The organism is Nostoc sp. LPT (genome assembly GCF_017115165.1).
In the GTDB taxonomy this organism is placed as follows: Bacteria; Cyanobacteriota; Cyanobacteriia; order Cyanobacteriales; family Nostocaceae; genus Nostoc.
Genome location: NZ_JABXKF010000050.1, coordinates 1 through 56,453, shown reverse-complemented (window position 1 = coordinate 56,453; position 56,453 = coordinate 1). Strand labels below are relative to the sequence as shown.

Genomic DNA, 56,453 nt, shown 5'->3' with positions numbered 1-56,453 from the left:
TGCTAGATGCAAGTTTTCAGCTTACCTGCTTTGTATACCAATTAGATAGCTAGGGAATTATCCCTTTTGTATCAGTCACAAAATAAGCGTCTGGTACTTCCTCAAATAGTTCTTGGTAGCGCTGACCTTGAGCTACCAAGTCCTGTTGAGTGTTGGATAATCCTTCATTCTGCTGCTTTAAATCTTCATTTACTAGTTGTAGTTCTTCCAAAGCTAGGTAAACTTCTTTGAATACTGCGTTGACGAGTTCAATATCTGCCTGTGCTTTTTGCTGTTCACTTTGGCGTTGCAAGAGGGCGACGCGCTTACGCATGTTCTCTATCTGCAAAGCTAAATCGTCCAAATTCACGCTTTTGCTCCTAAATTTTAAAGTTGGGTTTTATTTTAGATTCCCTACTTGGACGATCTTAGCTTTTGGAGTTTAGCAGTTATCAGTAATTTCAGTGTAGTTTTAGGTAATTTTAGTTCTTTGGGGTAATTAGGACTGAATACAGCAGAATTCAGAAGTAAAACACTCTTTCTAGCTGGCTTTAAGAGGAATCGTTATCTACTTCACCAAAACAGTGCTAAGTGCCGAGTAACTCGGCTTAGAGTAAAAAGTAAAATTAATTGCACTCAGCATATAGGGTAGTCGCGCCCCTAAATTTATTTATGAAAAAAATATTTTTATTTTTTTTGAGACACGTAGTGCAAGAAAAAATACGTCCAAGTTTTCAATCCCCTAGTTTTAACTATGGGGTACTACTGGGCACTCAGCACTCAGCACTCAATACTCAGCACTACTGAACTTCCTTCAAATCTGCTGTAAGTAATCAAACGATTCTGATTTGTTCACTGTTTTTGTCTGGAAATGTTACTCAATTGCTCTCGTAGGTCTGCCCATTTTATACCTGCTAGGCTGGGTAAAACAATATGAGCGGCTCCAACTCGTTCAACAGGGCCGAGTCCTACTGCCCACATACCAGCGGCTAAAGCGGCTTCAACACCTGCTGCGGCATCTTCTACAACCACAGATTGCTCTGGTTCGATTCCTAGCTGCTTGGCTGCGTACAGAAATAGGTCGGGTGCTGGCTTGGGTTCTTGTACGCTGTAACCATCTGCAATCGCATCTACTTTGTCCATAATGCCCAATTGCTCTAGCACTGGGCGGGCATTTTTACTCCCTGACCCAATACCGATCTTAATACCAGCTTGCCGCAGTTCATCCAACAAGGCGATCGCACCTGGCAACAAATCCTTCGGTGTCATCTTTTGGAGCAATTCGACATAATAGCGATTCTTGCGCTCCATCATCTCCTCGATTTGTGCTTCCGAATACGGTCTATCTCTCAGAATCAGCATCAGGGATGCACGACGAGATACACCCCGCAAGGCTTCATTAGCTTCCCGATTAAACGGTATACCCTCTTCATCTGCTAGCTTTTGCCAACCTAAATAGTGAAGTTCTGCTGTATCTGTTAGTACACCATCTAAATCGAAGATGAATCCTTGGATGTTGGGGTTGTGAGTTGCAAGGAGTGGGGAGGATGAGGGAGCAGGGGAGGCAGGGGACGATGAGGGAGCAGGGGAGGATGAGGGAGCAGGGGAGGCAGGGGACGATGAGGGAGCAGGGGAGGCAGGGGAGGATGAGGGATCGGGGGAGAGAGAAAGTTGGAGATATTCTAGTTGACGAGTTATGTCTTGGGCGACTTGTCCCTGATGTAGATCGAAGTCGTGCCATTTCCCGCGCCAGTGCAGTTTAAACTTTAAGCGCGTCCAGCCAGGGGGTAGGTGAGGGTTGGCTACAGGGCCATTTTCAGTTAATTGGATGCCGCCGAATCCAAAAATTACAGCTTGCCAAATGCCACCAGCACTAGCACCGTGAATTCCATCGTTGGTGTTACCTCGATTATCTTCAAGATCCACCATTAACGCCTGCATAAACTGTTTGTAAGCTTCAGTTGATTTGCCCAAATCGGAAGCTAAAATCGCTTGCACTGCTGGGCCAAGAGACGAACCATAAGTAATATCAGTGCGGGGTGCGTAGTAGTCCCAGTTTGTCTGCAATGCTTTTTCGTTGTAGGGAAAATCTGCTGATTCCCGCATTAAATATAGGAGCATTAATACGTCTGGCTGCTTGAGTACTTGAGATTTGTTGGTTTTCTCCATACCCAAGATCGGTTGCATGGAGCGATCGCGTGGTTCATAATCTGCTAAGTTGATATCTTCCAATTGGAAAAATCCCTCGCATTGCTCGATTAGTTCTGTTAGTGGGTCATAGAAAAACAATATTTTGGCGATGATATCTTGCCAGTGCGATCGCTCCTCTAGGGTGAGCTTTAGTTTCTGTTCTAGTTCCGTGGCTCGTTCGGGGAATTTGTGAGCTAACCAATCATAGACTAGGATCGCTTTCTCTAAATGCCATTGCGCCATCCGGTTTGTAAAGGCGTTGTTATGGACTAATTCATGGTATTCATCGGCTCCGATTACTCCCCGAATTTCATACCGATCCTGCTCAGAATTAAATTCCACCCGGCTACCCCAAAAGATAGCGGCATCCAAGATCACCTCTGCGCCGCACTTTTGCATCCAGTCATCATCACCAGTCGCTTGCCAGTAGTTCCAAACAGCGTAGGGGATATCTGCATTGATGTGAATTTCGCGATCACGGCACCAAATCCGCACGTCTTCACCATAAAAATCACTGCCGATAGCCCAACGTGGTGTCACTTCATCTCCAGAATCAGCACTTTCCCAGGCAAACATTGCCCCTTTATAGCCGTAATGGACTGCCTTACGTCTAGCTCCATTTAAAGTGTGCCAACGGTAACTGAGTAAGTTGCGGGCGATCGCTGGTTGGGTAAACAGAAATAAGGGCTGCATAAAAATTTCTGTATCCCAAAAGATATGACCGCGATAGCCAAACCCAGAAAGGGTTTTAGCAGGAATGCTTACCTTGTCATCATCCCGTGAGGCAGCAATCAGCAGTTGAAACAGATTGTAGCGAACAGCAAAAGTAGCTGTGCTATCCCCCTCAATCAGGATGTCACTTTGCTGCCAAACCTCATCCCATGCCTGTTTATGAGCTTTTAGTAATGTCGCGTAGTCTGGCAGGTGTGTGAGTTTTTCTTGAGCTGCTGGCACTGGTGTTTCAATCTCCCGCGAGGTAAAAACTGTCACGAGTTTTTCCACTGTCACGGTCTGCTGCGCTTTAGCCAAGAAGGTTGTACTCAAGGTAGGATAACCAGGTGCGGTATTGACTTGCAAAGATGCTTTAGTGCCTAATATTGTCACCTTAGCAGCCATACCAAGTTCAATTCGAGAGTTGCGTGTACGGCGTTGCAACCAGATTTCTTGGTTAGTGTTGCCCTGGTCTAATTCTTCCCAGTGATTGAAACCCTGATTTTCTGGATAGCCATTGATGCTAGCTTGAACTTCGATTAACGCATCAAAATCTACTGGCGTTATATCGCAGCGTAACGCCAACACGTGCGGATCTGCAAGACTAGCAAAGCGTTGAAAGCTAATGTCTATGATATTCCCACTGGGAGAGCGCCAACGCACAGCACGAATCAGTAGTCCTTGGCGTAAATCAAGCTGGCGATCGTAGCTCAATATCTCACCTTGATCGAGACGGAAGCGATCGCCATTCACAATCACTACCAAGGGTAGCCAGTCAGGGCAATTTACCAGTTCAGTGTACACCACAGGCACATCATCGTAGACACCGTGGATAAAAGTAGCTGGCAATGCATGAGGATAACCTTCCTCAAAACTGCCTCTTGTTCCCAGGTATCCATTGCCGATTGTAAAGACGGTTTCTTTGGAGTGCAATTGCTCAGGGTCAAACTGGGTTTCGATTAATATCCAGTCTGTGTAGATAAAATGGCGAGAACGACCTTTTGTTTGCATAAATTGGGGAGTAGAGATTTTGAGTCTTTGAGCTAGATGAACGAGTATCTGAGGTGGATGAACGGAGTTCTGAGGTGGATGAAGGAGTATCTGAGGTGGATGAATCCAGTTCCGAAGTTGATGAACGGAGTTCTAACTCTCCCTTGCTTCCCTGCTCCCCCACTCCCCACTCCCTCATCCCCCCTTATCCTTTTCCAAAATCTTTTCGGCTCTGGGTTTATAAATGAGATGAAATAAGGTTTCCATGTAGCGATCTCTGGCTTCGTTATTTTCAGGAGCAACAAAGTTCCAAAAACTAAACATTTTAGCAAGCAGTAGTAATTGATTGCTATGTAAATGCCAATTATATTTGTGATGAATTCGTTGACTCATCCATTCTGAAACTTCTTGCCAGTATTCAGTATGAGTATCGCATTGTTCAAGGAAGTCTAAAATTTTCGTTGCTGTTCCTTCTAAGTCTGTAGGATTAACATTAAATTGGTTTTCTTTGTTCTCGATAATTTCTAAAGAACCGCCAAATTGAGTAGCAAAAGTTGGCAAGCCAGAAATCATCGCTTCCAAAATACTCCGCCCGAAGGATTCAAAGAGGGCAAAATGGACATAAATTCCCTGAGAGTCTGCAACTACCCGGTAAGCTTCGCCGAGGTCGCAAGTCGGGATACGCATCCCTATCCAGCGAATATTACCATAGAGATGATATTGATCAATGATGTCGTGAAGTTTTTGGATTTCTTCTGCTTTTTCTGGGTTTGTAGCTTCATGTGGATGCAGTTTCCCACTTAAGAGGATCAGGTTACAATGCTCTTGCAACGGCTGACTTTGACCAAAGCATTCAACTAACCCAGTGAGATTTTTGATTGAAGTGACGGAAGCAGCAGCAAAGATTGGTCGCTTATTAAGGTTATCTAAGTGACCTAATATTTGGGGATCTTCGCGGATAAAGAGTAAGTCGTGAATTTTGGTGCCAAGGTTAATATCTCGGTCTTCTTTGTGGCTATAGGGAAAGAAAATATTTTCATTTACTCCCGGTGGCACTAAGTTGAATTTAGGACTAAACAAATCAATGCCATCAACCACATGATACAACTGCGGCATTGTAAACCACTTGTACGACTCGTATTGACCTATGGTGTCGGGTGTGCCAACAATTTCTTGATAGGACGATGTAATGATGAAGTCGGCTGCATTCATGCTAATCAAATCGGCAGTGAATTGGGCTGAGAAGTGATATTGGTCTTCTAAATCTTGCCAATATAAATTGCTAAATAGATGTTTAGGTTTTTCCAAAGAATGGGCAATGTTGCACTGGGTAACTTTCATTCGGCGAGATAGGAGAAAGGCTACTAAGTTACCGTCACTGTAATTGCCAATAATCAGATTAGGTTTACCTTGGAATTGAGCTAGTAATTCTTTTTCTGCATCAAGCGCAAATTGTTCTAAATAAGGCCAAATTTCAAATTTAGAAATCCAATTATTGGTGATTTCTGGATTGAATTCACCAAAAGGAACGCGCAATATCCAAGCATTCTCAGTATCTTGAACTTTTTCTAAGCGGAGGTTACAAAATGTGCCTTCACAGTTAGGAATTAGTCGAGTGAGAATAATTACATGGGGCTTAATGCCTAGCTGGTCGAGTCCAGCGAGTTTGATTTGTTCGCGCATCTCGTTTTCTAAGCTGCGAGCTTGTTCGAGGACGTAGATAACTTGACCGAGTGTTTCATCTCTTCCCAAAACATCCTCCTGTCCCACCCAGCCGTGGATGGAGATGAGGACGACGCGAAAGACGGCGGGGACGCGAGCTACAAATGTTTCTAAGATGCCGGGTTCTGGGGAGTAAATGAGTCGGTCGAGGAGTTGTAAAGTTTCAGAGACTCGCGCCGCAGTGTTACCCCAACCCGGCTCAAAGCCGAGTTCTTGGAGGTGAAAGCGGAATTTTTCATAAGGCTCATCAGGCGATCGCTCACTCAGAAATTTTAGCGCTTGCTTAATTTGTTTGGCTAACTGAATACCGGAGGGAATGCGATCGCTCAACAACAGGGCAGTACCATCGTATTGCAGCCCATGTAATGCTTGAAACAACATTTCTACCCAATATCCGGGGTCAGTCAACAATTGATTGCATAGGTAACGGTTGAGAAAGGCTAAACCTTGACCAATATTTCTAGCGTCGTCAATTCTTGGAGAACTTTCATAGAAGGGGTGGAGGTCGATTTCCAGGATATGGGGTTGGTAGCGATTGACTAGACGATCTCTCACATCTAACAGCGCTTGAGGCGTCATCTGCTCGAACCTGCTAAAATCGGCTGTCAGTTGCCAAACTTCTTGATTCGCAATCTTCGGTCGAATCACGAACCAAGTACTTTCTTCTTCGAGAATTATTTCGTGGGTGTATTGTATTAATTTGCCAACAGAAGAAGAGTGGTAAAAATAGGCTGGCTTTTGGGATTGATGACAGTAGTCGGCAAAGAAAAGCAAAATCTCATTTCTTAGGAAGTAATGCTTACCTGAAGCCCTCAAGGCATAAATCAACTGATGTAGAGCAGTTTTTTCATCACCGTTGGAGATAGCTTGAATTAGTTCATACATGATGACGAATTCCAGAAATTTAGCTAGGTAATAACCTCATTTTTTTTCTATTTTTCGGTATTATGAGGTATATTTCCTCCACTATGGTAAAATACTATCAAAATCTTCGCTTCTAGCTCTGGGATGAAAGGTTGTGATAACTTCAAATCTATGGGATGAGAGAGTGGAATAAGGAGACAAGGGTGAATTATAAAACAAGTTTCTTTCTCAATCAGGTATAAAATACTATTCTTAATTCAGCAGGAAAGCAAAATTAGAGCGATCGCTAGTAGAACATCACACCATAATTAACAATTCAAAATTCAAAATTCAAAATTAATTTACAATAAATTAAATCCAGCAAGTTATAGTAAAATTTAATCAAATGTAAGCAGATTAAAAGCTGTTTACTACCTTAGAATCTAAAATTATGAGTTGATAACTACATAAAAATAGCATTTAATTTATGAAAAAATCTGTAGATTACCTATTTCCTATCTTTACGAGTAATTTAAAAACTCAAATACTAGTCTGATATCAAGCCGAAACTAATAACTTTTTGCAGTGTTTTTTCAAAGCCTACACCCTGTTTGAGAGCGATATACAAAAATACTATTGCAACTGAACGAATTGAATTATCACAATGTATCAAAGTCGATTTGGGTAGTTCAGTGATGATCTGATATATCTGGAGCATACCATAATGATTAATATCTTCAAATTTAGTTGGGAGATTAACATAATACAATCCCAAAAGCTCAATTTCTCCTGTTCATTAGCGAGTCAGCCTGTTTCGTTAGCCAAGCGTAGGTTCAGTACAGACTTATATCCCTCATCAGCTATTTGTTGCAGTTGATCTAGTGTAATTTGCTCAGTGACAGTGACCGATAACTCATCATTAATCTTCCTAATATTATGGTTAATTTGTCAATTATAGTGGTCTTCCTGAAATTTAACAGAGAATTCTTGTTAGGCTAGCGATGGTTCTCTTATCTTTTAAAACACCAGCCATCCATGAAGATTTATTCCTTACTTTAATAATCTCTTGCTTATAGCCCCCGATTAATTCGAGACTTGTTAATGTTGAAAAATGAATTTGTAATTTTGATTTTATTTGGATGCAGCTAATAGTGGTTTAGCTTTATGCAGCCTCAATCATCTTCCCAAGATTCGTGATTCAGTAAATCGATAATTCTATCTCTGAATAGAAATTCGTTTTTTTCTAACTCAAGTTCAAAATTAACCCAGTCACGATGAGGAATATATTTACAGAGGGTATAAATTGGCTGCTGGCGGTTAACAAGTCTCTTTTTAACAAGTTGAAGTGCTTCTTGCTTGATAACGTTGATGTCATATTTAACCGTAGTGTTCATAAGTCGTTCCTTTATTTTCAATCAAGGAATTAAGACTCAAAACAATAGTTGCTTTGACTCTCCCTTAAACTTATCAAATAAAATTGGCGATAATTGTGAAGAATCAAGACATTAATAGTTGCTGGAAGTTAAATACAAAAGATTTTAACTTCTCTACTAAAGCGAACAGCATGTCGGAGACAGAGGCTACGCCAACAATACAGAAATACCCGACTACTTTCCCCTTTATAAAGGTTGCCACTACGTTGGTTGTCCCGACTGACTTGTTCGCTCTTAGCCTTCTTGCTATGAAAGCAAGTGGAGTGAGGTTTAGGGAGGGGTGTAACTTGTATAGTTACAAATAGTAAAATATGCTTTATGGGTTTAAGTATACCCTATTTAGATAGGTTATTGTAGAAGACATCTTCAGAAATTAAATAATATGCATTATCTAGAACCCTTGTAGAGACATAGCACTGCTACATCTTTCTACATTCTTTTTCACTAGATGTCTAGAGCAAGAAGGCTGGCACAACAAGCTGCAAACATCAAAAGAGAATCTAGATGTTCTCTGGGCGACTTGTCATATCATGTCCGGTTAAAAACTTATCATTAAGAAGGCAGGGGGCGGCGGGAGAAAGAGTTTTCAGATTTTTGCACAGATGCAAGAATCATAACTAGGGCTTACGCAAAATTATCAAAAAACGAACCGCAAAGACGCAAAGGACACGAAGTAATAAGAGTTTGAGAGAGTTTTTGCGTAAGTCCTAATAACTAATCAGCCGGACATGATATCAGAAGGTAGGCTAGGTAAAGAACATTCTCTAGAAAACTTATACTATGCTCCTGAATCTTGATAAAGTTCGTCAATATTTTCCAGCTCTAGCTGGTGAATGGACTTTTTTTGATAATGCTGGTGGGTCACAAACCTTGAAAAAAGTAGTAGATAGAATTAGCGAGTTTCTCCTAAGTTCTGATGTCCAGTTAGGAGCCTCTTATGCGATTTCTCAACTTGCTGGAGAACGATTGGCTCTAGGAACTAGGGGAATGGCTACTTTGATTAATGCCAGTTCTTCTAAAGAAGTGGTTATGGGCCCATCTACTACAATGATGTTGAAAGTTCTCTCAATGTGTCTGGGTCAAACCTTTACACCTGGTGATGAGGTTATTGTTACTAATTGTGACCATGAGGCCAATATTGGTGCTTGGTTAGCTCTTGAAAAACAAGGAATGAAGGTAAAAGTGTGGCAAGTTCGTCCAGAGACTTTGGAACTTGATTTAGCAGACTTAGAACCATTGATGAGTCAGCGCACAAAACTGGTAGCCTTGACTCATGCTTCTAATGTTCTGGGAACCATCAACCCAATCAAAGAAATTGCTGCATTTGTACACGATCGCAATGCAATGATTTGTGTAGATGGTGTAGCTTATGCACCTCACAGATTAGTTGATGTCCAAGATTTAGATGTTGATTTCTATACTTTGAGTTTTTATAAAGTCTATGGGCCGCATCATGCCTTACTTTATGGTAAAGAAGAACATTTATTAAGATTGCCTGGTCTTAACCATTATTTTATTGACCAGACAGACATACCTTATAAATTTCAGTTAGGGAATGTGAATTTTGAATTAACTTATGGAATGTTAGGTTTATGTGATTATTTAAGTGAATTAGCACAATTGCACTACGGGGATGAAACTGCACCTGATTTGAGAAATCAAATGGTACAAGCATTTGATTTAATTAGCATACATGAAGAAAAGATTAGCGATCGCCTCCTAAATTACCTCAACAGTAAGCCTAATGTGCGAGTTATTGGTCAATCAAAAGCTGACCGCCAAACCCGTGTACCAACTATATCTTTTATCGTCGATGGAATAAATAGCTCAACTATTCCGGCAAAAATTGACCAACATCATATTGGGATTCGCTATGGGGATTTTTATGCTAAACGGCTGATTGAATACTTGGGGTTAGCGTCTCAAGGTGGAATAGTCCGGGTAAGTATGGTGCATTACAACACCCTTGAGGAAGTTAACAACTTGATTGAGGCTTTTGAGCAGATATTTTAAGATTGGGCATGGGGCAAAACAGTTCCGAGTTCCTCTTTTCCCAGTCCTGAGTAAAGAAGCGAGATTTCCAACTCAGCACGGGCTAAACGCCCCGCTTCCGCTAACATGACTGGGCACTCTTGAGGGGCATGGGGTATTGAGAACAGACAAGGTAGATAAGGGAGAGATTTATTCAATAATTCCCCCTCATCTCCCCCTGCTCCCTCTTACCCGTTACTAAGCTGCAAAACTTCCACCTCTTCTTGTGGGTAAATTAGTGTTTTACCCACTGGGAGAACAGCTAAGGCATTGGTTTGAGCTAAATTAATTAAATTCCCAGAACTGTGACTACCACCAGCTTTGTGAAATTCGTAAACACCATCAATTAAATGCAATTTACCCCAAAGGTAAGTTTCGCGTTTACCGTTTGATCGCAATTCATCATGCGATCGCACTTTCAAAAATACTGGTTCCCAACCTTCAGTAATTCCCGAAAGTTTCTTGATTGCTGGTAGCACAAACCGCCAAAATGTCACCAACACAGCAGCAGGGTTTCCTGGTAAACCAAAGTATAGTGCTGAGTGGGGAGAGACGCGATTAATCGCATCTGTACTGGGGAAAGTGGCGACAGTGAGAGGTTTTCCTGGACTAATTTCCACAGCCCGAATCTGGATTTTTGCTTTTAGTGACTCTAGAATTTTGTCAATATAGTCATAATCTCCCACTGAGACACCACCAGAAGAGAGAACTATATCAGCGATCGCAATGGCGTGGTTAATAACTTTCTCCAGAGCAACTGGATCGTCCTTAACAATTCCTAAAATTAACGGTTCTGCGCCACTTTCCTTTACCAAAGCTGCCAGCGCATACTGATTAGAATCCACAATTTGCCCTGGTTGCAACGGTTGATCGACTGTCACCAACTCATCACCAGTGGAAAAAATTGCCACACGCGGGCGGCGATAAACACTTAATTGCGGACACTGTGCTGCTGCCAATACGCCAATTTCTGAGGCATTTAACTTAATTCCTGCTGGTAGTAGTTGTGTTCCAGCTTGATAAAAAGATGCTTTGTGTCTGACAAATTCTTGCGATTTTGGTGCATCCAGGATAGATACGCGGTTTTCTTGCCGATGTGTCTTCTCTTGCATGACTACAGTATCCGCACCTGCTGGGATCGCTGCACCCGTGAAAATTCGTGCGGCTTGCCCTGGTTGAATCGTAGACTTGGGCTGATACCCAGCCGGAATCTCTTCAACAATTTCTAAAATAGCTGGTTGTTCGGTGCTAGAGTGCTGTACATCTTCGTAGCGAACTGCGTAGCCATCCATTGCCGAATTATCCCAATGGGGAAAATCTAGCGGACTGGTGACAGGTGTTGCCAAAATGCGACTATCTGCTGTCAATAAATCTACAACTTCTATATCCCGTTGACGATCCAACGGCTGCACCAAATTTAAAATAATTGCTTGTGCATCGCTGACTGATAACATAGCGATCGCCTCCAACTTTTTTTTATTCTTGGGTAGCTTTGTCTAGATTTTTATAAGCAGTAAATCCCAAACTACACACTGCTAGTAAACCGATAATTATGCTTCCTTCAGGAATTTTGGATACCTGAACTGAATTGTTGCTTAAATCTAGTATTTGCTTTGTGCCTGCTGCATCTCTATTGTTAAAACCAAATTCTTTCGCTAGAACCTCATCACTAAAACCTTCATCTATGAGTGCGAGATTATTATTAACCCATGTGTCGCCAGGAAACTCATCATCCTTGCCAACATCAAACGGGCCAAAGATTTGCTCGGTAGTGCTATCAAAGTTGAATCTCAAATAGCCGTAGTAAGATACACCACTAAGTACGGGAGTGAAACTATTTATGAGATTACTCAAAGGATCAAAAAAGGAAATTGAGAGAGATTGCAAGTTTTTCGTGGCTCCCAAACCAGCTTCAGAAATGACACTTGGAGCAGTTGTTGTATCGTAGTTAAATGAACCTTTCGCTGAATAACCAGTGTCTCCTTTCCAGTTAAAGTTGAACTCAGCAGCATGAGCTAGGTTATTGGTGGTTATGGCGATCGCTAAGGCTAAAGCAGTAGTCGTCACCATACTAATAGCTGTTCTAGTAAATAGATGTGTCATCAATGCAACTCCGAAATTAATTAAAATTAAGTTTCTACAACAATACAATCAATACAGATGTACAACCCTACTGTGTGTTGCATCCATGAGTGTAGCGGCTACTCTATGAGATGCCAACCGAGTACCAGCAGGGTATCAAAAGTGGCATAGCTGCTTAATCCTATTTTTGAGTCGTGTAGTTGGTAGTTGTACAAATTTTTGTTGACTTGTTTTTGTTCCTTTACCAAGCCCCGTTGGGGCGGGTGTAGGGGTTGCATGGTGGTAGGGGTTGCATGGTGAAGAACTAGCCCCAACCACCCAAGGGTCAAAAGCCCTGCCCCTTGGGGCAACCGTGTTGTCCGGGGTTTCAATCCAAAGGACTTCACCTTACACCCTTAAACCCTTAAACCCTTACACCCCTAATGAAAGCGCAGCAACTAGCCGAGTCATCATCTTAATATTAAAAACAGGAGCGATCGCTATTTCCCAACCCCTAAATAAAAATACTTGTTTTGTATGACAATCGAACGAGTTCCCCAAAAACACTATCCCAAGGCTGAGATTGGGCGACGAGGTATGGCATTGGGACTTGATTTCCTTGGTGTCTGGTTAATCAGTTCTCTACTGGGAGGCAGCGATATCGGGATTCAATTTGTTGAAATCTTAGTTTTTGTAATACTTTGGCTGGTTTTGCGGGTGCTGGTGGTATACAACAATCAAGGGCAAAGTTTAGGGCGTTGGGCGTTTGATTTAAAGGTGTTGTCAGTTGAAGATGGAGAAGTAGTGGGCAGAATTCCAGATTTGCTCTCACTACTGAAGCGAGAAGCGATTATCGGCTTGGGTGCTTTATTAGTGTCAATTGCCCTGAGCAATATTAGAGCCAATCCCACTGCTATACTGCTAGTAATTCCTCTAGCAATTGATTGCGGGACTGCCTTCTCTGATACCCAGATGCGGCAGGCTTTACACGATCGCTATTGTGGAACTTTCATCGTTTCGTCACGTCGTGGCTACTCGCTCGATATAAAAATTAAAAGATTAGTTGAAAATCTGCGGCGAAATGTGAGAAGATAGTCATTTGTGTTAATTCTCTTCAGGCTTCACTGTTTGTAAGATTATGGCTAAGAGTAAAGGTGCCCGCATTATTATCACCCTAGAGTGTACTGAGTGCCGGACAAATTCAGATAAGCGTTCTGCTGGTGTTTCACGTTATACCAGTACCAAGAATCGCCGCAACACCACTAACAGGCTAGAACTGAAAAAGTTCTGCACCCATTGCAACAAACATACCGTTCACAAGGAAATTAAGTAAAAATGAGTTATTTCCGTCGTCGCCTTTCTCCGATCAAGCCAGGAGAACCAATCGATTATAAAGATGTTGATTTATTGCGTAAGTTTGTCACCGAGCGGGGAAAGATACTGCCACGTCGGATTACTGGACTTACATCTCAGCAACAGCGAGAGTTGACATTAGCAATTAAACGTTCGCGGATTGTGGCTTTGTTGCCATTTATCAATGCGGAAGGCTAAAAAGAGTGATGAGTTATGAGTGATGAGTTAAAAATCAAAACTTCTAACTCCTAACTCCTAACTTAAAACTATTTAAACTGTTCACCAAATTAGAGTGCGAGAGTTGTGGAGAAGGGGACGCTAGTTGAATTTAGGGTTCAAGGCGATCGCCGTCTGGGCATCGTAGAACGTCCAGACGGAAAAACCCGCTGGTTTGTGGTAGACGAACGTGGTCAATCCCACAGCCTCGCGCCTAGACAAATAACCTATACAGTTACCGGACAAACTTACAAGCCTTCTGAGATTGCCAGCTTTTTGGAGCAGATCAAGCCTTATTTAGACCCATCTAGTTTAGAAGTGGCTTGGGAATTACTGGTTGAAGATGGGGAAATAGTTACTCCAGACCAAATGGCGAATCTGCTATTTTCAGAATCAGCCGCGCCTCCTTGTTATGCCGCCTATTGCTTGTTATCAGACGACAAACTTTATTTCAAGCAGAAAGGAGACGCTTACGAGCCGAGAACTGCTGCTCAAGTGGCAGAACGCAAGCACCAACTGGAAGTAGAGGCACTAAAAGCTAAAGGACAGCAGGAATTTTTAACTCGTGTAGAGCAAGCACTCAAAGGTGAAGCAGTAGAGTGGCAGCGCCACGATCGCCAGCGCTTAGAAGGACTAGAAAAATATGCAGCGCTAATAGCTGACACCGTGCGGACGGGAGTTAATTATGACTCCTTGGCGCGTGCTTATCCGCCCAGCGCTTCAGTATTAGAAACTATGACCATGCTGGGACGACCCACAACACCCCAAGGAGCCTTTCAACTATTGGTGGATTTGGGTTGCTGGAGTCCTTATGAAAACTTGTTCCTGCGTCGTTCTTCAATTCCAATTCAATTTCCTCATAAGGTATTAGAAGTGGCGCAACAGCGTTTGGATTTCCCGCCGATTGACTCAGATACAAACCGCCTTGATCTGACTCACCTGAAGGTTTACACCATTGATGATGAAACTACCACAGAGATCGACGATGGTCTAAGTTGGGAAGTACTGCCCGATGGACGGGAACGCTTGTGGGTGCATATCGCCGATCCTACTAGATGGTTAGTACCGGAAGATGAATTAGATTTGGAAGCCAGAAAGCGCGGTAGTACAGTCTATTTACCGACGGGAATGATTCCCATGTTTCCAGAAGTGTTGGCAACTGGGCCAATGAGTCTGATCCAGGGAAAGGTTTGTTGCGCCCTCAGTTTCGGGATTATTTTAGGTACAACTGGGGTAGTAGAAGATTACAGCATTCACACCAGCTTGATTAAGCCGACTTATCGCCTCACCTACGAAGATGTAGATGAAATGCTGCAATTACGGGTACAAGCAGAACCGGAAATTGCTGCGATCGCAACTTGGGCACAGCGGCGCAAAGCTTGGCGTTACGCCCAAGGGGCAATTAGCATCACTATGCCTGAAGCGACGATCAAAGTTAAAGGTGAGGAGATCTACATTGATATTTTGGACGATTCTCCATCGCGGCAACTAGTAGCAGAAATGATGATTGTTGCCGGTGAAGTTGCGGCTCGTTATGGTAAAACTCATAACATACCTTTGCCTTTTCGCGGTCAACCGCAACCAGAATTACCTCCAGATGAGGAATTGCTGCTACTTCCAGCTGGATTCGTTCGCGCTTGTGCCATGCGTCGTTGTATGCCCAAGAGTGAAATGAGCATTACGCCTTTGCGTCATGCTGGTTTGGGCTTGGATACTTACACCCAAGCAACCTCTCCCATCCGCCGCTACAGTGACTTACTCACCCACTTTCAAATTAAAGCCCATTTGCGGGGTGAAGTTCTGCCATTTTCCGCAGATCAACTTAAAGAAGTGATGATGACTGTCACCAGCATTACCCAAGAGGTGACGATGGTGGAACGTCAAACTAATAGATATTATGCACTAGAGTATTTACGCCGTCATCCAGAGGAAACTTGGGATGTGACAGTGTTGATGTGGCTGCGAGAAGACAGCAACTTAGCCCTAATTTTGTTAGAAGATTTGGGCTTGCAGTTGCCAATGGTCTTCAAACGTTCTGTGAACTTAGGCGAACAGATAGTGGTGAAAGTTAGCCACGCCGATCCACAAAAAGATATGATCCAGTTTCAAGAAATAATTTATCAAGAAGCCCAAACAGCAGCGAATTAACTCATTTGTCATTTGTCATTCGTAACACTTGCTACAGGCTAGTATTATCAATTACGAATTATTTTAACTTTGTTCCAACTCCTTTCGGTTAGGATATAGAGTAAATGGAATGAGGTAATAATTGTGAATGTATCTTTGACCCCAGAACTAGAGCAGTTGGTTAAGGATAAGGTTAATAGTGGTCGATACCACTCAGTGAGTGAGGTGATGGGTGAAGCATTGAGATTGCTAGATGAACGCGATCGCCTTCAAGAAAAACGTTTAGCAGAATTGAAAGCTAAAATCCAAGAAGGTATTGAAGCCTCAGAGCGTGGTGAAGTAGTTGAAGGTGAAGAGGTATTTGCAGAAATTGAAGAAGATATCCGACGTGCTGAAGCTCAAATGCAACAAGCAGAGGCTGCTAAATAATGAGTCGGTACGTTTTAACAATCCCAGCCAAGCAAGACCTCAAAGAGATTAATCGCTATATTATCCGCTACAATCCTGATGCGGCTCGAAGACTCAACGAAAAAATTAAACAGCAGTGTAAACTGTTGGCTGATTTTCCTAATATAGGGCAAAGTTTCGGTAATTTTGCCAGTGGTTTACGGAGTTTTCCAGTAGAAGATTATTTAATATTTTATCGTCCCATTGATGGCGGTGTGGAAGTTGTACGTATTGTCAGTGGTTATCGAGATTTAGAGACAGTTTTCTTAAGTGAGGATATTCCTTAAGATTGTATTTGATGTAAGCGATCGCTATCTCTAGCCAGTATGTCAGGAAATAATCACAAAGTAATTATTTTTGATAGCACCATGCGTGATGGAGAATTGACGCCTGGTGTAAAGATGAATTTACAAGAAAAAATTATCATCTCCCAATTGCTTGAAGAAATAGGAGTAGATATTATTGAAGTTGGTTATCCAGGAAGTTCTCAAAAAGATTTTGATGAAGTCTTTAATATTTCTAAAATAATTAAAAATTCTACTGTTTGTGGGCTAGCTAGTTCCAATTCAGATGAAATAATCACTCTTGCTGAAGCAATTAAACCAGCGATTGGAGGTAGAATTCACACTTATACTCCGGTAAATCTGAAAAATCAGTCTAAATTAAGCAAAGAAGAAGTATTAGCAACAATCAAAGAGAGTGTTTCTCTGGCACGCAATTACTGTAATGATGTAGAATGGAGCGCTTTTGATGCTCCCAGAAGTGAGCCAGATTTTTTGTGTAAATCTATTGAAACTGCAATCAAGAGTGGTGCTACTACTGTTAGTATTCCTGATAGCTTAGGTTTAGCATCGCCAGAAGAGTTTTCGCAACTTCTGCAAACGATTTTTAATCGAGTAGCAAATATTGATCGAGTTGTCGTTTCAGTACACTGTCATGATGATTTGGGTATGGCGGTAGATAATTCGCTCATTGCTTTGAGTTGTGGGGTGAGGCAAATTGAATGTGCAATTAATGGTTTAGGTGCAAGGAAAGGTAACGCAGATTTCAGCAAAGTTGTGATAGAGGTTTTAAAACAGGAGAATTATCAACTTGAGATTAACACTTCGCTAATGAGTAAAGCGGCAGAGTTAATTTTTCAAATAACTGGGATTGGAAAGGCAAAATAGCTAATACAAGTAAATAGTATCGGCTCAATAAGTGGGGGTAGTGCAAGGAAATTATGAACTTAGAGGTCGCGCGGCTTTATAAGCTAATCGGCATTTAAGCTGCATAATATAAATGCAGAGCCGATTGAAAATAACTATGCCACCACCAGCCAAAAACTTTTTAACTCCCTAATTTTATACTAGAATTTTTACCTGCATCGCAGTATTATCACCAAAAATCAGAGGAAAATAACTTTGATGTTGGCAATGAGAACTCACGTTAATTTACTCCTGCTAAACTTTTAAATAAAGGTAATACTATTTCTTTGTGAAGCTGTATATATTTACCCCCCCCGACTACATTTCCCAAGGCATCGGGGGAACTACAGAGGGGTCTTGTTATATGCATCTTCATACAGAATTGGTATAACGGAATCTTAGCAACAAAGGCACGAGGAAAGATTCAATGAATACTGTTGTGCTTAATCTAGAACCGATTGCTCATTTGACCGATGAGCAATTTTATCAATTGTGTATTGCCAATAGCGATTTAAGCCTGGAAATGAATGCAGCCGGAGAATTAATTATTATGCCACCAGTAGGAGGAGAAAGCGGAAATCAAGAAGCAGATTTAATTACAGACTTGAATAATTGGAATCGTCAAGCTAAGTTAGGGAAAGTTTTTAGTTCTTCAACTATCTTTATACTTCCAAATGGTGCAAAACGTTCCCCTGATGCGGCTTGGGTAAAGTTGGAACGGTGGGAAGCTTTAACACTAGAACAGCGAAAAAAATTTCCGCCACTTGTACCCGATTTTGCAATTGAACTGCGTTCCGAGACAGATCGGCTTGCACCTATCCAAGCGAAAATGAAGGAATACATAGAAAATGGTTTGCGTTTGGGTTGGCTAATTAATCCTCAAGATCAGCAAGTGGAAATTTACCGACTTTTGAAAGCTGTAAAAGTTATTCAAATGCCAGCGATTATTTCTGGGGAAGATATATTACCTGGATTTGAGTTACAAGTATAGCTAATAAACCTGAAGGTAAGCAAAGCTATACCGCATTGTCCCAAAAAAATCATTATCAATAATTTTAGGATGGTTGGGCAACAGCACCCGCATAGCGATCGCACAGACGATTTCTCAAGAGTTAGGGAAATTAGCCCCAAATAATGCTGCGACTTATACTAGCAACACGCAAAAATAGTGCAGGAATTGCTGCACTTAACTTTGGCGATCGCGATTAAAATGTACCCTTCTGGTTCCCAATTACTGGCAATTATCAGGAAGAACTAAATGGTGAAAACAATTTAATCGGCGTTCCCAGTTATTCAGAATATTCGGTAACTATTCCCAGCAACTACGCAAGCATCTGGACAGTGACAACCAATACCTAATCTATTTTAAATTTCATCTGGTCAGAATTAAACGCTACAAGCAATGTAGAGATTTTCGTACAGTAGCGCAGAAAATTAATAATCACTCTGCGTTATTTTGCGTTAACAAACAGTACAAGCCCTGTACGCTGGAAATTCTACCCTATCTAGTGCCACAGTTAAGCTAGTGCGCATCTAAATTGCACATTTTTCAAATTGCACATTTTTCGTCAAGACTGTCCTAAGTCAATTGATTATTCACAACAACTGATAAATGACTAATGACAAAGGACAAACTTCACGAATAAATAAGCAATTAAAATACGTCACAGCCTAGCAATAATTGCAGTTTGCTCCAGAAGTTTAGTATGACAAAGGCATTCCCAAGCAAAGCAAGGCGCTTGAAAAGTACAGGAATCAAGTTGTTGAAGATGGGAACCTTCCTGATAACCCGTTTTATTGAAAGCTGGAAACGCTTTTTCCTGGGTGACACTGTTGATGTTCGCCCCTCCACTCCCTCCTTTGATGTCCGTCCCTCCTTAGCGGGCCCAGTCCTGAGTTTGGGTGGGGGAGGCCCCGATGTCGATGATGCTATCCAGTGGATGATTAACCAAGTTAGGGGAGGTAGTAACTCCAGCACTAAAGTTAATGTTGTAGTTCTCCGCACTAATGGTAATCACGATTACAATCGGCTAATTTATGCCATGAAGGGCGTAAATTTTGTGGAAACTCTTCTGGTTAGGGATAGAAAAGAGGCAAACAAAGCTGAGATTTATGAAAAAATCCGCAATGCTGATGTAGTTTTCTTTGCTGGCGGGGATCAATGTCAATACATCCGCAACTGGAAAGATACCAAGCTTGAGGCTGCTGTTAAGTCAGTTTACCTTAAGGGAGGTGGCGTTGGTGGCACTAGTGCGGGTGCGATGATTCAAAGTGATTGTGTCTATGATGCTTGCGCTTCTTCCGAAAAAGGCATTGAAACTAGAGACGCACTCGAAGATCCCTACCGAGACATTACTTTTACTTACAACTTTTTCAATTGGAGTAATTTGAAGGGAACTATCGTAGATACGCACTTTGACAGACGAGAAAGAATGGGTCGAATTATGACTTTCATTGCCCGTCAAATTAAGGACGGTGTATCTAGCAGTGTTTTAGGTATAGCGGTTAGTGAAAGTACATCGGTTCTTGTGGATAAAAACGGTTTGGTGAAAGTTATGGGTAGGGGTGCAGTATACTTTGTACTTGGCAATCATCTGCCGGAAGTATGCGAACCCCGAAAGCCTTTGACCTTTTCCAATTACAAAATTTGGAAAGTTCGCAGTGGCGACACCTTCAACTTGAGAAACAGACCAACTTCTGGGTACTATCTCAGGAGTGTTAAAAGGGGACGGATTGATTCAAATCCCTATTGAATGAGGAGCAAGGCTGTTTCATTCCCTAAGCCTTTAAGACTGTCCTTTGTCATTGGTCATTTGTTCTTTGAAATACAAATAACTAATGACATAGGCGCTTGGCTTTCCCGCAGGGTATGACTAATGACAACCCTTACGAGTAAATATATAACTTAAATGCGTAACAGCTCATCAATCCTAAACCTTCATTAGGGGTGTAAGGGTGTAAGGTGTTGTCCTTTGGTTTCAATCCAAAGGACTTCACGGTTGCCCTTCTTATTGCTGGGCTAAAGACTCATGCGGGTGGTTGGGGCTAGTTCTTCCCCCCTACCACCATGCAACCGCCACACCCGTCCCAACGGGGCTTGGTCAATTTGATAGGTTGTTTAGGGTGTCGTCTGCGGTGGATTGGTGGAATTAGGAAATGGAAGAGTTGGTACAATTACAGGCTTTGGTTTTTCGCCTTGCAGTTGAATTTGGGCTTGATTGCGACCGTCTATTGCTTGTTGGTAATTAGGCTTGTATTTTATTGCTCGATCGTAAGAAGCGATCGCATCCTGATATCGTTTTAAATTTAATAGAGCATTGCCTCTGCTAAACCAGCTTTCAGAATGGTCTACTTTATAACGAACTGCCTTATTATAAGACGCGATCGCATCTTCGTATTTCTGCAATATGTATTGTGAATTACCTAAATTATACCAGAGTTGATAGTTATTTTGCTTAAGTGTCGCCGCTTTAATATAAGCTTTTATTGCTTCTTCATAGCGTTGGTTTTGATGCAGCGACCAGCCCAAATTATACCAGGCTTGATAGTTTCTGGGACTGTATTTAATTACTTGATTAAAAGATTCAATCGCTTCTGGATAACGCTGTAAATTCAGCAGTATATTACCTCTAGATAACCAAGCTTGGTAATAATCTGGCTGATATTGCACCGATTTATCATAAGCTGTAAATGCATCTTGATAGCGTTTTAAATTGACTAGTGTATTCCCTATATTATACCAGGCTTGCTCGTAGTCTGGTTTTAAATCAACGACTTTTTGATAGGCTGCGATCGCTTCTTCATATTGCCTAGAATTCTGCAAAGCTAATCCTTTTTTATACCAAGCTTCATAATTATCTGGTTTGAGTTCAATCGCCTTTTCATAAGACTTAATTGCTTGGTCATATTGGTTTAAATTACTGAAAGCTTCACCTTTAGCATTCCAGACTTCTGAATTGTCATTATTTAATTCTAAGGCTTTGTCAAAAGAGGCGATCGCTTCTTGATATCGCTGTAAATTTACCAATACAGTGCCACGTCCAATCCAAGCATCTAAATAATCTGGCTGAATTTGAATTGCTCTGTCGTAGGCCAATAATGCTTCTTTGTATTTTCTTAATTTATTTAGCGTTTTGCCTTGACCATTCCAAGCTTGAGCATAATCTGGTCTAAGATTAACGGCTTTTTCATATACTTCTAGCGCCTCTTGATAGCGTTGCAAATCAAAAAACGTATTTCCTTGTTTAGATAATTCTATGGCATTATTTGAATTGATGTAACTCCAAATAAATATTGATGCTACTGTGCCAACAGTCAAGAAAAATATTGTTAGTAAAATTTTACCTAATATACCTTTTTTAGGTTGAGGTTTATTGATATTTTTTGGTGGAGAAGGAGGAGTTAACGCTACTGTCTGAACAGGTGGTTGTCTTAACTCTTTGAGCGCTTGTAATGCCACCGTTGCCGAAGGATAGCGTTGCCGAAAGTCGTAGCAGACCATTTTATCTAAGAATTGAGCAAATTCTGGTGTTACTGTAGCTTGATCGTGCCAGATAATTTCATTAGTATCACCATCTTTTACTATTTCCTCTGGTGATAATCCAGTCAAAGCTTGAATAGCAATTATTCCCGCAGCATAGATATCACTGCTTAATTTTGGCGTACCATGAGCTTGTTCGCCAGGAATATATCCAGGCGTACCAATAGCTACTGTTGCGAGAGTTTGACCTTGGGGAGTAATAACTTGAGTGGCAATTTGTTTCACTGCACCAAAATCAATTAAAATTAATTTGCCATCTGGTTGGCGTCTGAGGATATTGTGGGGATTGACATCACGATGAATTACATTCTGTTGATGGACAAATTCTAAGATTGCCAAAAGTTCTTGTAAAAGTGAAATAACTTCTTCTTGACTGAGGATTTTACCTGATGTTAATTCTTGACTCAGATCGTGACCTTCGATCAATTCCTGTACAAGATAGAATTCGGCATTTTCCTCAAAGTAAGCTAAAAGTTGAGGAATGCGATCGTGAGTTCCTAATTTATACAGAACTTGTGCTTCCGTATCAAATAATCGTCTAGCTGTTTCCAAAGTTACTGGATCGCTTGCCTGGGGTTTGAGTTTCTTAACGACACATAGAGGTGAACCGGGTAATTGGGTATCACAAGCCACAAAAGTTTCACCAAAACCCCCACCTCCCAAGTTACTAATAATTTGGTATCTTCCTACAAGTGTGTTTCCTAGCATCTCGTTTGCCTAGTTAAGTGCGATGCGATCTGATTTCAATCTTGCCACAGGTTAAGGAGTGGGGAGATGAGGGAGCAATCAATTCAAAATTCAAAATTAAAGAACTTCTGCCTCCAGCAAGAACTGCCTCCTGCCTTCTCTTCCCCAATGCCCAATGCCCAATGCCCCATGCCCCATGTCCCATGCCCCTAATCGATATGATTCCTATTAGTGATAATATTCGTTGTCGAAGTAAGCCAATTATTAATTACTGGTTGATTGGCATTAACCTGGCTGTATTTTTATGGGAACTTAAACTAGAGTTTAGCGGTCAATTAGGCTATTTTGTCAATAGTTGGGGTGTGATACCAGCACAGATTAGTGGAGCAGTTACCAATGCTCTTTTTTTCAATTCTGCTGCTTGGATAGTTGTAGTTTGGCGGACATTTACACTATTTTTTGGAATATTTTTGCACGGTAGTTTTAGTCAAATATTAGGAAATCTACTATTTTTGTGGGTTTTTGGGAAAACTGTAGAAAATATTCTAGGACATGGACGTTATCTAGGATTTTATCTGGCTGCTGGTGCGATCGCAGGGGTAATACAAATTCTGGCTGAACCAGGTTTGGCAGTTCCATTGATTGGGGCAAATGGTGCGATCGCAGCTATTTTAGGAGCATACATGATGAAGTTTCCTAAAGCTAAAATTGACACTGTTTTGCCGCTAATAATCTTGTATATTCCCATCCAACTACCAGCCTTTTTCTATATATTTTGGTGGTTTGTACAACAATTATTTTATGGTATAGGCAGTTTAAATATTCCTCCTGTCGGCGTAAATCAATCGGGTGTTGTCTTCTTAGGGCAGGTTGTGGGATTATTAATAGGTGGAGCTTTCATCCGATTGAAGAGATAAATTTTCTTTAGCTATTGAGCTATTTTATAGACTGATGTCAAAAAGCTCAATTTTAATTTTAATATTTTTAGCAGTGCTAACCCTACAGTCATTAAAACTCATATACACCTTTTGGCTGAAATTCATAAACTGTTTCTACCTAATAAAGTATATAAATAAGCAAAATGATTAATGCGATATTTTGTTGATTTTTTATCTACCTTTTGAGAGATTACATTTGATAGTTGAAAAATTCATAGATCGAACTAGGGATACCTACTCTTCAAGTCGATATTATTAAAGATTAGTGGTGTATAAGATGCAAAATGTTGATAAGACTAACTTTAAACTCACTGATGAATTAGCAGTTTTGCGGCAGCGTGTAGCTGAGTTAGAGCAATCAGAGATATTTTATCAACAAAGGCAAACAGCGCTTGAGAAACAATTAACAGAAGTAAAAATAAAGCTGCCAGTAGAAGCAGAAAACCCTCGTCTTAAAGTTGTTGATTGGCAGATTGACAAGGATGCATCTGCACATCTCAATCTGCCAACAGATGTAGCAGTAATTTTACAGCAACTTCAACAAGAAATTGTGGAGCGACAGCAGTTAGAAGTAGTTCTTAGAGAGAGTGAAGAACGGCTAAGGCTAGTTCTAGATGTATCCGAGATGGGCTTGTGGGATTGGAATATTGTTACCAATAAAGTCATCTGGTCGGAAAATTATGAACTGCTTTTTGGTCTATTTCCAAGTAGTTTTGATAGTCCTTATGAGACGTTTAAAAAGTGCGTTCATCCTGAAGATAGCCAATCTGTAATGCAAGCGATCGCCCACGCTTTGGCACAAAAGACTGACTATAATGATGAATTTCGTATAGTTCGTTCAGACCAAAGTACACACTGGATTTCTGCCAACGGCAAATTTATCTATAACGCTCAAGGGCAAGCTGTGCGAATGATCGGCGTTTGTATGGAAACTACTGTGTGTAAGCAGGCAAAAGAAAGTACTCGCGAACTCACAACACAAGTCCAAGAAAAGGCAAATATTTTAAATGCCATCCTTACCGCCTCAGTCGATCATATTTACATCTTTAATCGCCAAGGTTGTTATCAGTATGTCAGCCGCGATGGAGCAACTTTACTAGGTTTAAAGCCCCAAGATATTGTCGGTAAAAGTTTGTCAGAAATGGATTTACCCGCAGACCTAATAACGCAAGTAGATAATCAACTACTTGCTGTCATGAAAACTGGGCAGCCGATAAAAGATGAGTGTAAATATGGTAGCGCCGATGGGTTGCATTATTATGAATACATCCTCACACCATTACGGAATTTAAACCAAACTATTGAAGGCGTAATCACTGTTGCTCGCGATATTACCGCACACAAACGGGCAGAAAAAATTTTACGTGAAAGTGAAGCGCGATTTCGGCGTTTGTTTGAATCTAATCTGATTGGGGTTGCTTTTTGGACCGTGGATGGTTTCATCCTTGATGCCAATGATGCCTTTCTGCAACTAGCTGGCTACACTCGTGATGAGTTTGCTACTTTAGGTAGATTTAATTGGAGAGAACTTACTCCTGTAGAGTATCAGCATTTAGACGATCGCGCCCTTTTGGAGGTGCAAACCAGTGGAGTTTCCAAAATTTACGAGAAAGAATACATCCACCGCAACGGCAAGCGAGTAGCAATTGTTTTGGGGATGGCCCTGCTAAATGACTCCCAAGACAACGGTGTTGCTTTTGTACTCGATATTACCGATCGCAAATTGGCTGAAAAAGAATGCGATCGCCTACTCGATTGCGAAAGGACAGCACGACAACAAGCAGAAATCGCCAACAAAGTTAAAGATGAATTTCTGGCGGTTCTCTCCCATGAACTACGAACCCCACTCAACTCCGTTCTGGGATGGTCGAAAATGCTGCGGACTCGCAAGTTTGATGAAAAAACTACTAACCACGCCTTAGAAACCATTGAACGCAACGCTAAGTTACAAACTCAGCTAATAGAAGATTTGTTGGATGTGTCTCGCATCCTGCAAGGAAAATTAAACTTAAATATCTGTCCAGTCAGCTTGGTAATGGTAGTTGAAGCAGCACTAGAAACAGTAAAACTAGCGGCACAAGCCAAGTCAATTCAAATTCAAACCGTATTTGATCCCAATTTGGGACAAGTTATGGGCGACCCAAATCGGCTGCAACAAGTTGTGTGGAACTTGGTTTCTAATGCGGTAAAATTTACACCAACAGGAGGACGGGTAGAAATTCGACTCATGGAAGTTGGTAATCAGGCTCAAATTCAGGTTAGCGATACAGGTAAGGGAATTAGCCTAGACTTTTTGCCTTATGTGTTCGATTACTTTCGCCAAGCTGATGGTACAACTACACGGATATTTGGTGGATTAGGTTTAGGACTAGCGATCGTGCGTAAGGTTGTAGAAATGCATGGGGGAAATGTTCAAGCCGAAAGTCTTGGAGAAGGATTGGGTGCAACCTTCAGTGTCGAGTTACCGCTTTTGCTTAGAAGCGAACAAGTTCGAGGTGAAGAGAATCAGTCTTCATATTCGGAGCCGGAATCTTCGCTGCTTGCAGACACTCAAGTTTTGGTAGTGGACGATGAACCAGATATTCGCGATTTACTTACCTTTATTTTGCAAGACTACGGTGTGCAAGTAACCGCCGTATCATCAGCACAGGAAGCACTACAAGCACTATCTGAGTTGATACCAGATGTTTTAATTAGCGATATTGGAATGCCAAAAACAGACGGTTATATGCTGATGCGTGAAGTGCGATCGCGATCGCCCCAACAAGGAGGAAACGTACCAGCGATCGCTCTGACGGCTTATGCAGGGGAAATGAATCAGGAGCAAGCATTAGCCGCAGGATTTCAAATGCATATCTCCAAACCAGTAGATCCAGATGCATTGGTGAAAGCGATCGCTGATTTGATAAAGTAGTCATTAGTCATTGGTCATTAGTCATTGTTTTTTGGTACATACGGAGTGTTTGGTTGGAGAAAAAAACTTCTGTTGAGCAGATTATGAAAGAAGCCTTAACTTTGCCCAGTGCAGCGAGAGCATTGTTGGCAGAAAAACTGGTTGAAAGTCTTGAATTTGATGTAGACGAAACACTTCAAACACTGTGGACAGATGAAGCCAAAAAGCGTAGAGATGCAGTCCGAAGCAGTACAGCTCAACCCATTGCTGGAGAGGAAGCGTTAGCTAGAGTAAGACAACTTTTGGAGTAATGAAATACGTCTTTCATCCAGCAGCATTGAGTGAATTTAAAATGTATATTTCCAAACCAGTTCCAGATGTATTGGTGAAAGCGATCGCTGATTTGATTGAACCAAGCTGATATAGGTAAGCGTCTGAGAGGCTTTCCATAATTTTAGTTTTGTATCAACATTGCAAACCGAAACAATCGCATTGTCAGCCGATGCAATCGCATTGTCAGCCGATGCAATCGCATTGTCAACCGATGCAATCGCATTGTCAGCCGATGCAATCGCATTGTCAGCCGATGCAATCGCATTGTCAACCGATGCAATCGCATTGTCAGCCGATGCAATCGCATTGTCAGCCGATGCAATCGCATTGTCAGCTGATGCAATCGCATTGTCAGCCGAAACAATTACATTGTAAGTCGATGCAAGAATTTGCCGTTGCTACCTTCTTCTACAGCGACGGTTCATCTAAAAGTGTCAGCCACCGCTACTCCAGAACGCGATCGCACTTCCTATCTGCAACGAGGGCGATCGCCTCACAGTGTGCCGTTATTGAGGCGATGTTTAATATAAACTAAACGATACTCAAATTAACTCCCACAATCACATCGTTGAAATCGTTGTCACCACCATCTGGTAAATCCTCAAAGCCAAAGATGTTATTTCCTAATAAGCGAATATGATCTACTTTGTCAATGTTAGCTCCCAAGAATGGGAAGTAAACTGCCGGATCGTTATTTGAATTGCTATCAAGTAAACCATCAAGTCCACCATTAGCAATAATAAATGGTGCGAAGATGGAACCAGGTTGGAAAGTTCCAGTGTAAGTTGCCGTACCTTGGTTGTTAACTGTCAGGTCAATGCCTGCAACACGCCCACGAACTGCTGCTTCAGTATAACCAGCTTGTGCAGCGAGAATATCTGCTTTGCCATCTGAGTTAGTGTCAATGCCACCATTCTCATCAGCCACGAGATAGAAGCCGATGAAATTATTGAAAGCTGCTTCTCGATTCACCGTAAAGTCAGCTTTTACTTGACTTGTAACATCCCGTAAATCGATGACTTCGCTCTGAGGCTTTCCTTGCAAATTTGTGCCTAGAGGTAATAAATCATTTGTGGGCTTAACCTTTACCACTAGATCCTGGAAATCAGCATTGCTATTACCAGATCCATCCTTCCAAGCCAGAGAAAACTCGTCGATGCCCAAGTCTGTAATTTTTTGTCTTAATGGGTCAGAAAACAGTATGTCTGTGGTTGGAGTGACTCCAGCCCGTACAGCATCAGTTGAGCTATTCTTCACCAGATAAAATCTCAGGTTATCACCGGAATTAAATTCCAGTAGATGTGTCAAAGCGTTGGTATTAAAACCATTGGGAAGATTGGTAATAGCAGAGAAAATTACCTGAGCTCGATCTAAAGCTGCTTCGGCGTAACCTGCTGCGCCTGGAGCAATACCTTGGATTTTACCTTGAGCATCGTCAACGGTAAACACTCCTAGTTCATTGACAAGATTAGAACTTTGTGTTGTGAGAGTGACTTGAAGTTTTGATTTATCACTGCTATTAGAGATGTTAAAGATATCATCAGCAATTTTTGAAAGCTTGAAGGTAGATGAGCCGTTATTGGATTCTACAGCTAGTAAAAATGTGTCAGTGGCACTTACACCATCATTATCAGTAGCTCGTACTTCAATTGTCAGATTCCCAACATTCGCGTTAGCTGGTGTACCACTGAAGGTGCGAGTAACAGGATTAAATTTCAGCCAGCTTGGTAAATTACTGCCGTCTTTTAAAGTTACTGAGTAACTAAGACCATCACCTGCATCGATATCGCTGAAGGTGTTGGCATCAAAAGTAAAGCTGAAGGCTGTATCTTCTTTAGCTATTTGGTCAGCGATCGCATTATCTAATGTTGGCGCATCGTTGGTATTATTAACTGCTAAGGTAAAATCGTCAGTCGCCGTTGCATCTGATGTATCTATGGCGCTGACTGTGATATTTACACTACCAACTTCACTGTTAGTAGCTCCACCCTTAAAGGTGCGAGTGACAGGATCAAAGGTTAACCAGCTTGGTAATGAATTACCATTTTCTAGAGTTGCCGAGTAGGTAAGGATGTCACCCGCGTCTACATCACTAAAGGTGTTGTCTGGGATAGTAAAGGTAAAGTTTGTGTCTTCGGTTGCGATTTGATCTATAATTGCCTGCTGAACTGTTGGCGCATTATTGACAGCCAAAGTAGTTGTAGTTGTTACCGTATCTGGCTGAGTGGGAACAACTTCCCTTTGACCAAGGTTATCGGTAGCAACGCTATAGAAAGTATAATTACGTCCTGTTTCACCGTTATAAATAGCAGAAGTGGCTGTAGTATTAACTTGCCAAGGAATAAATTCACCGCCATCGGTGGAGACGAAAATATCATAGAAGGCTAGGGCACTACCCGTGTCGCTACCTGTCCAAGAGACAGTGAAGTTAGAGCTACTGTTGACAGGTAAAGTGTTGACTTTATTTGTGGGGATGTCGCTATCTAAGGTGTTAAAGACAGCGGTGGTTTGGATGGGTGTTTGGCTATTAAAGACGATGTTGGCTTGGGCATCAACACGACTGCTATTGGTGGAATTAGCTTTTGCTTGGACGCTGTAGCCCACAAAACCACTTCCTACCCCGTTTTGGTCATTGGGAGGTAGGAAGCCCTGATTTGTACTGTTGGCGGCGTTGCCAGTGCTGGGGTCAATGGCGGTAAATGTCCAAGTGACGACACCTGTGGCTGTGTGTAGTTCAGCATTGACATCGACAAAGACATTTCTAGTACTACGGAGGTCGAGACGTTGACTGTAATTTTGTACACCAAGGGGAACATCTACTGTAATCTCCCCAAACCCAAAGTCATCAAGAGTGAAAGTATTGAGGTCGAGGTCTGAGTCGAGTTGTTGAGTGATGCTAACTTGGGCTATGGGAGTGGTTCCCTGGTTAGCGTTGTTGCTAAAGCGGATGGCATAGGGAATGACTGCACCTGCTGTTAACCAGTTTTGAGTTCCAAAACCGTCGGGGTTGATTAGGGTGTTGGGAGCGCTGACGGTTTCTAGGCGCTGTTGGGTAATCGCTCCTTGGATAAATTGCGGGTCGCCATTGGTGATAAAAATATCAAGGATGACATCTTCTAGCACATCCGGGTCAGTAATTCCGGCATCTCTAGCGATTTGTTCGGCAGCGGCGCGTTGTTCAGGGGTTAAGGTGGCTGCTGTGACAACGTTTTGGGGAAAGGCGAGGTCGGTGAAGGTATTGGTATCCTGTCCTGGGGCGTAGTCAAAAAGGGAAGTTGCTTGAGTAATACGCCAACTGGCTGCATAGTCGCCGTAGAGTTGTTGATTGGAGATAGAACCGCCGATAACTGTTTTGTCACGGAGAGCAAATTCATCACTGCCGTTCTCGTTAAAGTTGCCCAAGAGTCCAACGACTTTACCTTGACGGTTATCAGCAAGACCAAGGTTAATGTTGAGGAAGCTACCGCGATCGCTGATTTGAATTAAGTCGTTATTAGCGGTAATAATATTGTAGCGATCGCCTTCTCGTGTAATTAAGTTTTGTCCAATTGCGTAGAGTTGGCCTTCACCAAGCTTAGTAGCAATACCGTTAATTAGAAGAGGTTGAGCTTGGTTGGCGTAAAAGGCGATGCGTTGACCGTCAATTTTGATTGCAACTGCGGTGTTGGTAGAGACACTAGTACTGCTAAACCAAGGTTGTTGTCGGGTTTGGATTTCAAAATCGTCGGTGATGGATTTAATGAGGGTAAATTCTCTGACAGATTGGAAGTCGTAGTTTAAACCGTCAAGGGTTTGTAGGTGCGGATCATTCCATGTACCGCCACTAAGCGTTAGAGGTTTACTGTAAAGGTAATCCCCTGCTTGATTTACGACTTTACTACCCCAGTTCCATAATTGCTTTCCCCAGTGAGGCAACAGGTCAGTAGAACCGTGAATTATCCATGGATAAATATAGAGATCAAACAAAAAATTAGGTCCATAAACTCCAACTTTATCAGTGCTATAGTCTATATGCCCATCTTTGTAAAAGCTGATTTGACCGGTATTCGTCCAATTCCATGGCCACCATCCAGTTCTTTCTCTGAAACTGTAAAGCAAATCTTTTTTGCCAGTTACGGGATTTGTTCGATGTTCCAAATCTAAATAACCTGTATCATTAACCCAATTAAGATTGTTTAAATAATAATTTGGATCTTTTGAAGGATAAATCTCTTGTTCTGTTCTAAGTCCACTAGGGTCAATCAGTAAAATTGGATTGTTGCCAACATACCTATAAAAATTCGTATCCCTACCATTCAACTCAATCGGATCAGCTGCCTTAAAACGTCCTAAACCACTGTCATAAAACCTTGCCCGCATGAAATCGAGTCCATTTCCCTCATCCATTACCCCCCATTGCCCGACATACTCAAAGGGGTTAGCAACGCCTTCAACTTTGGTTAAATCTTCCCCAAAAGGTAAATAACTGTAGCGGTTAACATAACTGCCATCTGTCCCTGTTAACCCTACTGTTGACCCGATCGCATCCGCATCATAGTAATTAATATTACTGCCATTTACCCGATTAACTAACCCAATGCCGTGAGTATAATTGGCAACTAAATCACTGCCGTTATATTCCCCGACAACATCCCCTAACCCAAGGGGATCAAGTAAATATTCCGTCCGTTTCCCATTCAAAACAGTAGCAACGCGGTTTCCTAACCCATCATATTGATAATCCCAAGTTCCATCGGGCGTGACTACTTTTACGAGGCGATTTTCTGCATCATAAGTGTAGGTTGAAGTCTGTCCCCCTTCGGTTTTACTAATCAAATTCCCATCAGTATCGTAGGTATAAACTGCATTACCTACAATCGTATATTGATTGAGGTTATTGCTGGTATAATTCTTCCCTGTCTCGTTATCCGTCACCGCAATGCGATTTCCTGCGGCATCATATTGATAGCGGATGGTGCGATTATCTGGCGTAACTACAGAAGTCAATTGACCCGTGGCATCATAACCATATTCAAAAGTCCCCTCCAGGGTGGTCATGCTGGTACGCCGACCTAAATTATCATAAGCGTACTCAAAACGGGAGTTAACTGTATTGTCTACTTTGTAGTTGCTTAAACGAGTTAACTGATTCTGTTGGTCATATTCGTAAGTTGTATAAGTTCCGTTGCCGTTGGTTTCTTTAGTTAAACGACCTGCATTATCATATTCATAGCTGATAATGTCTTCTCCTGTGGCATCAGTTAAGCTTGTTAAGCGTCCGACAGCATCATAACCATAGTTAACTGTATAACCATCTTGAGATACCAACTTGGTACGCTGACCATCAGCATTGTAGGTATATTGAAGAGAACGACCAGTCGGATAACTAATTAGAGTCAGTTGATTCGCAGCATCATACTCTAAGGTAATGGTTTCCGTGCGATCTGTAACACTGGTGAGATTTCCCTTAGTGTCATAGCCATAGGTAACGCTAGAACCATCCGCAAATTTTTTCTGAGTTAGCTGTCCGTCTTTGTCGTAGGTATATTGGATGGTGTTGCCCCGACGGTTGACATAACTGGTGATATTCCCCAATGCATCCACGCTAAACTGTTGATTACTGCCGTCAGCATAAGTAATTTTAGTCAGATTGCTATTGGCATCATAGCTATAACCAACTCCATTACCTTTGGGATCTGTAAAACCTGTTAACTGATTAAAGTTAACATCGTAGGTAAACTTAACGTCTTGATTGAGTAAATTCGTCTGGTTGATTAAATTCCCCGATTTATCGTAACTGTAAGCTGTTTGACCACCATTTGGCAGAGTTGCACCAATTAAATTCCCATCGGCATCATAGCTAAATAGCAGATTTTGGTTGTTAACACCGCGAATTTGTCCCCCATTACCCCGGTCATCCAGTAAGATTGTTTGGGATGCTCCGGTGTTATCAGTAATTGTTACACCGCCCGTAGTATCGTAACTGTATGTCAGAGTTTGGGTTTCCCCGTTGCTAAACTCTTTAATCAAACGACCTTGGTCATCATATTCAAAACTGCGCTGATAACCTAAATCTGATGTTACCGACAACAGAGAATATTTTTTCGCGGCGACATTACCCGTATCGTAGGTATAAGTCGTTGTTCCTTGGGGAGTGGTGACAGATAGCAGATTTTCCCCAGAAGCGTCATAACTGTAACTGCTGACTTGTCCTGTGGAGTCGGTAATCTGACTAATCCGCCCTTGAGGAGTGTAAGCTAAGGTTAAACTGTCGCCATTGGTGTGAACCAATTTAGTGAGAAGATTATTGGTATATTCCAGCGTAATCCGATTACCGTTGGGATCTTCAACATAACTAAGTTTGCCATCACTACCGAACAGGGAAACTATGCCATCGGCTTCTTTTAAGCGATACTCACCATTAGTAATCGTTAAAGTTGCGCCACCGTATTCGGTATAAGTGCCATTAGTTTGTTTCTCAAAAACACGCTGTAAATCCCCTACACTACGAATAACAACATTTCCCTTGCTATCCGTTGTGGCGCGTAAATCCCACTGACTAGCCCAACCCCGTCCTAAACTGCCTAAATTGTAGCGTTCAGCAATAGATTGAAAGAAGGTGCGATTAAAGGTTAAAGATAGCCCCGATGCAGCATCTACTACATCCGTTGTGCTGAGTAAATCTACATTGGTGAGGGTATTAGCTTCTTGCTTCCATTCAAAAGCGAATAACCGAGTTAAATCATTGGTTTGTTCTCCCAATTGACTTAAATAATTAGCATTTTCCGCCATTACAGTTTGGAACTGTCCGGCGGTTTGCCCTAAAGTATCTGTTAAATTACTCCACAGCGCATCCCAACCAGCAGCATCAATAAAACTATAATCTGCGCGAGATTCGGCTTTAATGTTTGCCCAATTAATCACTTCATCAGGCTTAACTTGTTCAACTGCAAAGGAAATTAAGCCATTACCGTTGGGAGTATAATTAAAGGAAAATTGCCCTTGTTCACCAGGAGCTAAAATTCCGGCTGGGCCATTGGTACTCGTTCCCAAATTTAAATTCAGCAGTTGACGCAGGCTAGCACTAACGGTATTTTCTTCAGGAAATGTTACCTGGGCATTGGTTGGCGATATTCTGAACAGAGGAGCAATGACATCCGTTTGTCCGACATTGGTATAGGTGAGTGTCGCTACACCCCGCGAGGGATAACTCAACTGAACTTGAATATTCCCTAGTGAACCATCGGTTACGGTAAAAGAATCGTTAGAAACAAAGCTATTTAGTTCATTGTTGACTTTGACATCATATTTTCCAGTGCTTAACCCCTGCAAGTCAAAAGTTGCCCAGGCTTCTGTTTCATTTACCCAATAAACTTTACTGGCAGCCTTTTCTGTGCCATCGGAGTCAACTAAGCTAATTTGATCTGTTGGTGAAAAATTCTGCCCCGCAATAACTATAGTCGTTTGACCTTTATTACTGCCAGAAGCTCTTTGAGGAAATCCTGTGATTAAGGGAGCATTTTTATCGACAATGGTCAGGGTTGCACTATTTTCCTGGCTAATAGTTACCCCTCCTGTTGGGTTACTTAGAAACAATTGGAGGGTTTCATCTGGTTCTAAGTTATCGTCATTAACGATAGGAATGGTGACAGTTTTACTGGTTTCTCCATCGGCAAAATTAACAATAATAGAAGTATTATTGTAATCACTTGGCGCTTTTGCTGTTCCATCTTTGAAGTTAACAGTGGCACTCACAGCCCCATCAGTTCCACCAGTGCGAGTGACAGTTACGGCTGCAATAGAGGTTCCATCTTCGTTGACACTAAATTGAGGAGAACTAAAGCTTAAATCCCCAAAAACTTGATTTTCATTAACATCTACAACTCCGATAATAAGTTGTTTATCGAAGAATAAACCCTCTTGATCTGTTGTCTGCACTCGAACACTATAACTATTCTTAGTTTCGTAGTCGAATACAGCGTTGGTTTTTAGTTGATTATTGCTGATAGTGAATAAGCTGTTATCGGTTGCACCCGCACCTGTAACTAAGCTATAGGTAAAGGTATTGCCAGCATCAGGATCATTTGTATTTAAATTACCAACGACTATACCAATCGCTTGATTTTCTTCTACAGTGCTTTGAGGAAGAGTAATATTAGTGGGAGTTTCGTTAACATTAGTTACTCCAATTACTAATTGTTTCTCATAGAAAAGACCTCCCTGATCGGTTGCACGAACCTGAATGCTATAACTATTCTTGGTTTCGTAATCGAATACGGCGTTGGCTTTGAGTTGATTATTGCTGATGGTAAATAAACTATTGTCAGTTGCACCTGTTCCCGTAACTAAACTATAGGTAAAGGTATTTCCTAGATCGGGATCAGTTATAGCTAGGTCGCCAATAATTGCTCCAATGGCTTTATTTTCTTCTATATTGCTATTGGAAAGGATAATATTTGTAGGCGGAGCGTTATCAATAATCGTTCCTATTACCGAGGTAGAAGTGCCAACGGCATAACCAGAGCCGCTAATTAGAGTTAGTGAAACAGTTTCATTCGGTTCGACAACTGTATCTGCTATGGGCTTGACAGTAACAGTAGCAGTAGCGGAACCTGCTGCAAAGGTTACAGTTCCCGTAGTAGCTGTAAAATTAGAGGCACCAGTCTGAGTGTAGTCGGTAGTTACTTCCGCCGTGCCAGCAACCGTATAAGTTACCGTTAAAGGATTAGTAGTTGCACCTGTACGGGTGAAGATGTAAGCTAAGTTGGCAGTTCCATCTTCGTTAACACTTCCAGGCTCAACGGCTAATTGGACGACGTTTATAGAATCAGTTCCAGTAATACCTTTTAGGGTTAGATGAGCAAAGAAAATATGATCATCATTTGAGGAGTTAACCGTGTTAAGTGTAATACTGGTATCTCCATTTTTGATAAAGGGTAGCAGATTGTAAAGCTCATCATCTGTTGTTATATCTATACTAGATGGAGAGGGATTGTTAGGACTATCACCCAAACCGCCAGCTGTAAACAGCGCCTCATTACCTCCCTGACCATCATCATAATTTCCCGCAACTTGAGTTAATAGCTGACCATTAACTTTAACTTGAGATGACTGAGTTGCAACAGTACCGGAATTGTAACTGTATCCAATCCCTAACCCCAAGGTAGCTTCCAGATTTGAACTAGTATTAACAGGGGAGGCAAAGTTGATTGTTGCAGTTCCACCTCTAGGACTCAGACCACCAAAGTACAAAATAACACTTTGATCATCTGTTTGATTGGGATCGTCAAAGACAACGGCAAGAGCCAATCCTTCGTATGATGAAGATTCAGAGCCTTCGTTAACTGCAATGTTTAGCGTCCCTGCTGCGGCTGCATCAATGGTAGATTTGACGAGGGAAGTGACATCACTGAAATAGCTGTAGAAGTTACCTCCACGCCAAGGAGTTGATTCAATTCGATCCCAAGTAATAGCTGTACCGTTAACAGAGGCACCAGTGCCAATACTATTAGTACCATCACCTATTAGATAAGCTGTGCGAACCGTAGCACCCAGATTTTTCAAAACTTGAATAGTTTCGGTGGAACTGTCAGTTCCATTACCATCAACAGATAGATAAATTTTGCCTGTCTCATTTAGTAGAGCATTTAAACCAGTGGAAGGATTAATGGGTGTCATGTGGACTAACTTTCCTTTGCTAATTTAAACAGGGGAGTAGAAGGTAAAGACGATTGTTAAAAACTCAAATATCTAGAGAGCCAACAAGAGATAATTAATAGCGATGTAATTTACGTATTTTCATGCTTCGGAAAAAGCATGAATCATAATTTATTATTTGAAGGAACCCATTGCAGTCACCAACGCATCTCTATTACCTGCATAAGGTGCTTTGTCCAGAACAACAGTTACTAAATGATTCTTATTTGTTAGGTATAAGTAAATATTGTATGCTTGGTGTTCGTCTGCCAATTCGTATTTCCGGTATGTCCTTGCATTCACTGTTATTTCCCCTTTAAAAACGTCTAAACCAGTACCAGCACCACATTGACGACAAGGAGTAATTAGTTCTTTATGTGCTTGTACCAACTTTTTACGACCATTTCCTTCTATGTTGATAGAAAAATCAGAACAGCCAGCTACAGTTGAGTCCTGATAAGTACAGTTCTTTTGACCACGTTGACGTTGTTCGTAATTCTTCTGTGTTAAAACTTCTAAGAAATTTCCATCTCTAATCACACGCATCCCATTTGGCACATCAAACGAGTAACCTAAATCTTTGATTACGATTTTGTGGGTTTTAGTAACCTGAGCAATTATTATTGATGATTGGGCTGGCAGTGTTTGGTTATTAAAACTAGTACCCACACTGACACTAGCTGCTAAGAGGGGAATAATTGCAGTCTTCACTGCAATTTGAAAAAGTTTCATTTGATGTAATTATCCTCTCAAAAATTTGATGAAACATTTTTTGTATACAGGGTATCTATAAATAAATTGTTAAGCAGTCGGTCTTTGAAGCATAAGTGGAATCATGAAAATGTGAACGACGGTTTCACTTATCTCTAGTAATCGTTCGTAGTTCTTACTCAAACACCTTTGTAATCCTACGCCAAGCAAAAGTTCGCGGGGATCTCAATGTCTAGATAAGACTTCAAAATTCTCGCAGCGACGTTCAACAACTTCTAATTTCATAAGGCAAACTCGCACTGCATTCTGTACTTGTTCGCCTCGATACCCTTGATCTGCCCAAACCTTATCTAGGTCAGGTACTGTAATACTGGCTTAAAGCTAATACCAAAAGTGTCGCAGTTAAAATCTGCAACATTTACTGCATAAACGATTACAACCAAGACTAAACCAAGTACATCCATGCTTATGTGCCGTTTTCGTCCAAAGTTAGGTTTGATTTACATAAGTAGACCTGTCTTTTTTTACTAGAAATCGCTAAACACTCTATCTCATTATCTTTTCAAGCTATTTTGTCGCCACGTCAGGGATGTTATACATGATTTTTATGTTAATGGGTTATTTCGATAATTATGTAATTGCTTAACGACATAGAAAATAGGGAATTAACAATATGTTATATAAAACATAATCCAACCCCTGTGTATCTAAAAAAAGAAAGCATCCAAAAGTTTTTACTGTTACTTTGGAAAATCCTGTTAAATTCTCGTTATGACACAATTCTCTAAACACATATACAGCAGTTTGCAAGTTAATAAGCTACACCTTTTCAACTTAAAAGCTAAATCAGGGGGTTTTATACCGATGTTCTAAGTAACCTTTATTGTCATCTTCATAACTGTTTAGTAACTGTTAAATAGCTATTTATTGTCATGAAAACTACAAAGATAAAAGTTGCACCTAATGAGCAACAGGTGGAATTGTTTGATACGTGTTGTGATGAGTTGATATGGCTATGGAATTCCATATTTCAAGGTAGAGGATTTACAGTCACTAAAGCTTTGCTAGCTACTATACTTCTCTTACCATCTGTAGCAACTCCAACATTTGCCCAGAGTATATTTCCACCTCGTGAAAATGGTCAATGGACTTTTTACAGTTCTGAAAATGGGAAAATTCCCACAACATCCCAAAAAAATGCTGCATGTTCGTCAAGGAGAATGCTTTTTGACAAGCAAGGGGGATTTGGCAACTTTATTTTTTATAGGGGTTCTTTTTGGACTTTTCAACCAGCTAATGAATCTTATTACACTGTGAATAATGGTGTTTTAACATTAAAAACTGCAATTACTGGTGTAACTCAAAATCTTGCCGAACCGGGGAGTGATTTTATTGTTGATAGATATAGGATTCTGAAAGCAACTTCTTCTGTTGTAGAGTTGAAAAAATTGAATCGTAATGGTACACCTCAGCCTGAAAAAAATTTTCTCCTTAAATGCAAAACAATTAACCTTAACCTTTAGCATCGACATGGGTTCGTCATGCTTAGGAATTCTCTAATGTATGAGCGATCGCTGGCAAATACAATTTCAGCTACACTTCCTGTAACTCTTGAGAAACCTGAATTTCTGGCATTGGCTTTAGTGCCGTAGTTATGGGCGAGTATCGGCAGTAGCAAATAACCACAGCCTCAAAATCATGATTTCAACCCCTTAACACCTGCAATATCTCCCTCACTGCCACTTTCTCGTCTACCTGTCATCTTTTTCAGGCTTTATCAACCGTCGAACTCACGTTAATTTATTTATGGGGTTTGCATGCCGCAAAGTATTTGTTTAGCTTTCTGAACAAATACTTTGCCGATGAGTAGATTGACTTTAGAAAAACCGAGTTTGACAGTAGGATAAATATAGACAGCATGTCGTTTGAATTCCATCTACCGTTTTCATAGGAATGACTGAGCAACGTGATTCTGACTCACCGTCAACTGATTCTCAGCAATTGAGTGAACCGACCGACAAAACGATTACCAAGTCAGTCGATAATTCCTGGACAAATCAGATTGCTGGTGTGTGGAACAAAGCAACAACACGTCTAACGCAAATCCTACCCGTAGAACAACTGGCACAGACAGTTGTCGAATGGTTTAGTGTGAGCGATACTCAGGTTGCAGAGATTTTAGAGAAAATCCGAGCCGAACTGCCAACCACAGAAGCCCTCTTAATTGGTAAACCCCAAGCCGGAAAAAGTTCCATTGTCCGAGGATTGACGGGAGTTTCTGCCGAAATTGTCGGTCAGGGATTTCGTCCTCACACGCAACACACCCAGCGCTATGCCTATCCTTCCAATGACCTGCCGTTACTGATTTTTACTGATACAGTGGGGCTGGGTGATGTCAAACAAGATACTCAAACAATTATTCAGGAGTTAGTTGGCGATTTACAACAGGAAACTCGTTCCGCCAGAATCCTGCTTTTGACCGTCAAAATCAATGATTTTGCAACTGACACCCTACGACAAATTGCTCAACAGCTGCGCCAGAAGTATCCAGACATTCCCTGTCTGCTGGTAGTTACCTGCTTGCACGAGGTTTATCCTGGCGATACCGTCGATCATCCCACCTATCCGCCAGATTATCAGGAAATCAACCGCGCATTTGTCGCAATGCAACAAGCTTTCGCAAAAATAACAGATCGCTCTGTACTCATTGACTTTACCTTAGAAGAAGATGGCTACACTCCGGTATTTTATGGCTTAGAAGCACTGCGAGATTCCTTGGCAGAACTACTCCCACAAGCAGAAGCCCAGGCGATTTATCAGCTATTAGATCGAGAAGAATCTGGGAAGCAACTTGGCAACCTTTACCGAGATGCTGCCCGCCGTTACATTTTGCCATTTGCGATTATGTCTGCCACCCTCGCCGCTGTACCTCTACCATTTACCACAATGCCCGTACTCACTGCCTTGCAAGTATCAATGGTGGGTCTGTTGGGTAAATTATATGGGCAAACAGTTACGCCATCTCAGGCGGGAGGCGTTGTCAGTGCGATCGCAGGTGGTTTTTTAGCACAGGCAATTGCCCGAGAGTTAATTAAATTTATACCAGGTATTGGGAGTGCGATCGCCGCCTCTTGGGCAGCTGCCTACACTTGGGCACTAGGGGAAGCAGCCTGTGTTTACTTTGGCGATTTAATGGGAGGTAAGAAACCCGATCGAGAGAAAATTCAGTTGGTGATGCAAGAAGCATTTCAGGCGGCGCAAGAACGGTTTAAGGGAATCAAACATTAGGGGTAGTTGTTGGGGTTTTCAACAAGTAGACCTTCACTTGCTGCGGCTGCATTCAATTCGGAATCGGCAGATACAAATGTCACTAGAGGTAAACTGTTAGCTATGCAGAGGGCATTTACCGTACAACCAGCCCCTAACTGAACTGCATCGTAGCCTCGTAAGCCGTATGCTTCAGCTAATACCATTGCAGAGTTGATGACTTGGTATTCAGACCGGAGATCGCTTTTAAACTGATTACATACTGCGATCGCATCAGTAGCAATGATACTTCCATCACGCGATCGCCGTGTAATGGCAGCGACAATTTCAACACTAGTAATAAGCTAAACCACATCTAGTTTGCATAATCTGAAATTGTACATTTCTTGTGGGGTGGGCGTCTCGCCCGCCCAATATATGCAAGTTAAATGTGGAACAGCTTAGCAGCAATCAGTACATCATTTTTTAGTCGCGGCTCAAATAAACTCAAAACCCATGCTGAACCTATCTCACTGACGTAGCGTTTGACCAGCGCACTGCTATCTAAATAATAAGCTGCCATCTAGCAGCGTTCCTCAATGATTGTTTCACAAACAGTTTTACCCTGTACCTGAATAAGTCGGTGTTCAGTTTGCTGAATATAAACTGGCTGCTTGAGTTGTTTTATCAACCCAGAAATTAACAGTACTTTGTGAAATGTTGTCCGTTGAGTAACTTGTTCTTGCTCAACAAGATATCTCTGGATAACCTGATTCAACTGCTGTAACTCCTCTGGCTCTAAAATTTCAAGCTGATTGAAGATTTGATTAAGAATTGCCTGTGGCATAGGCTTTTACAGTTTACCTGAGCTAGTTTATTTAATCATTTGTGAACAACTCGTAGGGTAGCACAGCTAACTGTGCCCCCAAAGCATGGGTTACATACCCCTCTCCTACACCTTCTCTTTTGCTGCTGGCACAATGCCAAACTTATTTAAACCTGCATCGATTTCTCTAAGTGTTTTAAAATCCTCCTCTGGTAAAGCATAGCTGCTACTGTCGAACAAACCCCCACTGACAACAGGCTGCTTTTCCAAAAAAGAGAAAGCTTGGCGAAACTGATGCGCTTGGGCTTTAATCGGTGAATCAAAGTGGCAAGAAATAATCCACTCGAAGTCCCAACTTGCAACTTTATCAGCCCAGTCAATGGTTTCCTTCGGGGCGCGGTTGAGAATCAGCGTTTGTAAAATTGGTGCGACAAACAAACGCCCATCACCTCGCAGAGCATCAAACGATCGCTGCCAATCTGACTGCCATTTAAAGGGATATAATCCAAAATAAGCTTTTCTTGAGCGTTGTGGGGCTTTTAAGGAATCTTGCAATACCTGACTCCATTGGCGTATATCTAGTGTGCTTGGTTGAAAGTACAAAGCAAACAGACAGATGCGCTGCCAACCCTTACGGCGATTTACCTGACTATCTGCAACAATATCAGAAGCATAATCCTTGGCATGGAATAATAAAGGATATGGATCTAAGAGAACGATCGCAGGTGGATCTTCTGGGATCGAAAGCACAGAATCTGTGACTAAAAGAGTATGCGATCGCTTGTGGAAAAAAGCAACTTCCGCAAACCTACCAGGGCCAAGTCCGATGGGGCCCAGCATTGCATAATCAAACTCGTCAGCAAAGGGTGTTTTGCTGCTATCTTCTGGAAGTACTTGAGTTCGTTTTGGGGGTAAGCCAAGCCAGCTAAGGGGAAGATTTAGGGGGAAACTCCACTGATGGGGAGCCACAAACACCTGTGCAGTCGGAAAGTATCTAGCGAAGGGGCCAACGAAGACCTTGTGTTCTATACCAGAGATAGTTGGCAGAATAATGTACTTAATGTTGCCATATTCTGCCACCAACTCATTCACAAGTCTGATGCACTCTGGGGTTGGTGCAACAGGCGCATAGACCAGAAGACCCCCAGTTTCCAATTTCACAACAGTCATGCGAATCGGTACAACAACGTAGAAAATACCTTGAATCTGGTCAAAATTCCAGATTGTGTCTTTAAGCACTTCTTGACGAATTGTCAGCCGCCTACCATAAGGGTAGAGTGGCACAACAGGCCATAATCCCCAGGAAAAATCCTTTGGATAAATCTGTTGTGTATTGACTATGCGTTCATCATCAGCCACTCTGCAACCCCCTTCAAATTCCCAATACTCAAATTGTTTTTATTTGCTCTCCACGAAGTTGGAGTTTAGCAAATTGTTGAGATAATAATACCAATTTGTAATTCGTAATACTCGCCAAAGGTAAGAAGTAAGCTACGTAATTAGTAATTCGTAATTAAGAGGGGTTAGATTCATCGGGATTTTCAGCTTTGAATCTGTAGGTTTTTTTTGCAAATGGTATAACCTAGTACGCCACAGCCTAAATAGAGCAACCATTTAAAATCCCTAAAGAGCTTATTCCATAATACTTTTGAATGCGTGATATCATGTCCGGCTGATTAGTTATGATTCTTGCATCTGTGCAAAAATCTGAAAACTCTTTCTCCCCCAGCAAGAACAGCAAGAACTGTCTTCTTAATGATAAGTCTTTAACCGGACATGATATGATTCCGCCTTGCGGCACTAGGGTTCTTTTTATGCGTCTTCAGAAAGAACTGGTATAAGTCCTAAAAACAATTAATCGGAGAACAACGTGAAAATAGCGATTATTGCTAAAACATTAATTACATCTATAGGTTTGTTAACTTTGTTTGCCCCAAGTCAAGCATCAGCTCAACTGATACCGCAGCCTTGGGTTTCAGTCGGTGGAAAAGATGGTGATATAACTTATGCTGTCGGAGCTAGGGCTTTGAATTTCGGAGTTGAAGTAGGAACTGGTGCTGATGGTGCTACGGGAGTAGATGTTTTAAAATTTATCAATTTGCCTGTAATTTCACCTTATGTAGGAGTAGGACTTTATTCAGAGGATAAAGGCGTTGCAGTTTCAGGTGGCGTTCAGGTAGGTGCTACTAATAACGTTTTTGTTGGTGCTGGTTACAATTCTATTCGTGGCTTTAACGGGCAACTGGGAATAAGATTTTAACTAATATCATGTCCGCTTAATTACTTATTAAACCTGAAGAACCCCACCTCCGCCAAAGCTATGCTTTGTCTCCCCTCCCCGCTCTTTGGGCTACGGTGTACACACAAGTTTCTTGACCTGCAATGGCATTGCATTGACTAACAATGGCATTGCATTGACTAACAATGGCATTGTATCGACTAACAATGGCATTGCATCGACTGACAATGGTATTGTATCGACTAATAATGGCATTGCATCGACTGACAATGGCATTGCATTGACTAACAATGGCATTGTATCGACTAACAATGGCATTGTATCGACTAACAATGGTATTGCATCGACTAACAATGGTATTTCTCTCGTTCCCATGCTTTGTATAAGAATGAGTTCAGCCTCATCAAGCTAGGTTTTTAGGACTTGTATGTACACCCCCCAGCTCTTCAGGAGGGGTGTATTGACTGTGGTTAGCATAACTAATTATGCAGGGGGAGTAATTGAAGTTGAGATTAGTTCTCTAACATGGAGTGCGGAATCTTGTTGTAATGCTGATGCCGCGATCGCTTCACTTTCAACTATACTTAAGCGAGCGATCGCCTGCTTGACTCCAGGTATACTTTGAGGATTTACGCTCAACTCATCCAGCCCTAAACCTAGTAAAATTGGTGTTGCTAAAGTATCTGCTGCCAATTCTCCACATAATCCTACCGAAATCCCTGCTGTATGGGCAGCTTGGACAGTTTGCTGCACCATTCGCAATATGGCTGGATGTAGGGCATCAACCAAATTTGCCACGCTGGGATTAGTGCGATCGCTAGCCATGACGTACTGACTCAGATCGTTAGTCCCGATACTAAAGAAGTCTACTTCCGCAGCTAACCGATCGGCGATCGCTACTGCTGACGGAACCTCCACCATAATTCCTACTTTCATCGCGGCATCAAAGGAAATACCAGCTTGATTTAGTTCAGCCTGCACTTCACCCAAAATTACCTTAGCTGCACGTACTTCAGTTACACTAGCAATCATTGGCAACATGATTTTAATTTGGTGTCCAACACTAGCTCTCAAAATTGCCCGTAATTGAGTTTTGAAGAGTTCTGGATGATCTAAACAAAAACGAATTCCCCGCCAACCTAAAAAAGGGTTAGCTTCTGGAAACCCAACTTTGAGATAGGGAAGTGGCTTATCACCACCGACATCAAAGGTACGAATAATTAGCGGGCGATTATCTAAAACTTGGGCGACCGCCTGATAAACTAATAATTGTTCTTCTTCAGTTGGGGCGCTTGTTCGGTCTAAATACAGAAACTCAGTGCGGAGTAGTCCCACACCTTCTGCACCGCTAGCTACAGCAACTTGCACATCATTTACACTACCAATATTGGCGAAGACACTAACTTGCCGACCATCACGAGTAATCGCTGGCTGATGTGCCGTAGCTCGTGCTTCCTGTTGGGCAGTTTGCCAAGCTGACTGCTTTGCTGTCAGTAAATCCAGGATGTCTGATTCTGGTTCTACCCAAGCTTTGCCACTTTCACCATCAAGTGCCATTAGTGTACCATCTGCCAAGTGCAACACCTGGGCATCCACTCCCAGAACTGCGGGAATACCTAATGTGCGGGCGATAATTGCACTGTGGGAGGTGGCGCTACCAGAAGTAGTACAAATTCCCAACACTTTGGTTGGATCTAGTCCAGCCGTATCTGAGGGGGTTAAATCAGTCGCCACCAAAATCGCAGGTTCTTCAAGATGCAGGTTAGCCGCAGCATTCCCAGCTAGTAATCGCAGCACTCTTTGCCCGACATCTACAACATCGTCAACTCGCTCTTGCAGATAAGAATCCTCTAGTGCGCGATAGGAAGTCGCTACTTCATCGACTACAGCTCGCCAAGCTGCTTCAGCATTTATATGATTGTCTAAAATGCGTTGGTGAGCTGCTGACAACAGTACTGGATCTTCTAAAAATAGTAGTTGCGCATCGAAGATGGCGGCTTCAGCGTCACCAATTTGCAGAGAAGCTTGGGAAAAAACTGCTTGGATTTCTTGTCTAGCGGTGTGGATTGCTGTTTGTACTCGTTGCCACTCTGCCTCTGGATCGTTTACGTGATATTCCGTAATAGGAATGTGAGTGGGTTGATAATGAACAACAGGTGCGATCGCTACTCCACCAGAAGCTGCAATCCCCGAAAGTTCGCCGTGAGTTGTTGCTCTAACTTCATGGTGAAAAGCTGGTGGAGAATTCAAGGCAACATTATCTTCACCAAAGTTATTGGCGAATAATGCCTGCAATGCTGCCAGCGCCTCATCTGCATCAGAACCAGTGGCAGTAATCAGCAGTTCGTGTCCTTGACGCACCCCTAAAGTTGTGACTTGGTTAATACTGTCACCCCTGACTAGCTCAGTATTTCTCGTTAAATTCCGCACCAGAATTTGTGATTGAAACCGGGCTGCGGTTGCCACAAACTGCGCTGCGGGGCGGGCGTGTAATCCTAAGCGATTGCTCACAATCAGCCGGATTTCTGGCGTTGGCGATTCTGTATTCGTCGTTATTGGGCTGACAACTGACAATGGCCTGCTAACTACACCCAATTGAGTTGCTTTTGTCAGGAGTGCGCCGCGTGCTTCCGCCATCACTTGGTGAATATCTCTACCAGCCGCCGCCGCCACTACAGCAGCGATTGCGCCTTCTACTAGAGGTGCTTCACACAAATACACTTTCTCCTGCTGTGCTTCTGGCAGAAACTCGATTGCCATTTCTGCACTCAGCAAAGCACTACCCAAATCCATTAACACCAAGACACCATCATCAGAAAAAACAGAAGCGATCGCCTCATAAACCTGAATCGGATCTGTACCCAATGGATTTTCAGGATCTTCAATACCTGCTGCAACAGCAATGGTAACTTGGCCTTGAACCATCTGCGCGGCGAGTTCCCGCACACCCAAAGCTAGTTGTTTGCTGTGAGAAACGATAACAATTGCGATCGCGGCCACACCGTCAACCTTGTTGAGAGGTTTGCGTTTAGCTAGTTATCCATTTCATTTTCCCATTTTGCTACAATTGCAACTGCCCGAAAATATTCCGGTCTTTCCAGCTAAAAATACGAATAAAATAGCCTTATTTTACGGAAATACATGGTGTCCACTCATAAACTTCATCGCTAGCAGTAGGGGAAGAAATGTTTTGGATAAGTTTGTTCCCATCGTACAACTTAATCGAGACATCGCCATCAAAATTATCCCGCCACAATATTAAATAAGGCTGATCCTTCTTTGGAATGGCTTATCTATTGTCCTTTATTAGACTTTCATTTCCCTACGTATTATCTTGTCGTCTTGTTCAAAAATCAAATAGGAGTCCGATATTGATTACGTAGCTATCAACTCAGAATCGATTTCCGACGGCGCACTATCCTGGACTAGCGATCGCGTTTCGCCGTTGCGCTGGAGGATACCGCCAACCATTGCCAACAAGGCATTCACCTTGCGAGTTCGCCACATATCTACAAGTTTTTCTACCTTAGTCGCAGACATCTGTCGCATCATCGCTTCGTAGAGATAAGCAGCATGTCCAGTTTCATCTTGGGCAATACTTAGCATTCCTAACTTCAAGTTACGAGCGGTTGGCTCGTTATCAGGTAATACTTTCGCCATTCGCGCAAAGTCTTTACTAGCATCTAACTCCAGAATATATGTGCTAGCCATAAACATATCCCAATCAATCACAGCCGGTTTTAGCTGTTCTTGGGTGTAGCCTTCATAGAATGCTGCGAAAAAGGGACTGCGCTGTTGTGATTTTTTTGTAGATGTAGTTTGGGGTTGACGCTTGAAATCTATAACTTGTTTATTTAACTGTTGTAAGGCGTGGGCAAAAATTTGACCATGCCTAGTTTCATCTGATGCATGTTTTGCTAGTTTTTCGGCTAACCATGTATCGCCTTCAGCAGCTGCGCGATCGCTAAGTGCAGATAAAAACGGCACAGAGCCAGATTCCGCCAACTGAAACCCCGCAAGGATGTTGGGGCGGGTTTTCAAATCACGAATTTGAGCAGCAGAGTAATAGGCAAAGACACTTGAACCAGCTAGATGCAAAAGGTTAGTCAAGAAGTTCATCAGAAATTACCGCTGACAATTGGAAGGTTACAATTCTTATACTAATCCGTATTTTCTATTTGGTTGCCGCCAGAAGGTCTTACCATTTGGAATTTTGAATTACCTCTGGAACTATATCAACAGTTAACAAATATATCTTTGTATTTTGCTAATATCATCCCACAGAGGTAATGCAGGTAAGTTTGGATGGAGAAATTAACTAAACTAGTGCGATTTTGGCTTTGTGCAACTATCATAATTTTGAATTTGATCGGCTGCGATCGCTTTATCGGTAATTTTGGAGAACCTGTTGAGCGAGTCAGTGATGGCGATACTTTAGTAGTGAAAGATACCAATGGTAAAAACTTTACCGTGCGCTTTGCTTGTCTAGATGCGCCAGAGATAGCTCATACTAATAAAGAAAAGCAGAGTAAACGCATTAGCGATCGCAATCAATTTACTTGGGGTGTGAAAGCCCAAGAACGGGTGCAACAACTGGTGCAACAAGGAGGCTCGCGCGTGACTTTGAATATCACTGATAGCGATCGCTACGGGCGTAAAATTGCCGAAGTCCGTTTAAAAAATGGCACTTTTGTACAACAGGTATTGTTGCAAGAAGGTTTAGCAAAAGTGTATCGTCCCTATTTAAACAAGTGTCCTAGTAAAGACTTAGTTCAACAAGCTGAAACTGAGGCGAAGGCACAACGGCTAGGCGTTTGGAGCGATACTAAATTTGTAAATCCTTGGGAATATCGCAGCCTATATAAGAAGTAAAAACTCTAGCTGTTTCTAATTTAATGCACTACTACATTTTTTGGCATTGCATACTTGCGGTATGATTTAGCAACTTCCAAAATTCCCTCCTGCCCCCCTGCTCCTTCATCGTCCCCTGCTCCCCCTGTCCCCTGCCCCCTGCCCCCTACTCCTCTCCCCAAGTTTGTAGTTGCAAATAAACTAGTACCAATGTTGCTGCTAATAACACAGTTGCTCCTGCTGCTGCATAACCAAAATCAAATTGACCAAAAGCCTCTTGATAAATGTAGTAAACTAGCAAATTAGTCGAATTCAGTGGCCCACCGCCAGTCATCACAAAAACTTGCTCAAAACTCCGCAATGTAAAAATTGCGGTAGTAATGATTGCAAATATCACAGTCGGGCGCAATCCGGGCAAAGTAATATACCAAAATTGTTGCCAAGCATTTGCTCCATCCAAATCTGCTGCTTCATAACGACTAGGAGGAATTGCTTGCAACCCTGCTAAAAAAACCACCATATTGAAACCCAGTTGTTTCCAAATACTCATTAAAATAATTACTGGCATTGCCCAAAATGTGTCTCCTAACCAGGGTATGTCTGAAATGCCAAAAAAAACTAAAAGTCCGTTAACTGGCCCTGATGTCTGAAACAGCCAGCGAAATCCCAAACCCGCTGCCACAATTGAAATAATTGAGGGTAAAAAATAGGCACTCCGCAGGATGCCCCGCAAGGGAATGGAGCGGTTTAACAGTACTGCCAATCCCAAGGAAATAACTAAACTGGGAATGATGGTGGCGATCGTAAAATAAAAGGTGTTACCCAGAACTTGCCAGAAGTCGGGGTTGAGTAGTAAGCGCCAATAGTTTTTTAAGCCTATCCAATAAATACCTTTTAAGGTGAAACTACCAGCAGTGAAACTGAGGTAGAACAAATAGGCAATCGGCCAAATGATAAAAACACCTAGCAAAATTAATGCTGGTGCGAGAAAAATCCACGCGGCTACTGTATCATTATCCAACCACGACTTAGTACATATTTTTGGCATCTATAATTAACCCTCTTAGCTGTTATGACCCTTTGCCCTGATTCTACCCTGAGCTTGGTTTCTCCTAGCATTAGCGATGATTGCCAACAATTTGCTCCTTTAAAACTGGGAATTATGGCTTCTGGGAATGGCAGCAATTTTGATGTAGTTGCCCAAGCTATCCAAGATGAGCGGCTAAATGCCCAAATTCAAGTTTTAATTTACAATAACCCCTCGGCGAAAGCAGCCGTCAGAGCAGCTAATAGAGGTGTAGAAACTGTCTTATTAAATCACCGCAACTATCAAAACCGAGAAGAGTTTGATGAAAAAATTGTGCAGACATTGCGGCACTACGATGTAGAATGGGTGATTTTGGCAGGGTGGATGCGACTATTAACGTCAGTTTTCATTGATGCCTTTCCTGAGAGGATTATTAATATCCATCCTAGTTTGTTACCTAGTTTCAAGGGAATCCATGCTGTAGAACAAGCCTTGGCATCTGGGGTAAAAATTACTGGTTGTACAGTGCATCTAGCTTGTTTAGAAATGGATAGCGGCCCAATATTAATGCAAGCCGCAGTACCAGTACTACCGGATGATACAGCAGAAACACTCCACGCCAGAATTCAGATTCAGGAACATCGAATTTTACCATTAGCGATCGCTCTAGCAGCTTCTTCGTCAAAAGTTACACTAAGCGTAACGTAAAAATACATATATCAATTAGGGGCGCACAGCTGCGCGCCCCTACTATTCATCAGAGTTAGCTTCAGCAGTTTGATACGCTTGTAGGAGCCTAGCATGATCGAGAGTAAATCCTACTTGCATCGCTATCTGGGCAAATAAATCAATCTCAGATTGTTGCCAATCACGGGGTTCAGAACACTGGTGTGCAATTAACAAGCCAAATAGCTGCTCATCTTTGATAATTGGTGCTACTAAATTTGCTTTCACACCAAAAGATTCGAGCAGTTTAATGTGACAATCAGCCAAATTAGACTCATAAATGTTGTTGATTGCAACAACACGACCAGACTGGTACTTTTCTACATAGCTTTGAGTGAAACAGGGGTCATGGATTTTAGACCGCAAAACTTTGGGATAACCTGGAACCACTGATTCAGCAATGATAATTCCGAACCAATTAGCGTAAAAGCTATAAACCAACACTCGGTCAGTACTTAGTGCTTTGCGAACCTCTTCCACTGTGGTTTTGATGACATCCTCTTCGTTAAGTGATTGGCGAATTTTGCGGATAATATCCACCAATAACTGACTTCGCATACTTTCAGCTTCGATTCGTTGCAGCAGCCTAGCATGGTCGAGAGCAAATCCCACTTGCATCGCTATCTGGGCAAATAAATCAATCTCAGATTGTTGCCAATCACGGGGCTTGGAGCACTGATGTGCAATTAACAAGCCAAATAGCTGCTTATCTTTAAGAATGGGGGCTACTAAATTTGCTTTCACAGCAAAGGATTCGAGCAGTTTAATGTGACAATCAGCTAAACCGACTTCATAAATGTTGTTTATGGCGAGAACGCGACCAGACTGATACTGTTCTACATAGCCTTGACCAAAACATGGGTCTCGGATTTCAGCTTGCAAAACTTTTGGGTAGGTGAGAACAACTGATTCTGCAATTATAATTCCAGACCAATCAGTGTTAAAACTATAAACCAGTACTCGGTCAGTACTCAGTACTTTACGAACCTCTTCTACAGTGGTTTTCAGGACATCCTCTTCGTTGAGCGATTCGCGAATGCTACCGATAGTATCCGCCAGCAACCGACTTTGCACACCTTCAGCATCGATTCGTTGCAGCACCCTAGCATGGTCGAGAGCAAATCCCACTTGCATCGCTATCTGGGCAAATAAATCAATCTCAGATTGTTGCCAATCACGAGGTCTGGAGCATTGATGTGCAATTAACAAGCCAAATAGATGTTCATCTTTGAGAATGGGGGCGACCAAATTTGCTTTCACAGCAAAAGATTCGAGCAGGTTAATGTGACAATCAGTCAAACCGGCTTCATAAACGTTGTTTGTGGCTTGAACGCGACCAGACTGATACTTTTCTACATAACCCTGAGCAAAACAAATGTCTTGAATTTCAGCTCGCAAAACTTTTGGATAACCTGGAACCACTGATTCGGCAATCACAGTTCCAACCCAATTAGCGTTAAAGCTATAAACCAGCACTCGGTCAGTACTCAGTACTTTGCGAACCTTTTCTACAGTCGTTTTCAGGACATCCTCTTCGTTGAGTGATTGGCGAATGCTACGGGTAGTTTCTATAAATACCTGAGCTCGATCTGCCTTTGAATCTACCTGTTTGAAAAGCCTAGCGTAGTCAAGAGCAAATCCTACTTGCATGGCTATGTGAGCGAACAAATTAATTTCAGACTGCTGCCAAAAGCGAAGTCTAGAACACTGATGTGCAATCAATAAACCGAATAGCTGCTTGCCTTTAATAATCGGTGCTACTAAATTAGATTTGACAGCAAATTGCTCTAGCAGCTCAATATCACCATCACTGAGATTGGCTTGATAGATATCATCAATAGCACGGATGCAACCATTCTGATATTTTTCTATATATCCTGCCTCAAACCCAGTATTAGAGACTATAACCCCTAACATTTTCGGTAAACCAGGTGCTACTGATTCGGCGATAAAGGTTCCATTACAGTTGGAGTTGAAACAAAAGATGGTTACGCGATCGATGCTTAAAGCTTTACGAATTTCTTCTGAGGTAGTTTTGAAAACATCTTCTTCATTGAATGATTCTCGAACCCAGCGGGTAATTTTTCTCGATAGCTGGGAGTAATCAGCTTCAGCTTCTTTTTGTTGTAGCAAACCCGAAAGCATCTCTGTGAATAAGTTTATGTTGCTCTCTAACATCACTAATTCATCTTGGCTAGCGATCAAAGATTGAGTAAACTCACTGTCTGGACGTAGCTTATTTTTGATAATATTAGAAGTTGCAGCAGCCTTGCGAACTCGACTAATAACTCGATTTGCGACAAAAACAGCGATCACACCTGCTAAAATTGCTGTCACTCCCATACCAGTTAACAAGAGTGACAATTGTCTTTGTAGAGCAAGTTCACTTTCTGTTAAACTTTTTGCACTCTTTTGTCTGACTTGCGGAATTTGTGTATTAATTAAATTAGTGCCATAGTTGTAAGTAGCTGTTCCAATTGCAACTACAGGAAGCACACTGATACTTAGTGCCCAAACTATTGCTTTAGTCTTTAAACTCCATTTTTGTTGCCAGAGTCTCTGTTGACGATTTTGTCTTGCTTGGTTTTGAGAAAAAGACTGACTCATAAATGAAACCTGGATTGTTGCAATTGAGAATCAAGTAAATAACTTCACCACCAAATTCTATACAAACTTTATTAAACAAGAACTAGCTTTCAGGAGTATTTTGAGGCACTATATTTTAAGTCATGTCCGATAATCCTTTTGTTTCCTTTAAATTCAAAAAAATTCGGTCTAATTAACAGGTTTGTTAACAATTAAATGGCGATCGCTTGGTTAGATGTCTTATTTTCTCATTAAGAGTTGTGGTTTTATGACAATACAGCCAAACAATCTTTATTTTTTACGAGGTTCTGCAAACTTCTTTTCACAGTTACCCTTACCCGGAATGTCATGTCTGCTTGATTACTTACAGCAGTTTTCAATTAGATGAGATGAAGAGTGCTGTACATCGATAGCGGGACGTTTAGCCCGTGCTGAGTTGAAGAAAGACCGCCCACAAGGGGCCTTGCTCAAACCCAAGTACATAAGTACTGAGTAATTCTTAATTCACTCACTTGCCGAAACACTCACTATTCAGCACTAAGTAGGGCAAAAAATGCAGGATTTAAAATCAGATACAAAGAGTTTCTACTTCCTACCTTCTGCCTCCTGCCTCCTGCCTCGATAGCCTAATCTGCAATCAACTCTACTGCATCTCGTCCATCAGAATTTTGTAAGTAAACTTTGACAATTTCTTCTTTAGCTGTAGGCAACTTCTTGCCAATAAAATCTGGGTGAATTGGTAATTCTCGATGGCCTCTGTCTACTAACACAGCTAAACGAATCACCTCTGGTCTACCGTAATCGTTGATTGCGTTCAAAGCAGCGCGAATCGTCCGTCCTTTGAAAATCACATCATCCACGAGTACAACCGTTTTCCCGGTAAGGTCAAAAGGAATTTCGCTTTTCGTTGGAGTCCGCAATCCAATTTTGTCAAGGTCATCTCGATAAAATGTAATGTCCAAAGCGCCGACTGAGACTGCTACACCTTCGAGCGTCTCAATCTGACGCGCCAATAATTCGGCTAATAACGCACCTCTGGTATAGATACCAAGAAGCACCAGTTGAGACAAATCACGCGTCCTTTCGACAATTTGAGAGGCAAGGCGAGTCAAGGTACGACGGATTTCTTCAGATGAGAGAATTTCAACTACTTTGGCAGACATAAGGGACTTCCAAATAAAAAAATAATCAATCGTTTAGGTAAGCTGTTCTTGAGCAGGGGGAGCAGGGGAGGCAGGGGGAGAAGAAATTGGATACTGGTGTTGGATGCAGGAATTGAGTAATTTAATTCTTGGATGTCCCTAGCGAGTCATAAGTTAGGAGTGATAAGTTAAGAGTTAGGAGTTTTTATTCTTAACTCTTAACTCCTAACTTTATATTTACAATTACTTATTTGCGAGCATTAAGAATATAGCGATCGCTACCCCTAACCATAGCAAAAAACAATATCGAGTCAGCTGTAAAGCATTCTGAATAGAAGTTGCAGTAATGGCATAAATAGCATCTCCTAGTAGTGGTTTGTATTTAGCTACCCCCCGATACCAATTTGTACCTCCCATCTGCACACCCAAAAAAGCCGCATAGGCGCACTCACTCCAGCCAGAATTGGGGCTAGGATCGTTAATTGCATCCCGACGACAAATTTGCCAAATATGTGTCGGTTTACCCGATAGCAGCGCCAGAGTCACGACTGTTAACCGACAAGGTAGCCAAGTCAAACAATCTTCTAACCGCGCACAGAACCATCCTAAATAAGTATAGGGTGCTTCCCGATAGCCCACCATTGAATCGAGGGTACTGCTGGCTTTATATGCTAAAGCCAAGGGAGTTGGCCCCACAACTGGGATAAAGACACCAACAATTGCATAAAAAAGTGGAGCCATTACCCCATCGGTGGCATTTTCTGCAACCGTTTCTAAAACGGCTCGGGAAATTTCTGCTTGTGAGAGGTTTTGGGTATCTCGACCAACGTAATTACTTAAAATCTTCCGAGCCTTCTTTAAATCCCCGACTGTTAAAGGTTGTAAAACAGCCTCCGCTGCTGCTCGTAAACTTCTGCCAGCAAAACAACTAGCCAAAAGAATGCTATCTATTGCAATTCCTAAGAGTGGATGAACCCATCTGGCAATTTGAATAATCAAAAAGCCAACAAGACCACTACCAATTATTAAGATAATACCTAGTACAATTCCAGCTAGGCGTTGTGTTAGAGAATTTTGACACAAGTGGAGAAAAAATTTGGTTAGGCGAGAAATTATCCACCCCATAACTTGCACTGGATGAGGCCAATCCCAAGGATCGCCAATTAAGTAATCTAAAAATGCTGCAATTATTAAGATATAGATATTATTAGTCATAAGTCACAAGTCAAGGGTTAAAAGTCAAGGGTCAATATTTCGACTATTGACTCTTGACTAAACCACAAAACTAGCTTCTTCTCCAAGGGAAGCTTGCCGACTCCGAGCATCGTAATAAAGGTCTGCCAGAGTGATACTGTACAAAGCTTCTTTGAGCTTTTGGTTGACTCTCTGCCAGAGGCTAAATGTTACCCAGTCTTCAGCTTGTGTAGGTGATGAGGTCTGATGAGGTAAATGGCTAGTCTCGCCAACAGCTTCTAAAATTTGTCCTATAGATATTTGTGCAGGCTCTCTGGCCAATTGGTATCCGCCGATGCTACCACGAATTGATTTCACTAAAGATGCACGACGCATTTCTATTAGTAGTTTTTCGAGGTAAGGAGCTGGAATATCTTGGCGTTTAGCGATCGCTCTCACAGATACAGGCCCATATCTTGGTTGTAAACTCAAATCTAGCAACGCCTTTACACTATAGTGTCCTCTAGTAGTTAATTTCATTTTGGCAAGTTTTGTTGTTTGTCTTTTATCTTCGTTGGCACTGCATCTCCCTGAAAAGAAATTCTGATGTCGGCTTCTGACTCTTAGACTTCTTTAATTTGTGATTTGTAAATAACCAATGACTAAGGATCAGTTTTGCTTATCATTCTGTGACTTATAGGAATCCTTAAGAAATAGACAACCTTTAGAGCGTTAGTTTAGAAAACTTAAAACTTATATAGTCTAGCAGTAATTCACAAACTATATATATAGTTATCAGCATTGCCAGCATTCTCTAAAATAAATTGTCTTGGCAATATTGGTAATGGCATAACAATTGTGCAGCTGAGTGTAATATACTTGGCTAGGTTGAGATAAAAACTAAAGGATTATGTTCCTGTTAGCTCAACCTCAGCTAAAATAAAATCGATTCAAACACTTCAAACATTCATTTTCGACCTAAGTTGATGCCTAAACAGAAAAAAATTGAACCCCTACTCGGTGAAGAACTGCTCAAAAAAGTCAAAGAGCTAGAGAACGAGAGCAAAGAAGACAAAGCCAAGAAGTGCGGCTACTATACCGTTACCAAAAATGGTATAGAGCGCGTCAATATGATGAAGTTCTTAAATGCCCTAATTGATGCTGAAGGCATTCAGTTAGACAGTACACCCAGTGCTAATGGGCGTGGTGGACGCAGTGCTAGCTATAGAATTAGCGTGCAATCGAATGGTAACTTACTTATAGGTTCAGCTTATACAAAACAGATGAATCTTAAACCAGGAGATGAGTTTGTGATTACTTTAGGCAAAAAGCACATTCGTCTGAGACAGGTAGATCCAGAAGATCGCGAAGATGATGAAGCCATAGAAGCCACGGCTTAATAAATGGTCATTAGTCAATTGTCCGTTGTCATTTGTCCTTTGTCCTTTGTCCTTTGTGAAAAACAATGACTATAAACAGTCATTAGTCAATTGTCATTTGTCCTTTGTGAAAAATAATGACCAATGACCAATGACCAATGACCAATGACCAATGACCAATGACCAATGAC

Annotated in this window: 45 protein-coding genes; 21 read left to right on the top strand and 24 right to left on the bottom strand. The window is 41.8% G+C overall.

Annotation, left to right across the window (positions count from 1 at the left end; genetic code table 11):
• Nucleotides 1-49 precede the first annotated feature (49 nt).
• The 4 genes from HWQ58_RS11720 to HWQ58_RS11700 form a co-directional block, all read right to left on the bottom strand.
• Nucleotides 50-349, bottom strand: a complete 300-nt coding sequence (locus tag HWQ58_RS11720) for a hypothetical protein (RefSeq protein WP_292862030.1) — start codon at nucleotides 347-349, stop codon at nucleotides 50-52.
• Nucleotides 350-831: 482 nt separating this feature from the next.
• Nucleotides 832-3,891, bottom strand: a complete 3,060-nt coding sequence (gene pgmB / locus HWQ58_RS11715; protein WP_292862027.1) for a beta-phosphoglucomutase — start codon at nucleotides 3,889-3,891, stop codon at nucleotides 832-834.
• Between the two features lie 174 nt (nucleotides 3,892-4,065).
• The gene (locus HWQ58_RS11710) at nucleotides 4,066-6,477 is read right to left on the bottom strand and encodes a sucrose synthase (RefSeq protein ID WP_292862024.1); all 2,412 of its coding nucleotides are present in this window, start codon (nucleotides 6,475-6,477) and stop codon (nucleotides 4,066-4,068) included.
• A 1,130-nt stretch (nucleotides 6,478-7,607) separates the two neighbouring features.
• Nucleotides 7,608-7,829, bottom strand: coding sequence for a DUF4327 family protein (locus HWQ58_RS11700; RefSeq protein ID WP_104909503.1), 222 nt, complete (start codon nucleotides 7,827-7,829; stop codon nucleotides 7,608-7,610).
• A gap of 819 nt (nucleotides 7,830-8,648) precedes the next feature.
• Between HWQ58_RS11700 and HWQ58_RS11695 the strand changes: the two genes are divergently transcribed.
• A complete protein-coding gene (locus HWQ58_RS11695) occupies nucleotides 8,649-9,881 on the top strand; it encodes a cysteine desulfurase-like protein (RefSeq protein WP_292862019.1) in 1,233 nt (410 codons plus the stop codon).
• Here the strand turns inward: HWQ58_RS11695 and HWQ58_RS11690 are convergent.
• The 4 genes from HWQ58_RS11690 to HWQ58_RS11675 all read right to left on the bottom strand — a co-directional run bounded on the left by HWQ58_RS11690 (nucleotide 9,878) and on the right by HWQ58_RS11675 (nucleotide 12,367).
• Entirely contained in the window at nucleotides 9,878-10,057 is a 180-nt protein-coding gene (locus HWQ58_RS11690) for a hypothetical protein (RefSeq protein WP_292862016.1), read from the bottom strand. The genes HWQ58_RS11695 and HWQ58_RS11690 overlap by 4 nt on opposite strands.
• 30 nt (nucleotides 10,058-10,087) lie before the next feature.
• Nucleotides 10,088-11,353 carry a gephyrin-like molybdotransferase Glp gene (gene glp / locus HWQ58_RS11685; protein ID WP_292862013.1) on the bottom strand — a complete coding sequence of 422 codons (1,266 nt, stop codon included), beginning with the start codon at nucleotides 11,351-11,353 and terminating at the stop codon, nucleotides 10,088-10,090.
• Nucleotides 11,354-11,375: 22 nt separating this feature from the next.
• Complete coding sequence (locus HWQ58_RS11680) at nucleotides 11,376-12,002, bottom strand: PEP-CTERM sorting domain-containing protein (protein WP_292862010.1); 627 nt, start codon at nucleotides 12,000-12,002, stop codon at nucleotides 11,376-11,378.
• Between the two features lie 98 nt (nucleotides 12,003-12,100).
• Nucleotides 12,101-12,367 (bottom strand): hypothetical protein, encoded by a 267-nt coding sequence (locus HWQ58_RS11675; protein WP_292862007.1) that lies wholly within the window; start codon nucleotides 12,365-12,367, stop codon nucleotides 12,101-12,103.
• Between the two features lie 130 nt (nucleotides 12,368-12,497).
• Between HWQ58_RS11675 and HWQ58_RS11670 the strand changes: the two genes are divergently transcribed.
• From HWQ58_RS11670 to HWQ58_RS11630, 9 genes are all read left to right on the top strand, one after another.
• On the top strand, nucleotides 12,498-13,055 hold the full coding sequence (locus HWQ58_RS11670) for an RDD family protein (RefSeq protein ID WP_292862005.1): 558 nt from the start codon (nucleotides 12,498-12,500) through the stop codon (nucleotides 13,053-13,055).
• Between the two features lie 43 nt (nucleotides 13,056-13,098).
• Entirely contained in the window at nucleotides 13,099-13,293 is a 195-nt protein-coding gene (gene rpmG, locus HWQ58_RS11665) for a 50S ribosomal protein L33 (protein WP_012411241.1), read from the top strand.
• A 2-nt stretch (nucleotides 13,294-13,295) separates the two neighbouring features.
• Nucleotides 13,296-13,511, top strand: a complete 216-nt coding sequence (gene rpsR / locus HWQ58_RS11660; RefSeq protein ID WP_012411240.1) for a 30S ribosomal protein S18 — start codon at nucleotides 13,296-13,298, stop codon at nucleotides 13,509-13,511.
• Nucleotides 13,512-13,616: 105 nt separating this feature from the next.
• Nucleotides 13,617-15,677, top strand: coding sequence for a ribonuclease R family protein (locus HWQ58_RS11655; RefSeq protein ID WP_292862003.1), 2,061 nt, complete (start codon nucleotides 13,617-13,619; stop codon nucleotides 15,675-15,677).
• A gap of 123 nt (nucleotides 15,678-15,800) precedes the next feature.
• Entirely contained in the window at nucleotides 15,801-16,085 is a 285-nt protein-coding gene (locus HWQ58_RS11650; RefSeq protein ID WP_292862001.1) for a type II toxin-antitoxin system ParD family antitoxin, read from the top strand.
• Complete coding sequence (locus tag HWQ58_RS11645) at nucleotides 16,085-16,390, top strand: type II toxin-antitoxin system RelE/ParE family toxin (protein WP_292861999.1); 306 nt, start codon at nucleotides 16,085-16,087, stop codon at nucleotides 16,388-16,390. The genes HWQ58_RS11650 and HWQ58_RS11645 overlap by 1 nt, the downstream gene beginning before the upstream one ends.
• Nucleotides 16,391-16,429: 39 nt before the next feature.
• Entirely contained in the window at nucleotides 16,430-17,272 is an 843-nt protein-coding gene (locus HWQ58_RS11640) for a 2-isopropylmalate synthase (protein WP_292861997.1), read from the top strand.
• 445 nt (nucleotides 17,273-17,717) lie between these two features.
• On the top strand, nucleotides 17,718-18,281 hold the full coding sequence (locus HWQ58_RS11635) for a Uma2 family endonuclease (protein ID WP_292861995.1): 564 nt from the start codon (nucleotides 17,718-17,720) through the stop codon (nucleotides 18,279-18,281).
• Between the two features lie 715 nt (nucleotides 18,282-18,996).
• Nucleotides 18,997-20,043 carry a Type 1 glutamine amidotransferase-like domain-containing protein gene (locus HWQ58_RS11630; protein ID WP_292861993.1) on the top strand — a complete coding sequence of 349 codons (1,047 nt, stop codon included), beginning with the start codon at nucleotides 18,997-18,999 and terminating at the stop codon, nucleotides 20,041-20,043.
• Nucleotides 20,044-20,408: 365 nt separating this feature from the next.
• Here HWQ58_RS11630 and HWQ58_RS11625 read toward each other — a convergent pair whose 3' ends face one another.
• Entirely contained in the window at nucleotides 20,409-22,538 is a 2,130-nt protein-coding gene (locus tag HWQ58_RS11625) for a tetratricopeptide repeat protein (RefSeq protein ID WP_292861990.1), read from the bottom strand.
• A gap of 197 nt (nucleotides 22,539-22,735) precedes the next feature.
• Here HWQ58_RS11625 and HWQ58_RS11620 point away from each other — a divergent pair, with 197 nt between their 5' ends.
• The 5 genes from HWQ58_RS11620 (at nucleotide 22,736) to HWQ58_RS11600 (ending at nucleotide 27,216) form a co-directional block, all read left to right on the top strand.
• The gene (locus HWQ58_RS11620) at nucleotides 22,736-23,434 is read left to right on the top strand and encodes a rhomboid family intramembrane serine protease (RefSeq protein ID WP_292862033.1); all 699 of its coding nucleotides are present in this window, start codon (nucleotides 22,736-22,738) and stop codon (nucleotides 23,432-23,434) included.
• Between the two features lie 298 nt (nucleotides 23,435-23,732).
• Nucleotides 23,733-26,369 carry a PAS domain S-box protein gene (locus HWQ58_RS11615; RefSeq protein WP_292861988.1) on the top strand — a complete coding sequence of 879 codons (2,637 nt, stop codon included), beginning with the start codon at nucleotides 23,733-23,735 and terminating at the stop codon, nucleotides 26,367-26,369.
• 83 nt (nucleotides 26,370-26,452) lie between these two features.
• Nucleotides 26,453-26,659, top strand: coding sequence for an addiction module protein (locus HWQ58_RS11610; RefSeq protein ID WP_292861985.1), 207 nt, complete (start codon nucleotides 26,453-26,455; stop codon nucleotides 26,657-26,659).
• A gap of 181 nt (nucleotides 26,660-26,840) precedes the next feature.
• Nucleotides 26,841-27,056 carry a hypothetical protein gene (locus HWQ58_RS11605; protein WP_292861982.1) on the top strand — a complete coding sequence of 72 codons (216 nt, stop codon included), beginning with the start codon at nucleotides 26,841-26,843 and terminating at the stop codon, nucleotides 27,054-27,056.
• A 4-nt stretch (nucleotides 27,057-27,060) separates the two neighbouring features.
• Entirely contained in the window at nucleotides 27,061-27,216 is a 156-nt protein-coding gene (locus HWQ58_RS11600) for a hypothetical protein (RefSeq protein ID WP_292861979.1), read from the top strand.
• Here the strand turns inward: HWQ58_RS11600 and HWQ58_RS11595 are convergent.
• Together HWQ58_RS11595 and HWQ58_RS11590 are read right to left on the bottom strand one after the other, a co-directional pair.
• Nucleotides 27,213-36,338, bottom strand: a complete 9,126-nt coding sequence (locus tag HWQ58_RS11595) for a putative Ig domain-containing protein (protein ID WP_292861976.1) — start codon at nucleotides 36,336-36,338, stop codon at nucleotides 27,213-27,215. The genes HWQ58_RS11600 and HWQ58_RS11595 overlap by 4 nt on opposite strands.
• Before the next feature lie 153 nt (nucleotides 36,339-36,491).
• The gene (locus HWQ58_RS11590) at nucleotides 36,492-37,088 is read right to left on the bottom strand and encodes a hypothetical protein (protein ID WP_292861973.1); all 597 of its coding nucleotides are present in this window, start codon (nucleotides 37,086-37,088) and stop codon (nucleotides 36,492-36,494) included.
• 911 nt (nucleotides 37,089-37,999) lie between these two features.
• Here HWQ58_RS11590 and HWQ58_RS11585 point away from each other — a divergent pair.
• Nucleotides 38,000-38,590 (top strand): hypothetical protein, encoded by a 591-nt coding sequence (locus HWQ58_RS11585; protein WP_292861970.1) that lies wholly within the window; start codon nucleotides 38,000-38,002, stop codon nucleotides 38,588-38,590.
• Between the two features lie 430 nt (nucleotides 38,591-39,020).
• The gene (locus tag HWQ58_RS11580) at nucleotides 39,021-40,355 is read left to right on the top strand and encodes a 50S ribosome-binding GTPase (RefSeq protein ID WP_292861967.1); all 1,335 of its coding nucleotides are present in this window, start codon (nucleotides 39,021-39,023) and stop codon (nucleotides 40,353-40,355) included.
• Here HWQ58_RS11580 and HWQ58_RS11575 read toward each other — a convergent pair.
• From HWQ58_RS11575 to HWQ58_RS11555, 5 genes are all read right to left on the bottom strand, one after another.
• Nucleotides 40,352-40,540 carry a hypothetical protein gene (locus HWQ58_RS11575; protein ID WP_292861964.1) on the bottom strand — a complete coding sequence of 63 codons (189 nt, stop codon included), beginning with the start codon at nucleotides 40,538-40,540 and terminating at the stop codon, nucleotides 40,352-40,354. The genes HWQ58_RS11580 and HWQ58_RS11575 overlap by 4 nt on opposite strands.
• Nucleotides 40,531-40,689: a hypothetical protein gene (locus tag HWQ58_RS11570; RefSeq protein ID WP_292861961.1), complete on the bottom strand. Its 159-nt coding sequence runs from the start codon at nucleotides 40,687-40,689 to the stop codon at nucleotides 40,531-40,533. Before HWQ58_RS11570 ends, HWQ58_RS11575 begins: the two co-directional genes overlap by 10 nt.
• A gap of 69 nt (nucleotides 40,690-40,758) precedes the next feature.
• The gene (locus tag HWQ58_RS11565; protein WP_292861958.1) at nucleotides 40,759-40,896 is read right to left on the bottom strand and encodes a hypothetical protein; all 138 of its coding nucleotides are present in this window, start codon (nucleotides 40,894-40,896) and stop codon (nucleotides 40,759-40,761) included.
• Nucleotides 40,897-41,160: a hypothetical protein gene (locus HWQ58_RS11560; protein ID WP_292861955.1), complete on the bottom strand. Its 264-nt coding sequence runs from the start codon at nucleotides 41,158-41,160 to the stop codon at nucleotides 40,897-40,899.
• Nucleotides 41,161-41,265: 105 nt separating this feature from the next.
• Nucleotides 41,266-42,498 carry a DUF4336 domain-containing protein gene (locus HWQ58_RS11555; RefSeq protein ID WP_292861952.1) on the bottom strand — a complete coding sequence of 411 codons (1,233 nt, stop codon included), beginning with the start codon at nucleotides 42,496-42,498 and terminating at the stop codon, nucleotides 41,266-41,268.
• A gap of 511 nt (nucleotides 42,499-43,009) precedes the next feature.
• On the opposite strand from HWQ58_RS11555, the gene HWQ58_RS11550 reads away from it, so the two are divergent.
• Complete coding sequence (locus tag HWQ58_RS11550; protein ID WP_292775168.1) at nucleotides 43,010-43,399, top strand: hypothetical protein; 390 nt, start codon at nucleotides 43,010-43,012, stop codon at nucleotides 43,397-43,399.
• A gap of 58 nt (nucleotides 43,400-43,457) precedes the next feature.
• On the opposite strand, the gene HWQ58_RS11545 is transcribed toward HWQ58_RS11550, so the two are convergent.
• From HWQ58_RS11545 to HWQ58_RS11535, 3 genes are all read right to left on the bottom strand, one after another.
• The gene (locus tag HWQ58_RS11545) at nucleotides 43,458-43,691 is read right to left on the bottom strand and encodes a hypothetical protein (RefSeq protein ID WP_366837786.1); all 234 of its coding nucleotides are present in this window, start codon (nucleotides 43,689-43,691) and stop codon (nucleotides 43,458-43,460) included.
• A 170-nt stretch (nucleotides 43,692-43,861) separates the two neighbouring features.
• Complete coding sequence (gene ptsP / locus HWQ58_RS11540) at nucleotides 43,862-46,378, bottom strand: phosphoenolpyruvate--protein phosphotransferase (protein ID WP_292861946.1); 2,517 nt, start codon at nucleotides 46,376-46,378, stop codon at nucleotides 43,862-43,864.
• 375 nt (nucleotides 46,379-46,753) lie between these two features.
• Complete coding sequence (locus HWQ58_RS11535) at nucleotides 46,754-47,497, bottom strand: ferritin-like domain-containing protein (protein ID WP_292861943.1); 744 nt, start codon at nucleotides 47,495-47,497, stop codon at nucleotides 46,754-46,756.
• Nucleotides 47,498-47,683: 186 nt separating this feature from the next.
• Here HWQ58_RS11535 and HWQ58_RS11530 point away from each other — a divergent pair, with 186 nt between their 5' ends.
• The gene (locus HWQ58_RS11530) at nucleotides 47,684-48,250 is read left to right on the top strand and encodes a thermonuclease family protein (protein ID WP_292861940.1); all 567 of its coding nucleotides are present in this window, start codon (nucleotides 47,684-47,686) and stop codon (nucleotides 48,248-48,250) included.
• Nucleotides 48,251-48,395: 145 nt separating this feature from the next.
• Here HWQ58_RS11530 and HWQ58_RS11525 read toward each other — a convergent pair whose 3' ends face one another.
• Nucleotides 48,396-49,277 carry a sugar ABC transporter permease gene (locus HWQ58_RS11525; protein WP_292861937.1) on the bottom strand — a complete coding sequence of 294 codons (882 nt, stop codon included), beginning with the start codon at nucleotides 49,275-49,277 and terminating at the stop codon, nucleotides 48,396-48,398.
• A gap of 24 nt (nucleotides 49,278-49,301) precedes the next feature.
• Here HWQ58_RS11525 and purN point away from each other — a divergent pair, with 24 nt between their 5' ends.
• The gene (gene purN, locus HWQ58_RS11520) at nucleotides 49,302-49,964 is read left to right on the top strand and encodes a phosphoribosylglycinamide formyltransferase (protein WP_292861934.1); all 663 of its coding nucleotides are present in this window, start codon (nucleotides 49,302-49,304) and stop codon (nucleotides 49,962-49,964) included.
• A 42-nt stretch (nucleotides 49,965-50,006) separates the two neighbouring features.
• On the opposite strand, the gene HWQ58_RS11515 is transcribed toward purN, so the two are convergent.
• The 4 genes from HWQ58_RS11515 to HWQ58_RS11500 all read right to left on the bottom strand — a co-directional run bounded on the left by HWQ58_RS11515 (nucleotide 50,007) and on the right by HWQ58_RS11500 (nucleotide 55,423).
• Nucleotides 50,007-52,589: a GAF domain-containing protein gene (locus tag HWQ58_RS11515; protein WP_292861931.1), complete on the bottom strand. Its 2,583-nt coding sequence runs from the start codon at nucleotides 52,587-52,589 to the stop codon at nucleotides 50,007-50,009.
• Between the two features lie 605 nt (nucleotides 52,590-53,194).
• Complete coding sequence (pyrR, locus tag HWQ58_RS11510; RefSeq protein ID WP_292861928.1) at nucleotides 53,195-53,731, bottom strand: bifunctional pyr operon transcriptional regulator/uracil phosphoribosyltransferase PyrR; 537 nt, start codon at nucleotides 53,729-53,731, stop codon at nucleotides 53,195-53,197.
• A gap of 222 nt (nucleotides 53,732-53,953) precedes the next feature.
• Nucleotides 53,954-54,925, bottom strand: a complete 972-nt coding sequence (cbiB, locus tag HWQ58_RS11505) for an adenosylcobinamide-phosphate synthase CbiB (protein WP_292861925.1) — start codon at nucleotides 54,923-54,925, stop codon at nucleotides 53,954-53,956.
• A 57-nt stretch (nucleotides 54,926-54,982) separates the two neighbouring features.
• Nucleotides 54,983-55,423, bottom strand: coding sequence for an Rrf2 family transcriptional regulator (locus HWQ58_RS11500; protein WP_292861922.1), 441 nt, complete (start codon nucleotides 55,421-55,423; stop codon nucleotides 54,983-54,985).
• Between the two features lie 446 nt (nucleotides 55,424-55,869).
• Between HWQ58_RS11500 and HWQ58_RS11495 the strand changes: the two genes are divergently transcribed.
• The gene (locus HWQ58_RS11495) at nucleotides 55,870-56,283 is read left to right on the top strand and encodes an AbrB family transcriptional regulator (RefSeq protein ID WP_229461166.1); all 414 of its coding nucleotides are present in this window, start codon (nucleotides 55,870-55,872) and stop codon (nucleotides 56,281-56,283) included.
• Nucleotides 56,284-56,453 lie beyond the last annotated feature (170 nt).

What these genes read in the sequence shown, in the direction of transcription:
- HWQ58_RS11615 (WP_292861988.1), top strand. Translation starts at nt 23,733, where the DNA reads ATGCAAAATGTTGATAAGACTAACTTTAAACTCACTGATGAATTAGCA.
- HWQ58_RS11680 (WP_292862010.1), bottom strand. Translation starts at nt 12,002, where the DNA reads ATGACACATCTATTTACTAGAACAGCTATTAGTATGGTGACGACTACT.
- HWQ58_RS11595 (WP_292861976.1), bottom strand. Translation starts at nt 36,338, where the DNA reads ATGACACCCATTAATCCTTCCACTGGTTTAAATGCTCTACTAAATGAG.
- cbiB (WP_292861925.1), bottom strand. Translation starts at nt 54,925, where the DNA reads ATGACTAATAATATCTATATCTTAATAATTGCAGCATTTTTAGATTAC.
- HWQ58_RS11535 (WP_292861943.1), bottom strand. Translation starts at nt 47,497, where the DNA reads ATGAACTTCTTGACTAACCTTTTGCATCTAGCTGGTTCAAGTGTCTTT.
- HWQ58_RS11700 (WP_104909503.1), bottom strand. Translation starts at nt 7,829, where the DNA reads ATGAACACTACGGTTAAATATGACATCAACGTTATCAAGCAAGAAGCA.
- pyrR (WP_292861928.1), bottom strand. Translation starts at nt 53,731, where the DNA reads ATGTCTGCCAAAGTAGTTGAAATTCTCTCATCTGAAGAAATCCGTCGT.
- HWQ58_RS11670 (WP_292862005.1), top strand. Translation starts at nt 12,498, where the DNA reads ATGACAATCGAACGAGTTCCCCAAAAACACTATCCCAAGGCTGAGATT.
- HWQ58_RS11710 (WP_292862024.1), bottom strand. Translation starts at nt 6,477, where the DNA reads ATGTATGAACTAATTCAAGCTATCTCCAACGGTGATGAAAAAACTGCT.
- HWQ58_RS11620 (WP_292862033.1), top strand. Translation starts at nt 22,736, where the DNA reads ATGATTCCTATTAGTGATAATATTCGTTGTCGAAGTAAGCCAATTATT.
- HWQ58_RS11610 (WP_292861985.1), top strand. Translation starts at nt 26,453, where the DNA reads ATGAAAGAAGCCTTAACTTTGCCCAGTGCAGCGAGAGCATTGTTGGCA.
- HWQ58_RS11600 (WP_292861979.1), top strand. Translation starts at nt 27,061, where the DNA reads ATGCAAGAATTTGCCGTTGCTACCTTCTTCTACAGCGACGGTTCATCT.
- HWQ58_RS11590 (WP_292861973.1), bottom strand. Translation starts at nt 37,088, where the DNA reads ATGAAACTTTTTCAAATTGCAGTGAAGACTGCAATTATTCCCCTCTTA.
- HWQ58_RS11635 (WP_292861995.1), top strand. Translation starts at nt 17,718, where the DNA reads ATGAATACTGTTGTGCTTAATCTAGAACCGATTGCTCATTTGACCGAT.
- glp (WP_292862013.1), bottom strand. Translation starts at nt 11,353, where the DNA reads ATGTTATCAGTCAGCGATGCACAAGCAATTATTTTAAATTTGGTGCAG.
- rpsR (WP_012411240.1), top strand. Translation starts at nt 13,296, where the DNA reads ATGAGTTATTTCCGTCGTCGCCTTTCTCCGATCAAGCCAGGAGAACCA.
- HWQ58_RS11530 (WP_292861940.1), top strand. Translation starts at nt 47,684, where the DNA reads ATGGAGAAATTAACTAAACTAGTGCGATTTTGGCTTTGTGCAACTATC.
- HWQ58_RS11640 (WP_292861997.1), top strand. Translation starts at nt 16,430, where the DNA reads ATGTCAGGAAATAATCACAAAGTAATTATTTTTGATAGCACCATGCGT.
- HWQ58_RS11580 (WP_292861967.1), top strand. Translation starts at nt 39,021, where the DNA reads ATGACTGAGCAACGTGATTCTGACTCACCGTCAACTGATTCTCAGCAA.
- purN (WP_292861934.1), top strand. Translation starts at nt 49,302, where the DNA reads ATGACCCTTTGCCCTGATTCTACCCTGAGCTTGGTTTCTCCTAGCATT.
- HWQ58_RS11645 (WP_292861999.1), top strand. Translation starts at nt 16,085, where the DNA reads ATGAGTCGGTACGTTTTAACAATCCCAGCCAAGCAAGACCTCAAAGAG.
- HWQ58_RS11625 (WP_292861990.1), bottom strand. Translation starts at nt 22,538, where the DNA reads ATGCTAGGAAACACACTTGTAGGAAGATACCAAATTATTAGTAACTTG.
- HWQ58_RS11570 (WP_292861961.1), bottom strand. Translation starts at nt 40,689, where the DNA reads ATGTGGTTTAGCTTATTACTAGTGTTGAAATTGTCGCTGCCATTACAC.
- HWQ58_RS11695 (WP_292862019.1), top strand. Translation starts at nt 8,649, where the DNA reads ATGCTCCTGAATCTTGATAAAGTTCGTCAATATTTTCCAGCTCTAGCT.
- pgmB (WP_292862027.1), bottom strand. Translation starts at nt 3,891, where the DNA reads ATGCAAACAAAAGGTCGTTCTCGCCATTTTATCTACACAGACTGGATA.
- rpmG (WP_012411241.1), top strand. Translation starts at nt 13,099, where the DNA reads ATGGCTAAGAGTAAAGGTGCCCGCATTATTATCACCCTAGAGTGTACT.
- HWQ58_RS11585 (WP_292861970.1), top strand. Translation starts at nt 38,000, where the DNA reads ATGAAAACTACAAAGATAAAAGTTGCACCTAATGAGCAACAGGTGGAA.
- HWQ58_RS11565 (WP_292861958.1), bottom strand. Translation starts at nt 40,896, where the DNA reads ATGGCAGCTTATTATTTAGATAGCAGTGCGCTGGTCAAACGCTACGTC.
- HWQ58_RS11495 (WP_229461166.1), top strand. Translation starts at nt 55,870, where the DNA reads ATGCCTAAACAGAAAAAAATTGAACCCCTACTCGGTGAAGAACTGCTC.
- HWQ58_RS11525 (WP_292861937.1), bottom strand. Translation starts at nt 49,277, where the DNA reads ATGCCAAAAATATGTACTAAGTCGTGGTTGGATAATGATACAGTAGCC.
- HWQ58_RS11500 (WP_292861922.1), bottom strand. Translation starts at nt 55,423, where the DNA reads ATGAAATTAACTACTAGAGGACACTATAGTGTAAAGGCGTTGCTAGAT.
- HWQ58_RS11575 (WP_292861964.1), bottom strand. Translation starts at nt 40,540, where the DNA reads ATGGTATTAGCTGAAGCATACGGCTTACGAGGCTACGATGCAGTTCAG.
- HWQ58_RS11560 (WP_292861955.1), bottom strand. Translation starts at nt 41,160, where the DNA reads ATGCCACAGGCAATTCTTAATCAAATCTTCAATCAGCTTGAAATTTTA.
- HWQ58_RS11630 (WP_292861993.1), top strand. Translation starts at nt 18,997, where the DNA reads ATGACAAAGGCATTCCCAAGCAAAGCAAGGCGCTTGAAAAGTACAGGA.
- HWQ58_RS11515 (WP_292861931.1), bottom strand. Translation starts at nt 52,589, where the DNA reads ATGAGTCAGTCTTTTTCTCAAAACCAAGCAAGACAAAATCGTCAACAG.